General features: G+C 72.4%; 53 protein-coding genes (2 of these 53 only partly in view). 21 read left to right on the top strand and 32 right to left on the bottom strand.

Annotated elements, in window-relative coordinates:
• Positions 1–122, bottom strand: partial view of a hypothetical protein gene (locus D4B81_RS18385; RefSeq protein ID WP_122260642.1) — the 5' portion only. It extends 94 nt beyond the left edge of the window; only the first 122 of its 216 coding nucleotides appear in the window; it begins with the start codon at positions 120–122; the stop codon falls past the left edge of the window.
• 90 nt (positions 123–212) lie between these two features.
• Between D4B81_RS18385 and D4B81_RS00795 the strand changes: the two genes are divergently transcribed.
• A complete protein-coding gene (locus D4B81_RS00795; protein WP_237565727.1) occupies positions 213–866 on the top strand; it encodes a DUF937 domain-containing protein in 654 nt (217 codons plus the stop codon).
• A gap of 106 nt (positions 867–972) precedes the next feature.
• Positions 973–1,527 (top strand): bifunctional adenosylcobinamide kinase/adenosylcobinamide-phosphate guanylyltransferase, encoded by a 555-nt coding sequence (locus tag D4B81_RS00790; RefSeq protein ID WP_122260640.1) that lies wholly within the window; start codon positions 973–975, stop codon positions 1,525–1,527.
• A 51-nt stretch (positions 1,528–1,578) separates the two neighbouring features.
• Here D4B81_RS00790 and D4B81_RS17935 read toward each other — a convergent pair whose 3' ends face one another.
• Positions 1,579–1,719, bottom strand: a complete 141-nt coding sequence (locus tag D4B81_RS17935; protein WP_161964942.1) for a hypothetical protein — start codon at positions 1,717–1,719, stop codon at positions 1,579–1,581.
• Positions 1,720–1,976: 257 nt separating this feature from the next.
• Between D4B81_RS17935 and D4B81_RS00785 the strand changes: the two genes are divergently transcribed.
• Positions 1,977–2,843: a helix-turn-helix transcriptional regulator gene (locus tag D4B81_RS00785; protein WP_161964941.1), complete on the top strand. Its 867-nt coding sequence runs from the start codon at positions 1,977–1,979 to the stop codon at positions 2,841–2,843.
• 26 nt (positions 2,844–2,869) lie between these two features.
• A complete protein-coding gene (locus D4B81_RS00780) occupies positions 2,870–3,682 on the top strand; it encodes a helix-turn-helix transcriptional regulator (RefSeq protein ID WP_122260638.1) in 813 nt (270 codons plus the stop codon).
• A gap of 26 nt (positions 3,683–3,708) precedes the next feature.
• Here D4B81_RS00780 and gcvT read toward each other — a convergent pair whose 3' ends face one another.
• Positions 3,709–4,815 carry a glycine cleavage system aminomethyltransferase GcvT gene (gene gcvT / locus D4B81_RS00775; RefSeq protein ID WP_122260637.1) on the bottom strand — a complete coding sequence of 369 codons (1,107 nt, stop codon included), beginning with the start codon at positions 4,813–4,815 and terminating at the stop codon, positions 3,709–3,711.
• Positions 4,816–4,892: 77 nt separating this feature from the next.
• Between gcvT and D4B81_RS00770 the strand changes: the two genes are divergently transcribed.
• Positions 4,893–6,416, top strand: a complete 1,524-nt coding sequence (locus D4B81_RS00770) for a leucyl aminopeptidase (RefSeq protein WP_122260636.1) — start codon at positions 4,893–4,895, stop codon at positions 6,414–6,416.
• 87 nt (positions 6,417–6,503) lie between these two features.
• On the opposite strand, the gene D4B81_RS00765 is transcribed toward D4B81_RS00770, so the two are convergent.
• Positions 6,504–6,683 carry a DUF5302 domain-containing protein gene (locus tag D4B81_RS00765; RefSeq protein WP_122260635.1) on the bottom strand — a complete coding sequence of 60 codons (180 nt, stop codon included), beginning with the start codon at positions 6,681–6,683 and terminating at the stop codon, positions 6,504–6,506.
• 158 nt (positions 6,684–6,841) lie between these two features.
• Here D4B81_RS00765 and lpdA point away from each other — a divergent pair, with 158 nt between their 5' ends.
• Both lpdA and sucB read left to right on the top strand, forming a co-directional pair.
• Entirely contained in the window at positions 6,842–8,221 is a 1,380-nt protein-coding gene (lpdA, locus tag D4B81_RS00760; RefSeq protein ID WP_122260634.1) for a dihydrolipoyl dehydrogenase, read from the top strand.
• Positions 8,222–8,293: 72 nt separating this feature from the next.
• Complete coding sequence (gene sucB / locus D4B81_RS00755) at positions 8,294–10,372, top strand: 2-oxoglutarate dehydrogenase, E2 component, dihydrolipoamide succinyltransferase (protein WP_122260633.1); 2,079 nt, start codon at positions 8,294–8,296, stop codon at positions 10,370–10,372.
• A gap of 144 nt (positions 10,373–10,516) precedes the next feature.
• On the opposite strand, the gene D4B81_RS00750 is transcribed toward sucB, so the two are convergent.
• Positions 10,517–12,199 (bottom strand): serine/threonine-protein kinase, encoded by a 1,683-nt coding sequence (locus D4B81_RS00750; protein WP_161964940.1) that lies wholly within the window; start codon positions 12,197–12,199, stop codon positions 10,517–10,519.
• A gap of 88 nt (positions 12,200–12,287) precedes the next feature.
• Between D4B81_RS00750 and lipB the strand changes: the two genes are divergently transcribed.
• From lipB to D4B81_RS00725, 5 genes are all read left to right on the top strand, one after another.
• Positions 12,288–12,932 carry a lipoyl(octanoyl) transferase LipB gene (gene lipB, locus D4B81_RS00745; protein ID WP_122260631.1) on the top strand — a complete coding sequence of 215 codons (645 nt, stop codon included), beginning with the start codon at positions 12,288–12,290 and terminating at the stop codon, positions 12,930–12,932.
• A gap of 159 nt (positions 12,933–13,091) precedes the next feature.
• On the top strand, positions 13,092–14,183 hold the full coding sequence (locus D4B81_RS00740; RefSeq protein WP_122260630.1) for an ATP-binding cassette domain-containing protein: 1,092 nt from the start codon (positions 13,092–13,094) through the stop codon (positions 14,181–14,183).
• On the top strand, positions 14,180–15,160 hold the full coding sequence (locus tag D4B81_RS00735; RefSeq protein ID WP_122260629.1) for an ABC transporter permease subunit: 981 nt from the start codon (positions 14,180–14,182) through the stop codon (positions 15,158–15,160). Before D4B81_RS00740 ends, D4B81_RS00735 begins: the two co-directional genes overlap by 4 nt.
• Before the next feature lie 127 nt (positions 15,161–15,287).
• The gene (gene lipA / locus D4B81_RS00730; RefSeq protein WP_237565726.1) at positions 15,288–16,397 is read left to right on the top strand and encodes a lipoyl synthase; all 1,110 of its coding nucleotides are present in this window, start codon (positions 15,288–15,290) and stop codon (positions 16,395–16,397) included.
• A 5-nt stretch (positions 16,398–16,402) separates the two neighbouring features.
• Complete coding sequence (locus D4B81_RS00725) at positions 16,403–17,194, top strand: DUF4191 family protein (protein ID WP_122260628.1); 792 nt, start codon at positions 16,403–16,405, stop codon at positions 17,192–17,194.
• A 5-nt stretch (positions 17,195–17,199) separates the two neighbouring features.
• Here the strand turns inward: D4B81_RS00725 and D4B81_RS00720 are convergent, their stop codons facing one another.
• Together D4B81_RS00720 and D4B81_RS00715 are read right to left on the bottom strand one after the other, a co-directional pair.
• Positions 17,200–17,889 carry a response regulator gene (locus tag D4B81_RS00720; protein ID WP_122260627.1) on the bottom strand — a complete coding sequence of 230 codons (690 nt, stop codon included), beginning with the start codon at positions 17,887–17,889 and terminating at the stop codon, positions 17,200–17,202.
• Positions 17,886–19,031, bottom strand: a complete 1,146-nt coding sequence (locus tag D4B81_RS00715) for a sensor histidine kinase (RefSeq protein ID WP_237565747.1) — start codon at positions 19,029–19,031, stop codon at positions 17,886–17,888. Before D4B81_RS00715 ends, D4B81_RS00720 begins: the two co-directional genes overlap by 4 nt.
• Before the next feature lie 214 nt (positions 19,032–19,245).
• Between D4B81_RS00715 and D4B81_RS00710 the strand changes: the two genes are divergently transcribed.
• On the top strand, positions 19,246–19,950 hold the full coding sequence (locus tag D4B81_RS00710; RefSeq protein ID WP_122260625.1) for a hypothetical protein: 705 nt from the start codon (positions 19,246–19,248) through the stop codon (positions 19,948–19,950).
• A 255-nt stretch (positions 19,951–20,205) separates the two neighbouring features.
• Here D4B81_RS00710 and D4B81_RS00705 read toward each other — a convergent pair whose 3' ends face one another.
• Complete coding sequence (locus D4B81_RS00705; RefSeq protein WP_122260624.1) at positions 20,206–21,909, bottom strand: LTA synthase family protein; 1,704 nt, start codon at positions 21,907–21,909, stop codon at positions 20,206–20,208.
• 11 nt (positions 21,910–21,920) lie between these two features.
• Positions 21,921–22,346, bottom strand: a complete 426-nt coding sequence (locus D4B81_RS00700; protein ID WP_122260623.1) for an RDD family protein — start codon at positions 22,344–22,346, stop codon at positions 21,921–21,923.
• A 111-nt stretch (positions 22,347–22,457) separates the two neighbouring features.
• On the opposite strand from D4B81_RS00700, the gene glnA reads away from it, so the two are divergent.
• On the top strand, positions 22,458–23,882 hold the full coding sequence (glnA, locus tag D4B81_RS00695) for a type I glutamate--ammonia ligase (RefSeq protein ID WP_122260622.1): 1,425 nt from the start codon (positions 22,458–22,460) through the stop codon (positions 23,880–23,882).
• A gap of 276 nt (positions 23,883–24,158) precedes the next feature.
• Here glnA and D4B81_RS00690 read toward each other — a convergent pair whose 3' ends face one another.
• From D4B81_RS00690 to D4B81_RS00680, 3 genes are all read right to left on the bottom strand, one after another.
• On the bottom strand, positions 24,159–25,127 hold the full coding sequence (locus D4B81_RS00690; RefSeq protein ID WP_161964939.1) for a hypothetical protein: 969 nt from the start codon (positions 25,125–25,127) through the stop codon (positions 24,159–24,161).
• Between the two features lie 212 nt (positions 25,128–25,339).
• Positions 25,340–26,485, bottom strand: a complete 1,146-nt coding sequence (locus D4B81_RS00685; RefSeq protein ID WP_122260620.1) for a baeRF3 domain-containing protein — start codon at positions 26,483–26,485, stop codon at positions 25,340–25,342.
• A gap of 75 nt (positions 26,486–26,560) precedes the next feature.
• On the bottom strand, positions 26,561–26,974 hold the full coding sequence (locus tag D4B81_RS00680) for an HIT family protein (protein WP_122260619.1): 414 nt from the start codon (positions 26,972–26,974) through the stop codon (positions 26,561–26,563).
• A gap of 201 nt (positions 26,975–27,175) precedes the next feature.
• On the opposite strand from D4B81_RS00680, the gene D4B81_RS00675 reads away from it, so the two are divergent.
• The gene (locus tag D4B81_RS00675) at positions 27,176–28,222 is read left to right on the top strand and encodes a zinc-dependent alcohol dehydrogenase family protein (RefSeq protein WP_122260618.1); all 1,047 of its coding nucleotides are present in this window, start codon (positions 27,176–27,178) and stop codon (positions 28,220–28,222) included.
• A 148-nt stretch (positions 28,223–28,370) separates the two neighbouring features.
• Positions 28,371–29,069, top strand: coding sequence for a hemerythrin domain-containing protein (locus D4B81_RS00670; RefSeq protein ID WP_122260617.1), 699 nt, complete (start codon positions 28,371–28,373; stop codon positions 29,067–29,069).
• Between the two features lie 37 nt (positions 29,070–29,106).
• Here D4B81_RS00670 and D4B81_RS00665 read toward each other — a convergent pair whose 3' ends face one another.
• Positions 29,107–30,225 (bottom strand): helix-turn-helix transcriptional regulator, encoded by a 1,119-nt coding sequence (locus tag D4B81_RS00665; RefSeq protein WP_122260616.1) that lies wholly within the window; start codon positions 30,223–30,225, stop codon positions 29,107–29,109.
• A gap of 139 nt (positions 30,226–30,364) precedes the next feature.
• Here D4B81_RS00665 and D4B81_RS00660 point away from each other — a divergent pair, with 139 nt between their 5' ends.
• A complete protein-coding gene (locus D4B81_RS00660) occupies positions 30,365–30,925 on the top strand; it encodes a nuclear transport factor 2 family protein (RefSeq protein ID WP_161964938.1) in 561 nt (186 codons plus the stop codon).
• Positions 30,926–30,980: 55 nt separating this feature from the next.
• Here D4B81_RS00660 and D4B81_RS00655 read toward each other — a convergent pair whose 3' ends face one another.
• Both D4B81_RS00655 and D4B81_RS00650 read right to left on the bottom strand, forming a co-directional pair.
• Positions 30,981–33,113 carry a S9 family peptidase gene (locus D4B81_RS00655; RefSeq protein ID WP_122260614.1) on the bottom strand — a complete coding sequence of 711 codons (2,133 nt, stop codon included), beginning with the start codon at positions 33,111–33,113 and terminating at the stop codon, positions 30,981–30,983.
• Positions 33,114–33,243: 130 nt separating this feature from the next.
• Positions 33,244–33,864 (bottom strand): SRPBCC family protein, encoded by a 621-nt coding sequence (locus D4B81_RS00650; RefSeq protein WP_419866222.1) that lies wholly within the window; start codon positions 33,862–33,864, stop codon positions 33,244–33,246.
• Between the two features lie 190 nt (positions 33,865–34,054).
• On the opposite strand from D4B81_RS00650, the gene D4B81_RS00645 reads away from it, so the two are divergent.
• Positions 34,055–35,377, top strand: a complete 1,323-nt coding sequence (locus tag D4B81_RS00645) for an adenylate/guanylate cyclase domain-containing protein (protein ID WP_161964937.1) — start codon at positions 34,055–34,057, stop codon at positions 35,375–35,377.
• 3 nt (positions 35,378–35,380) lie between these two features.
• Here the strand turns inward: D4B81_RS00645 and dnaE are convergent, their stop codons facing one another.
• The 3 genes from dnaE to D4B81_RS00630 form a co-directional block, all read right to left on the bottom strand.
• Positions 35,381–39,439 (bottom strand): DNA polymerase III subunit alpha, encoded by a 4,059-nt coding sequence (dnaE, locus tag D4B81_RS00640; RefSeq protein WP_122260612.1) that lies wholly within the window; start codon positions 39,437–39,439, stop codon positions 35,381–35,383.
• Positions 39,440–39,519: 80 nt separating this feature from the next.
• The gene (locus D4B81_RS00635) at positions 39,520–40,179 is read right to left on the bottom strand and encodes a response regulator (protein ID WP_122260611.1); all 660 of its coding nucleotides are present in this window, start codon (positions 40,177–40,179) and stop codon (positions 39,520–39,522) included.
• The gene (locus D4B81_RS00630; RefSeq protein WP_161964936.1) at positions 40,176–41,318 is read right to left on the bottom strand and encodes a sensor histidine kinase; all 1,143 of its coding nucleotides are present in this window, start codon (positions 41,316–41,318) and stop codon (positions 40,176–40,178) included. The genes D4B81_RS00635 and D4B81_RS00630 overlap by 4 nt, the downstream gene beginning before the upstream one ends.
• Positions 41,319–41,492: 174 nt before the next feature.
• On the opposite strand from D4B81_RS00630, the gene D4B81_RS00625 reads away from it, so the two are divergent.
• From D4B81_RS00625 to D4B81_RS00615, 3 genes are all read left to right on the top strand, one after another.
• Positions 41,493–42,104 (top strand): hypothetical protein, encoded by a 612-nt coding sequence (locus D4B81_RS00625; RefSeq protein WP_122260609.1) that lies wholly within the window; start codon positions 41,493–41,495, stop codon positions 42,102–42,104.
• 61 nt (positions 42,105–42,165) lie between these two features.
• On the top strand, positions 42,166–43,197 hold the full coding sequence (locus D4B81_RS00620) for a substrate-binding domain-containing protein (RefSeq protein WP_161964935.1): 1,032 nt from the start codon (positions 42,166–42,168) through the stop codon (positions 43,195–43,197).
• Positions 43,198–43,286: 89 nt separating this feature from the next.
• The gene (locus D4B81_RS00615; protein WP_122260607.1) at positions 43,287–43,892 is read left to right on the top strand and encodes a VWA domain-containing protein; all 606 of its coding nucleotides are present in this window, start codon (positions 43,287–43,289) and stop codon (positions 43,890–43,892) included.
• 9 nt (positions 43,893–43,901) lie between these two features.
• On the opposite strand, the gene D4B81_RS00610 is transcribed toward D4B81_RS00615, so the two are convergent.
• The 14 genes from D4B81_RS00610 to ftsW all read right to left on the bottom strand — a co-directional run.
• Positions 43,902–44,576, bottom strand: a complete 675-nt coding sequence (locus tag D4B81_RS00610; protein ID WP_122260606.1) for a hypothetical protein — start codon at positions 44,574–44,576, stop codon at positions 43,902–43,904.
• 35 nt (positions 44,577–44,611) lie between these two features.
• Positions 44,612–45,541 carry an RluA family pseudouridine synthase gene (locus tag D4B81_RS00605; RefSeq protein WP_122260605.1) on the bottom strand — a complete coding sequence of 310 codons (930 nt, stop codon included), beginning with the start codon at positions 45,539–45,541 and terminating at the stop codon, positions 44,612–44,614.
• Positions 45,538–46,080: a signal peptidase II gene (lspA, locus tag D4B81_RS00600; RefSeq protein WP_122260604.1), complete on the bottom strand. Its 543-nt coding sequence runs from the start codon at positions 46,078–46,080 to the stop codon at positions 45,538–45,540. Before lspA ends, D4B81_RS00605 begins: the two co-directional genes overlap by 4 nt.
• Positions 46,053–46,484 carry a TraR/DksA family transcriptional regulator gene (locus D4B81_RS00595; protein WP_220388042.1) on the bottom strand — a complete coding sequence of 144 codons (432 nt, stop codon included), beginning with the start codon at positions 46,482–46,484 and terminating at the stop codon, positions 46,053–46,055. The genes lspA and D4B81_RS00595 overlap by 28 nt, the downstream gene beginning before the upstream one ends.
• Before the next feature lie 188 nt (positions 46,485–46,672).
• Positions 46,673–47,983: a DivIVA domain-containing protein gene (locus tag D4B81_RS00590; protein ID WP_122260602.1), complete on the bottom strand. Its 1,311-nt coding sequence runs from the start codon at positions 47,981–47,983 to the stop codon at positions 46,673–46,675.
• A gap of 147 nt (positions 47,984–48,130) precedes the next feature.
• Positions 48,131–48,415: a YggT family protein gene (locus tag D4B81_RS00585; RefSeq protein WP_122260601.1), complete on the bottom strand. Its 285-nt coding sequence runs from the start codon at positions 48,413–48,415 to the stop codon at positions 48,131–48,133.
• Positions 48,416–48,430: 15 nt separating this feature from the next.
• Entirely contained in the window at positions 48,431–48,937 is a 507-nt protein-coding gene (locus D4B81_RS00580) for a cell division protein SepF (protein WP_122260600.1), read from the bottom strand.
• Positions 48,938–49,003: 66 nt separating this feature from the next.
• Positions 49,004–49,729, bottom strand: a complete 726-nt coding sequence (locus tag D4B81_RS00575; RefSeq protein WP_237565725.1) for a YggS family pyridoxal phosphate-dependent enzyme — start codon at positions 49,727–49,729, stop codon at positions 49,004–49,006.
• Positions 49,730–49,740: 11 nt separating this feature from the next.
• Positions 49,741–50,493 (bottom strand): purine nucleoside phosphorylase YfiH/LACC1 family protein, encoded by a 753-nt coding sequence (locus D4B81_RS00570; RefSeq protein WP_122260598.1) that lies wholly within the window; start codon positions 50,491–50,493, stop codon positions 49,741–49,743.
• A gap of 126 nt (positions 50,494–50,619) precedes the next feature.
• Positions 50,620–51,894: a cell division protein FtsZ gene (ftsZ, locus tag D4B81_RS00565; protein ID WP_122260597.1), complete on the bottom strand. Its 1,275-nt coding sequence runs from the start codon at positions 51,892–51,894 to the stop codon at positions 50,620–50,622.
• A 110-nt stretch (positions 51,895–52,004) separates the two neighbouring features.
• Positions 52,005–52,823: a cell division protein FtsQ/DivIB gene (locus D4B81_RS00560; RefSeq protein ID WP_122260596.1), complete on the bottom strand. Its 819-nt coding sequence runs from the start codon at positions 52,821–52,823 to the stop codon at positions 52,005–52,007.
• Positions 52,820–54,301, bottom strand: a complete 1,482-nt coding sequence (gene murC, locus D4B81_RS00555) for a UDP-N-acetylmuramate--L-alanine ligase (RefSeq protein WP_122260595.1) — start codon at positions 54,299–54,301, stop codon at positions 52,820–52,822. Before murC ends, D4B81_RS00560 begins: the two co-directional genes overlap by 4 nt.
• Before the next feature lie 13 nt (positions 54,302–54,314).
• Positions 54,315–55,436 carry an undecaprenyldiphospho-muramoylpentapeptide beta-N-acetylglucosaminyltransferase gene (murG, locus tag D4B81_RS00550; RefSeq protein WP_122260594.1) on the bottom strand — a complete coding sequence of 374 codons (1,122 nt, stop codon included), beginning with the start codon at positions 55,434–55,436 and terminating at the stop codon, positions 54,315–54,317.
• Positions 55,433–56,374 carry the 3' portion of a putative lipid II flippase FtsW gene (ftsW, locus tag D4B81_RS00545; protein WP_122260593.1) on the bottom strand. The gene runs 414 nt beyond the window's last position, so the window shows 942 of its 1,356 coding nt (coding positions 415–1,356); the start codon falls outside the window, past its right edge; its stop codon occupies positions 55,433–55,435. Before ftsW ends, murG begins: the two co-directional genes overlap by 4 nt.

The raw sequence follows: 56,374 nt of genomic DNA, 5'->3' as shown, positions 1-56,374 counted from the left end.
CACTCCTGACCGAGCCACGCCTCGGCGTCCGCCTGCGTGGGGAACGCGGTCGAGGACAGGCCGAGATCCGGTAGGGACTCGCCGTCCGACGTCTGGAAGACCCAGGTGTAGGTGTCGCTCATCCGTCCAACGTAGGCCCTCGTCGCCCCTCTGTCCTAGGCTCGGCCTCAGGAGCGGTCCCAGACAGGGGCCGGGACGAAGGAGAGATCACCATGATCGACCAGCTGATGCGCGACATCCCCACCGGCCAGCTCGCCCAGGCCCTCGGCGCCGACGAGGCGACCACGACCCAGGCGGTCCGGGCCGCCCTGCCCGCGCTCCTCGGCGGCCTGGCCGCCAACACCCAGAGCCGGGACGGCGCGCAGTCGCTGCTCCAGGCCCTGGGCCAGCACCAGGACGGCCTGGCCGACGACGTCGCGATCGACCGGGTCGACGTCAACGACGGGGAGAAGATCCTGGGTCACGTGTTCGGCAACAACACCGACGGCGTCGTCAACCAGCTCGGCGGGCTCAGCGGGGCCCAGACGAGCTCCCTCGTGCGCAAGCTGCTGCCCATCCTGGCCCCGATCGTGCTGTCCTGGTTGGCCAAGCAGGTGACCGGCGCAGGCGCGCGGGGCGGCGCGGCCGCGACCCCGCCCTCGCGCGGCACCACCGGCGACACCCAGCCCGACGGCCCGCTGGGGCAGGGGCGGCCGCAGGCGGCACCCGCCGACCAGGGCGACCAGGGCGTCGACATGACCTCGGTCCTGCAGGACGTCCTCGGTTCCGCCCTGGGCGGTGCGACCGGCCAGGCCCCGCGCGGCGGGAGCGGCGGTGGCGGCATCCTCGGTGACGTGCTCGGCGGGATCCTCGGCGGGCGGCGCTGACGTCTGCGCCGCGGCCGGCCGCCTCTGCGGGGTCGCTATGCTGACGGCCTGACGCGCCGACCCCTGACCCGTGCGTCTGTCCCGCTGACGGAGGAGAGCCATCCCCATGACGACCACCCTCGTGCTTGGCGGTCCGCGGAGCGGGAAGTCGCGTCACGCCGAGGCGCTGTTCGCCGGTGTCGACGACGTCACCTTCGTGGCGACCCGGGTGCTGCCGGACGGCGCCGGGGATCCCGACCTGGTGGCGCGGATCGCCGCCCACCAGGAGCGCCGTCCGGCCGGTTGGCGCACGGTGGAGACCCTCGACCTGACCCGGGCTCTGCTGGCGTCCCGGCAGCCGGTGCTCATCGACAGCCTCGTCGACTGGCTCCAGGGCGTCCTGGACGAGCAGGAGCTGTGGTCGGACCCGCACCGGGCCCACCAGGTCGTGGACGAGCGGCTCGACGAGCTCGCCGTGGCGCTGCAGGCGATGCCCTTCGACATCGTCGTCATCACCTCGGACCCGTCCTGGGTCCGCATGTCGGACGACCCCGCCGAGCGCCTCTTCGTCGACCTGCTCTCCCACGTCAACCAGCGTGTGTCGGCGGGGTCCGCCCGCGTCCACGCCATCATCGCCGGGCGCGTGCTCGACCTCAGCTCGGCCCCCGTCCTCGGCAGCTGACCGGCGCACCCCGGGCGGACGTCCCGCCGGGGTGCGCCGAGCGCCGGTGGTTCACTCCGCCGCGTGAGCCGTCAGGCCGAAGCCCATGCCCCGAGCGGGCAGCTCCACCCCGCCGCTGCCCGACGTGCACGTCGAGGTGGTCGGGTCGCTCGCGGCCGTGTCCACGTCCCCGGCGAACGCCACCGCTCCCACGCCCCCGAGCGCCCGAGCAGGGTGCCGGCGGCGACCACGGTCAGGATCCTGGTTCGAAGCCCAGTGTCCATGTCTCCTCCTTGAGAACCGCCCCGGCCCGGCTCCCTGACGTCCGGTCGCTGCGGGGCTGTCTCCACTGTCGCGCCCCTCCCTCCGGGCACGGAATACGACCTTCGGCGCATTACGCCGTTCCGCGTATGGCGTGCCCGCGCCGGTCGGTCCTACGCTGGAGGACCAGGCCGCCGCAGGGAGTCGCGATGGACCAGACGGGTGTCACGAGCTCGCACCTCGCGCTGCTCCGCGACGTCGTCGCGATGACGCGACCGGAGCGCTGCGGGGCGTCGGCCACCGAGTCCACCTACCAGGTGCTGGGGGCCCTGGAGAGCCTCCTCGGGTGCGACTTCGCCCACTTCCAGGCCCAGCACCTCAGCACCAGGTCTGGGGGTCGGCCCGTCCTCCGGCATGCCCAGAGCGTCGAGCAGGGGGATCGGGGGCTGCTGGACGGGCGGACCCTGGGCACCCTGCAACCCCACCCGACCGCCGAGGTCATCGGGCGCTTCTGGTGGGAGCTGCCGTGCAGCCTGCCGGACCGCACCGGCCGCGACGGGGTGAGCTCACTCCGCACCCACTTCGGCGAGCGGGAGTGGGCCACCCACCCCGTCAACCTCGAGTGCCTGCACCTGGCGGACGAGATGCTCCTCGCGCACGTGTGCGGCGACGGTCGGTCGTTGCGCGTCCTTCTCGGCCGGGCGCACGGCCGGCCCTTCGGGCCTCGGGAGCTGACCCTGGCCGAGCTGCTCCTGCCGCACCTGCCCCCGCTGCTCGCCGCCGCCGTCGCCGAGCACGACGGGGCGACCGACCCGCCGCCGCACCCACCCGTGACGGAGCGGCAGCGCAGCATCCTCCGGCTGGTCGCCCTCGGCCTGCCCAACCGACGGATCGGCCAGTACCTCGGGATCTCGGAGGCGACGGTGCGCAAGCACCTGGAGAACGCCTACGCCCGCCTCGGTGTGCAGAGCCGGACCGAGGCGGTGCACCTCATCCACGAGGAGGAGTCCGGTGCGCAGCGTGCGGTGTCTGCCGAGCCGGGCAGGCCCGACCGCCAGGCACCGGACCTACCCTGAAGACAACCCACGCCACAGGAGGCGTCATGGCCGAGGTCGGCGTCACGGCAGCAGACCTGCGCACGCTGCGAGACATCCTCGCTCTGCTGCGGCCGGGCCACGGGGCCGGTGTCGGCCCGGTCGAGGTCGCCTACGAGGTCCTCGACCTGCTCGAGGTGCTCCTGCGCGTGGACGGGATCTCCTTCCAGGAGATGCACGTCGGGCGGCCCGAGAGCATGCACCGCTCCTACGTCCAGGCGAGCGTCGCCGGCGAGCACGTGGCGCTGGACGAGGAGCAGATCGCCGAGTACGACCGCCAGAACCCGCCGGACACGATCATGAAGTACTGGTGGCAGCTGCCCTGCAGCCTGGTGGACCGGACCGGCCGCGCGCAGCTCAGCACGACCCGGATGTTCTTCAGCGCGAGCGAGTGGGCCGCCCACCCGGTGCAGATCGACTACCTCAGGTGCGTCGACTCGCTCCTGCTGGCCTACCCGGCCGGCGGAGGCAGCAGCCTGCGGATCCTGACGGCGCGCGAGACCGCCCCCGCCTTCGGGCTGCGGGAGCTGACCCTGATGGAGCTGCTCCAGCCGCACCTGCTCCCCCTGCTCCAGGCCGTGCGGGCAGAGGTGGCAGGGGCCCCGGCCCGCGACGCCGCGGCGGTCCTCACCCAGCGGCAGACGGAGATCCTGCACCTCGTCGCGCTCGGCCTGCCCAACAAGCGCATCGGTCGCATGCTGGGCATCTCCGAGGGCACGGTGCGCAAGCACCTGGAGCACGGCTTCGAGCGAATCGGCGCGCAGAGCCGGACCGAGGCGGTCCACTGGCTCCACGCCCACGAGTCGTCCGCGGCGGGCTGACCGCGAGGGGTATGCCGCGGCGGGCCTCAGCTGCTGGCGCCGCCCTCGACGAACGGCGGCTTCTTCACCTGCGCCTCGACCTGGCGGCCGCGCACGTCGATGACCACCGAGGCGCCCTCCTCGATCCCGCGGTCGAGCAGGGCCAGCGCGATGCCCTGCCGGAGCGTGGGCGAGAAGGTGCCCGAGGTGATCTCCCCGACCTGGTTGCCCTCGGCGTCGAGCACGTTCTGGTGGGCGCGCGGGATGCCGCGACCGGTCACCAGCAACCCGCCGGCCAGGCGGCTCTCCTTGGCCTCGCGCTGCGCGAGGAGCGCCTCCTTGCCCCAGAAGCTCTCCTTCTTCCAGCCGACCGCCCAGCCCGTCCGGGCCATGACGGGGGTGATCTCCGTCGAGAGCTCGTTGCCGTGCAGGGCGTAGCCCATCTCGGTGCGCAGCGTGTCGCGCGCGCCGAGCCCGCACGGCATACCCGCGTGCGGTTCCATCGCCCCGATGATCGCGTCCCACAGGGCGGGGGCGTCGGCGACGTCGCTGACCAGCTCGTAGCCGCGCTCGCCCGTGTAGCCGGTGCGGCACACGGTGAGCGGGTGGCCCTCCCACTCGGCGTCGACGAAGCTCATGTAGTCGTGACCGTGGGGCAGGCCGAGCGTCTCGAGGACGTCGTCGGAGCGCGGGCCCTGCAGCGCGAGGATGGCGTGGTCCTCGTGCACGTTCTCGATCGTGATGCCCTCGGGGGCCGCCTCCCGGAGCCGGCGCACCACCTCGGCGGTGTTCGCGGCGTTCGGGATGAGTAGGACGTCGTCGTCGGCCCGCAGGTAGGCGATGAGGTCGTCCACCACCCCGCCGTCCTCGTCGCAGCACATCGTGTACTGCGCCTTGCCCGGCTCGATGCGGTCGAGGTCGTTGGTGAAGCAGGCGTTGAGGAAGTCCTTGGCGCCCGGGCCGGAGACCTGCGCGTTGCCCAGGTGCGAGACGTCGAAGAGCCCGACCCGCTCGCGCACCGCCGTGTGCTCGGCGACGACACCGCCGCTGGGATACTCGATCGGCATCGACCAGCCGCTGAAGTCGGCCATCTTCGCGCCCAGCGCCGTGTGCCTCTCGTGCAGCGGGGACGTCTTCGTCGTGTGCTCGCTCATGGGTGCGAGGGTAGTCCCACCGGGTTTGGCCTAGTCTCGGGGGCGAATCGACGACGACCTGACACCGAAGGACTTCCATGGCAGCGCCGCGCACCACCGTCCGCTTCACCGACGACTCCCCCGAGGAGCTGGCGGCCGACGTCCTCGTCCTCGCCGCCACCAAGGACGGCGACGCCGTCCGCCTCGTCGACGGCCACGGGCTGTCCGGGGACACCGCCGAGCACGTCGAGCAGGTCCTGGCGACGATGGGCGGCGAGGCGGGGGCCGAGGAGGTCGTGCGCCTCGCCGGGGTCCCCGGTGTCGCCGCCCCGCTCGTGGTGGTCGCGGGTATGCCGTCGGGCGGGCCCGCGCCGCGCCTGGAGCGGTTGCGCCGCGCCGCGGGGGTCGCCGCGCGAGCCCTCACCGGCCGGGGCAGCGCCGTGCTCGCTCTGGGCCAGGCCTCCCCCGAGGAGGCCGCGGCCGTGGCCGAGGGCGCCGCGCTGGGCGCCTACACCTTCACCGAGGACCACGGGGTCGGCAAGGCGACGTCGGCCAAGACGCCGCTGGGCGAGGCCGTGGTGACGGGTGTCGCCGCCGGGGAGGCGCAGGCGCTGGGCGCGGCCACCACCGCGGTCGTGGACGCGGTCCGCTACGCCCGCGACCTCGTCAACACCCCGCCGAACCGTCTCTACCCCGAGTCCCTGGCGACCTCTGTCACCGAGCGCGCCTCCGGCACCGCCGTCGAGGTCGAGGTGTGGGACCCGGAGCGCCTCGTGCAGGAGGGCTGCGGGGGCATCGTCGGCGTCGGGCAGGGTTCGGCGCGCGGACCTCGGCTCGTCACCCTGCGCTACGCGCCGGAGGGGGCCGGCGCGCACCTCGCGCTCGTGGGCAAGGGCATCACCTTCGACTCCGGCGGCCTGTGCATCAAGCCGGGCGCGTCGATGATCACCATGAAGATGGACATGGCCGGCGCGGCCGCCACGGCGGCCGCCGTGCTGGCGATCGCCGAGCTGGGGCTGCCGGTGCGGGTCACGGCCTACCTGTGCCTGGCGGAGAACATGACCGGCGACCTGGCCCAGCGCCCCGGTGACGTGGTCACCATGCGCGGCGGGCGCACCGTCGAGATCATCAACACCGACGCCGAGGGCCGCCTCATCATGGCCGACGGTCTGGCGCTGGCGAGCGAGCAGCAGCCGGACGCGATCGTCGACGTGGCGACCCTCACGGGGGCGTGCATCATCGCCCTCGGCGACCGCACCACCGGCGTGATGAGCAACGACGACGAGCTGCGCGAGACGGTCACCCGCCTCGGCAACGAGGTCGGCGACACCTCCTGGCCGCTGCCGCTGCCGGAGGAGATCCGCCCCAGCCTCGACACCCACGTCGCCGACCTCAAGCACACCGGCGAGCGCTCGGCGGGCGCCAGCGTGGCGGCGACCTTCCTGCGCGAGTTCGTCGGCCGGAAGGGCGAGGGCGACGACGCGCCGAGCATCCCCTGGGCGCACCTCGACATCGCCGGTCCGGCCTACAACGACAAGGCGGCCTGGGGCTACTCGCCCAAGGGCGGCACGGGGGCGGCGGTGCGCACCCTGGTGGCGCTGGCCCGCTCCTACGCCTCCTGACGCCGACGGCATACCCCCGGAGCACGGACGAGGGGCACCTTCCCGACCGGGAAGGTGCCCCTCGCCTCCGTCAGGAGTTCGTCGGGCTCAGCCGCCGCTCTTGCGCCTGAACATCTGCTGCGCCGCGGAGGTCTTGGCGCCGGACCTGCCGGCGACCTTGCCGTGCTCGGTGTTGTCCGAGACGTCGCTCCCTCCATGGGCGCGCTTCCTGGCCAGGGCCTCACGGAACTTCGCCTTGACGTCTTCCGTGGCCGGAGAATCACTCACGGGCGACCTCCTCTCTCTCGGGGACAACGACAGTTCTACTGTCGCACGTCACCCCGTGCTTGTCACCGCCTTATCCCCGGTATGCCGTGCCGGCGCCACCCGGGTGCCCGTCTGCCCCGACGTGTCCGCCCGGCCCCCGTGGTGGCAGGATTGCCGCCATGCCTGCGGAAGAGTTCGACATCGTCATCCTGGGTGCCGGCAGCGGCGGGTACGCCTGCGCGCTGCGCGCCGCGCAGCTCGGGCAGAGGGTCGCCCTCGTGGAGAAGGACAAGCTCGGCGGCACCTGCCTGCACCGGGGCTGCATCCCCACCAAGGCGCTGCTGCACTCGGCCGAGGTCGCCGACAGCGTGCGTGACGGGTCGAGGTATGGCGTGCTCGCCACCCTGGGCGGGATCGACATGCCGGCCGTCCACACCTACAAGGACGGCGTCGTCGGCCGGCTGTACAAGGGGCTGCAGGGTCTGGTGAAGGCGGCGGACGGGATCACCTACGTCGAGGGCGAGGGCCGGCTGGCGTCGGCGACGACGGTGAGCGTCGGTGACCGGGAGCTCGTCGGTCGCACGGTGGTCCTGGCCACCGGGTCCTACGCCCGCACCCTGCCCGGCGTCGAGATCGGCGGGCGGATCATGACCAGCGACGAGGCGCTGGAGCTGGACGAGGTCCCGGGGCGGATCATCGTCCTGGGCGGGGGTGTCATCGGGGTGGAGTTCGCCTCGGTCATGCGCAGCTTCGGCGCGGAGGTGACGGTCGTCGAGGCGCTCGACCGGCTCGTGGCGGTGGAGGACCCCGCCATCTCCAAGGCGCTGGAGCGAGGGTTCAAGAAGCGCAAGATCTCCGTCCGCACCGGGGTGAAGGTCGCCTCGGCGACGCAGTCGGACGACGGCGTCCGCGTCGAGCTCGAGGGCGGCGAGGTGCTGGAGGCGGACCTGCTGCTCGTGGCGGTCGGCCGGGGGCCCCGGACCGCCGACCTCGGCTACGAGGAGGCGGGCGTCGTGACGGAGCGTGGCTTCGTGACCACCGACGCGCGGCTGCGCACCTCCGTGGACGGCGTCCGCGCGGTCGGGGACATCGTGCCCGGCCCGCAGCTGGCCCACCGCGGTTTCGCGCACGGCATCTTCGTGGCCGAGGACCTGGCCGGGCTCGATCCCGTGCCGGTCGACGACGTCCTCATCCCCAAGGTCACCTACTCCGACCCCGAGATCGCGACCGTGGGTCTCACCGAGCAGGAGGCGCGGGACAAGTTCGGCGACGACGTCTCGGTCTACGAGTACAACCTGGGCGGCAACGGCAAGTCGCAGATCCTCGGCACGGCCGGGTTCGTCAAGCTGGTGCGCTCCGGTCCGCAGGGTCCGGTCGTCGGCGTCCACATGGTCGGCGCCCGGATGGGCGAGCAGATCGGCGAGGCTCAGCTCATCGTCGGGTGGGAGGCGCTGCCGGAGGACGTGGCGCAGTTCGTGCACGCCCACCCCACGCAGAACGAGGCCCTCGGCGAGGCGCACCTGGCCCTGGCGGGGAAGCCGCTGCACGCCCACGCCTGAGCCGCTGGCCCTGACCCGAGCGAAGATTCACGCATAGACTGCCAATCCCCGGACGAGGAGAGAGTTACAGACATGTCGGAACGCGTAACGATGCCGGCCCTCGGTGAGTCCGTCACCGAGGGGACCGTCACCCGCTGGCTCAAGAGCATCGGTGACACCGTCGAGGTCGACGAGCCGCTGGTGGAGGTCTCGACCGACAAGGTCGACACGGAGATCCCCTCGCCTGTCTCCGGTGTGCTGCAGGAGATCCTCGCCGAGGAGGACGACACCGTCGAGGTCGGCGGTGAGCTGTGCGTGATCGGGGACGGGTCCGAGGGGTCGTCGTCCGGCGGCTCCGACGAGGGTGCCGCGGCCGAGGAGCCGGAGGAGCCCGCCGAGGACACGTCGGCCCAGGACGCCGCCGAGGGTGACGGCGCCGACCAGCCGGAGCAGGCGGCCGACGAGGCGCCGGCCCAGCAGCGTGCCGAGGACGAGCCGCCGAGCCCGGAGTCCGGGGCCTCCGGCGAGTCCGCCGGTGGGTCGTCGGACGGCAGCGGTGGCGGTGGTGGTGGCGGGGAGACCGTCACGATGCCCGCGCTCGGCGAGTCCGTCACCGAGGGCACCATCACCCGCTGGCTCAAGGCCGAGGGCGACACCGTCGAGGTCGACGAGCCGCTCGTGGAGGTGTCCACCGACAAGGTCGACACCGAGGTCCCCTCCCCCGTCGCGGGCGTGCTGACGAAGATCATCGCCGGCGAGGACGAGACCGTCGAGGTCGGTGGCGAGCTCTGCGTCGTCGGCGGCGAGGCGGGCGGCTCCGGGTCCGACGGTTCGGACGAGGGCGCCGACGCGTCGTCGACCGACCAGGCCCCCGCGCAGGACTCGTCGGACGAGACAGGCTCGACCGGGGAGTCCCAGTCCCAGGCCCCGACCGCCGACGACGCCCCGGCCGACGCGTCCGAGGAGGACCTCGGGGGCGAGCAGGAGCTGCACGAGGCCGCCGCCCAGGAGTCGACGGCCAAGGAGGACGAGGCTCCGGACATGCAGGAGCCCGAGCCCGCCGTGGGCATCGGCACCGAGTCGGCCGACAACGGCAGCACCTCGCACAAGGACTCCAGCGAGGCACAGGCCCAGGGCACCGGCGAGGGCCAGGCGTCCGGCGACGCAGCCCCCCAGGGCGGTCAGGACGTCAGCGCCTACGTCACGCCGCTCGTCCGCAAGCTCGCGGCGCAGCACGGCGTCGACCTCAACGCCCTCGAGGGCACCGGGGTCGGTGGCCGCATCCGCAAGCAGGACGTGCTCGACGCGGCCAAGGCTGCCGAGGCGGCGAAGGCCGCCCCGGCACCGTCGGAGCAGGCCGCCTCCGGCCAGCCGGCGTCCGGCGGGGACCAGCAGGCTGCCGGCGGTGGGCCCGCCGCAGCCCCGGCTGCGTCCTCCGGGTCGGCCGCCGGCGGTGACGCCGCGGCCAAGCGCGGCACCACCGAGAAGATGTCGCGCCTGCGCAAGGTCATCGCGACGCGCATGGTCGAGTCGCTGCAGAGCTCGGCGCAGCTGACGACGGTCGTGGAGGTCGACGTCACCAAGGTGGCCCGGCTGCGGAACCGGACGAAGAACGACTTCGTCCAGCGCGAGGGCGTCAAGCTCTCGTTCATGCCGTTCTTCGCGATGGCCGTGATCGAGGCGCTCAAGGCGCACCCGATCGTCAACGCCAGCGTGGAGGACGACACGATCGTCTACCACGCCGCCGAGCACCTCGGTGTCGCGGTCGACACCCCGCGCGGCCTGCTCGTCCCGGTCATCAAGGACGCCGGCGACCTCAACATCGCCGGGCTGGCCCGCAAGATCGCCGACCTGGCGGAGCGGACGCGTGACAACAAGGTCACCCCGGACGAGCTGTCCGGTGGCACCTTCACGCTGACCAACACCGGCTCCCGCGGTGCGCTGTTCGACACGCCGATCATCAACATGCCGAACGTCGCCATCCTCGGCACCGGGGCCGTCGTCAAGCGGCCGGTCGTCGTGACGGACGAGGACGGCAGCTCGACCATCGCGATCCGGGACATGGTCTACCTGGCGATCAGCTACGACCACCGGGTCGTGGACGGTGCGGACGCCGCCCGCTTCCTGACGACGATGAAGGAGCGCCTCGAGGAGGGCAACTTCGAGGTCTGACCCTCCCGCTGAAGCAGAGAAACTGACGTCGTGCGCGGTCCCCACCGCCGCACGACGTCAGTTTTCTGCCGCTGCCTCTGCCTCTGCCTCTGGGGCCGAGGCCCGGCGCGGGCCGTGGCGACCCGTCCGCAGGCGCAGGCAAGCTCAGCGAGCGCCGGCGTCCCCCCACGACCACAGCAGCCACCTGCCGTCGACGCTGGTGAGCACCATCTCCACCGAGTCGGTCCGCGTGCGCGAGCTCACCAGCCGCTCCCCTGACGCATCCCGCCCGGTCAGGGGTGCGCGGCTGACCGTCGCGGCCACGACCATACGGTCGGGGGCGGCCTCGACCACCGTGGTGTCCTCGACCCGGAACGTCACGTCGGCGTAGGACAACCCCTGCGCGCGCACCCGCTCCAGCTGACGCGTCTCGCTCTCCAGGGCCGGTGAGCCCGGGGCCATGACCGAGACCAGGGCGGCCTCGTCCACGTCCTCCCACGCCACGCCACGCCCGTCCACCAGGTCCTGCACGGTCTGCCGGACCTCCTCCGCGTCCGGCGTCGCGGTGCCCGCGTCAGCGACCACCGCACCGCGCTCGGGTATGCCGTCCACCTCGCCCGTCCCCGCGGACGCCGCACCCGGCGCTGCCGGCGGCCCTGCCTCTGCGGGCTCCGGCTCCGGCGTCACCGGCCCGACCCCACCCGCTGCCGGCACCGTCGGCGCGACTGGCTCCCCCGACGACCGGCCGAGGGCGTCCACGGAGCTGCCTGGCCAGATGGCCAGCCCCGGGCTCAGCAGCGCGGCCACCACCGCGACGAGGGCCAGAGCGCTGAGCACGGCGGCACCCACGACCAGTGCCCTCCCGCCCCGGCCGGTGCCCCCGCCCGACCTCCCACGGGTCCCACCCGCGACCTGCTCCGGACGGTGCGAGCCTGACCGGGACGCCAGCCACCGACGTCGCGGCGGCGACGTCCCCTCCGCCACCGACACCTCCCTGGCCTGCTGCCGCAGCCGTTCGGTCAGACCCCGCCCCGGGTCGGCGTCCGGCGCCACCTCCACCGGCTCCGGCACCGCCGTCGCCAGCAGGGCCGCCGCCACCTCCTCGGCGTCCGGCCGGTCCTCCGGCTGCGGCGCCAGGCACCGCTCGACGAGGTCGGCGAGCCCGGCCGGCAGACCTGTCGCGACCTCGGTCAGCGACTCCCGTGCGTACCCCGGGCCGGGAGCGACGCCGGTGAGGCAGAGCCACCCCAGCGACCCCACCTGGTAGACGTCCGACTCGGGCGTCGGCGCGAACCCCTCCGTCACCTCCGGAGCGACCATCCCCTCGGCAGCACCGGTCCCCACGACGTCCGCGGCGGGTTGACCGGTGATCCGGCTGGCGCCCAGGTCCCCGATGACCGGCATGCCGTCGCGCAGGAACAGCACGTTGCCCGCCGACAGGTCACCGTGCACCACCCCGGCGCGGTGCAGGTCGGCCAGCGCCGAGGACACGGGTTGGAGCACCGTCACCAGCTCGCCCGGCGAGAGCATCCCCCGCCGCGCCAGGAGCTGCGCGAGCGACCCTCCCCCGGCCAGCTGGGTGGCGAGCGCGACGGCGGCGGGCATCCCCGTGGCCGGGTCCGGCAGCGGAAGCACGTCGTAGAGGTGCACCACGTGCGGGTGGCGCACCCGCGCCAGCAGCCCCGCCTCCCGCAGGCCGGCCCCCACGTCCCCGTCGGCAGGACGCAGCACCTTGAGCGCGACGACCAGCCCGTCGGCGTGCCGCCGGGCACGCCAGACGGTCGAGCTGGCTCCCCCTCCCAGACGGGCGAGCACGTCATACCCCGGAACTGCCGGCAGCTCCTCCACCCTGGACCTCCTCCGTCCCGCCCGACCCTGCCACCTCCCTCCACCTCGCCGCAGAAGTTGTCCACAGCCCCCGGCGTAGAGTGCTGCCATGCGTGTCGAGCACCTTGGTTTCGCCCCCGCCTACGTCGACTACCAGCAGGCCTGGGACCACCAGCGCGAGGTGCACGCGAAGGTCGTGGCCGGGGAGCTCCCCGACACCGTGCTGCTGCTCGAGCACGCGGCCGTCTACACCGCGGGCAGGCGCACCGAGGCGCATGAGCGCCCCCTCGACGGCACGCCGGTCATCGACGTGGACCGCGGCGGCAAGATCACCTGGCACGGCCCTGGCCAGCTCGTCGGCTACCCGATCGTGCGGCTGCCCGGCCCCGTCGACGTCGTCGCCCACGTGCGCCGCCTCGAGGACATGATGATCGGGGTATGCCGTGAGCTGGGGGTGGAGACCACGCGCGTCGAGGGCCGCTCCGGGGTCTGGCTGCCCGCCACCGCCACCCTCCCCGAGCGCAAGATCGGCGCGATCGGCATCCGGGTCAGCCGGGACGTGACCATGCACGGGTTCGCGCTGAACTGCGACAACGACCTCGGGTACGCCGACGTCGTCATCCCCTGCGGCATCACCGACGCGGGCGTCACCTCGCTCTCGCACGAGCTCGGGCGGGACGTCCCCGTGGCCGAGGTGCTCCCGCTGGCGACCGCGCACCTCGAGCGGGTGCTCGAGGGCGCCGGGGTCCGCTGACCCGGGTCGCCCGCAGGCTGGTGCGCGGAGCCACCCCGCCGCTGGACCTCCTCGTCCCCGACTGAGGACACGCTGCAACACCTGGGCCTCCCGCGACACTAAGGGGTGTTGACTGTCAGGCGCAGGGTCGGTCATGGGGACCGTCAGGACGGAGCACCGATGAGCGTCGCCGTGGCGGCTGACGAGGGGATGGCGGTCACCACCAGGGGACTGCGCAAGACGTTCCGCACGGTGCGGGGCACGAGGGTCGCGGTCCAGGGGCTCGACCTCGACGTCCCCTCGGGCGGGGTGCACGGCTTCCTCGGGCCGAACGGCTCGGGGAAGACGACCACCATCCGCATGCTCCTCGGGCTGTCCCCGGCGGACTCCGGGACCATGCACATCTTCGGGACCCCTGTGCCGCAACGGCTCCCGGAGGTCGTCAACCGGGTCGGCGCCATCGTGGAGTCCCCCAAGTTCTTCCCGACGTTCAGCGCCGAGCGCAACCTGGGCCTGCTCGCCGAGGCCATCGGCACGCCGAGGAGCCGCGTGGGCGAGGTCCTCGAGGAGGTGGGCCTGGGCGGCCGGGGCAAGGACACCTTCCGGGCCTTCAGCCTCGGGATGAAGCAGCGCCTCGCCATCGCGGCCACGCTGCTCAAGTCGCCGGACCTGCTGATCTTCGACGAGCCCACCAACGGCCTGGACCCGGCCGGCATCACCGAGATCCGCGGGACGATGCGCCGGCTCGCCGACGAGGGCCGCACCGTCCTGGTCAGCAGCCACATCCTGTCCGAGGTCGAGCAGATCGCCGACACGGTCTCCATCATCGGCCGGGGGCGCGTCCTGGCGCAGGGGTCGGTCGCCGGCCTGATCGGCGGTGGCGGTGGCACGGTCGAGGTCGGCGTGCGACACCCCGGCGCCGCCGTCCGCATCCTGCGCGAGGCCGGGTTCACCGCCGAGTGGCTCGCCCGTCCCCGCGGGGCCGACGCCGCCGACGCACTGCGCGGCCTGGACCCCGACGAGGAGAACGGCCTGCTCCAGGTCATCGGCGCGGAGCCCGTCGAGATCTCCAGGGTGCTCGGCCAGCAGGGGTTGTGGGTGGAACGGCTGGTGCCGAGCCGCCGCGGTCTGGAGCAGATCTTCCTCGAGCTCACCCAGGGCGAGGGGCTGCCGGCCCCGTCCGCCCACAGGCCGACGCACGACGCGTCCGGCGGCCAGGCGGGTCCACCCCCGCCCTCGGTCGCCCGTCCCGGCGGGGAGGGGGACCGATGACCCGCCTGCTGCGCGTCGAGCTGCACCGCCTCATCGCGCGCAAGGTCGTCTGGCTGACCGTCCTGGCGGCCCTCGCGATCGGGCTGCTCACCGTGAGCGGCGTCTTCCTGCAGGCCCGGTCGATCGACCAGGCGAGGGCCGGGCTCAACCAGGACTACGAGCAGATGGTGGAGCAGGTCGAGCGGGACCGGGAGTCGTGCCAGGTCGAGGAGGAGCGCGAGCGTCGCCGCACGGGCGACCCCTCCGTCGACTTCGGCTGCGAGGGGATCGTCGTCCCGACGCTGGAGGAGATGTACGGCCAGATGCCCTCCCTCAACGACCAGTACCGCACCCTCCTGTCCGGCTCGTCCTACGCGTTCATGTTCCTCGCCCTGGCGATGGGGTCCACGGCTGTCGCGGCGGAGTTCGCGCACCGGACGATGGGCTCGTTGCTCACCTTCGTGCCTCGGCGCACGCCCGTCTTCGCGGCCAAGGTGCTGGCCCCGGCGCTGGCCTCGATCCCCCACGTCCTCGTGGGGCTGACCACCCTGCTCCTCGGCATACCGGCCGTGTTCCGGTGGTTCCGGATCGACGACGCCGTGACCGGTGCCGAGTGGGTCTCGCTGGGGTGGATGGCCCTGCGCATCATCACCATCACCATGCTCGCCGCAGCCCTGGGGGCGGCCGCCGCCTTCCTGGTCCGGCACAGCGGGATGGTCATCGGGATCATGGTCGGCTACCTCGTCCTGGTCGAGACGTTCGTCGCCGGCGCCGGCGGAGGGCCGCTGGGCAAGCTGGCGCTCACCCGCAACATCGCCGCGTGGGTGCAGAACGGCACCGTCTGGGAGTCGTGGCCGATGAGCTGCGGCCCGTTCGAGGAGTGCCGGCCGATCCGGCACGAGCTGTCGTTCACGCACGGGGCGGTCGAGCTGGGCCTGCTGCTCGCGGTGATCATGCTGCTGGGCTGGCTCCGGTTCCGCCGCTCCGACCTCGACTGACCAGGGGTATGCCGCGCGTCGATGACGGGGTGCGTTTCGGGGCAGCAACCGGGCAGGCATAGTCTGGGAGGACTGCGCGTTGCGCCCTAGGACGCCTACGCCGCACATCTCGACCAAGGGAGCACCAGTGACCATCGCACCTGAGGGACGCCGTCTGCTGCGGGTCGAGGCCCGCAACGCGGAGACCCCGATCGAGCGCAAGCCGTCCTGGATCCGGACCACCGCCAAGATGGGCCCGGAGTACCAGGAGCTGCACTCGATGGTGAAGTCCGGGGGTCTGCACACCGTGTGCCAGGAGGCCGGCTGCCCCAACATCTTCGAGTGCTGGGAGGACCGCGAGGCAACCTTCCTCATCGGCGGCGACATCTGCACCCGCCGCTGCGACTTCTGCGACATCGCGACCGGCCGCCCCAACCCTCTCGACATGGAGGAGCCCCGCAAGGTCGCGGAGTCGATCCGCACCATGGACCTGCGCTACGCCACCATCACCGGCGTGGCCCGGGACGACCAGAAGGACGGCGCCGCCTGGCTCTACGCCGAGGTCATCCGCAAGGTCCACGAGCTCAACCCGAGCACCGGCGTGGAGATCCTGCCGCCCGACTTCGGCGCGGTGCCGGAGCTGGTGCAGCAGGTGTTCGACGCCCGGCCGGAGGTCTTCGCGCACAACCTGGAGACCGTGCCGCGCATCTTCAAGACGATCCGCCCGGCCTTCACCTACGACAAGTCGCTGCGGGTGCTGTCGATGGCGCGCGAGAACGAGCTGGTCACCAAGTCCAACCTCATCCTCGGCATGGGCGAGGAGGAGCAGGAGATCGAGCAGGCGATGCGCGACCTCCACGACGCGGGCTGCGACATCCTCACGATCACCCAGTACCTCCGCCCCTCCAAGCTCCACCACCCGATCGACCGCTGGGTCAAGCCCGAGGAGTTCGTCCACTGGTCGGAGCTGGCCGAGGAGATCGGCTTCAAGGGCGTGATGGCCGGGCCGCTGGTCCGCAGCTCCTACCGTGCGGGCAAGCTCTACGCCCAGGCGATGAAGCGCTGGGGGCGTCCGGTCCCCGAGCACCTGGCCCACCTCGCCGCGCAGGCCGAGGCGGGGGTGCCCGCACGCCAGGAGGCAGCCTCGCTGCTCGCCGCGGGCCGGACCGGCCAGGCGGAGGGTATGCCGCGCGCGCGGGCGGCAGGTTCCGCGGCGGGTCGGGCGGTCGGGGAGACCGCCGTCGCCCACGTATCCTGATCCCCATGTCCACGAGCACCACGCCCGCCGGCGACGCCCCGCAGAAGAAGGGCCTCTTCGGCCGTCGCAAGAAGGTGAAGGACCCGAAGAAGCCGGGTCAGATCGCCCAGATCCGCCAGGTCTTCGCGATGACCCGCAAGGCCGACCCGTCCGCGGTGTGGTGGATGCTGCTGGCGGCGCTCGCCGTCATGGTCGTCGCCGTGCTCATCGGACTGTGGCTCGACCAGCTCATCTACCTCATCATCCTCGGCCTGCCGCTGGCCCTGCTGGCCGCGGTCCTCATCCTCGGCCGCAAGGCCGAGCGCGCGGCCTTCGCCCAGATCGAGGGCCAGCCGGGCGCCACGTCCGCGGTGCTGGGCCAGCTGCGCCGCGGGTGGTACTACGACCAGGAGCCGGTCGCCGCCGAGGCCGGGGGCACGATGCGCGGCATGCGCGACCTGCACAACGCGGCGATGGTCTTCCGGGCCGTCGGCAAGCCGGGTGTCGTCCTGCTGGCCGAGGGCCCCAAGGGTGCGGCGCAGCGCCTCGTGACCGCCGAGCGCCGCAAGGTCGCCCGCGTCGTGGGCGACGAGGTCCCGGTCCACACCGTCATGGTCGGCACCGGTGAGGGACTGGTCCCGCTCCGTCAGGTGGTCAGGACGGTCAAGGGCTTCCCCAAGAAGCTGACCAACGACGAGGCCGCGGTGATCCAGCAGCGGATGAAAGCCCTCGGTGGCCGCAACCGCCCGCCGATCCCCGCGGGCATGGACCCCTCGCGCACGCCGCGGATGAGCCGCAAGGCCCTGCGCGGCCGCTGAGGGGTTCACTCGTCCTCGGCGCCCACCAGCCCGCTCCGGTAGGCCAGCGCCGCGATCTGCACCCGGTCCCGCAGCTGCAGCTTGGTGAGCAGCCTCGAGACGTAGGTCTTCACGGTCGCCTCGGACAGGTAGAGCCGCACGCTGATCTCGGCGTTGGACAACCCCCGCGCCACCAGCCGCGCCACCTCCACCTCCCGCTCGGTCAGCGCCGTCAGCTCCGGCGGCAGCGCCCCCGCCGGGGGCCGCGCCGTGAACCGCTCCAGCAGCCGCGAGATCAGCGCCGGCGCGAGCATCGTGTCCCCCCGCGCCACCACCCGCACGGCGTGCACGAGGTCGTCCGGGGCGACGTCCTTGAGCAGGAAGCCCGAGGCCCCGGCGCGCACCGCCTCGTAGACGTACTCGTCCAGGTCGAAGGTCGTCAGCACCAGCACCCGGGGCCGCTCACCGGCCAGCGCCATGATCCGGCGGGTCGCCTCGACCCCGTCCAGCCGCGGCATCCGGATGTCCATCAGCACCACGTCGGGGCGCTCCTGGCGCACCGCCTCGACGGCCTCCACCCCGTCCTCGGCCTCGGCCACCACCACCAGCCCGGCCCGTTCCAGGATCAGCCGGAAACCCACCCGGACCAGCTCCTGGTCGTCGACCAGGACCACCCGGAGCGGGGTGCCGGGACCGCCCGGCCCGCGCCACGTCATACCCGCTCCAGGGGCAGCTCGGCGCGGACCGCGAAGCCCGGGCCCTCGGGCGCCGCCCGGACCCGCCCGCCGTAGAGCGCGGCGCGCTCGCGCATCCCGAGCAGCCCGTGCCCCGGCGGGCCGGTGCGCTCGCGCGCCGGCCCGCCGTCGCTGACCTCGATGAGCAGCACCTCCGCGCCGAGGTCGAGGCTGACGTCCGCGCAGGTCGCCGCCGAGTGCCGGCGCACGTTGGTCAGGGCCTCCTGCACGATCCGGTATGCCGCGAGGTCGACCCCGGTGGGCAGCGCGCCGCGGTCCCCGCTCACCCTCAGACGCACCTCCAGCCCCGCCTCCCCGGCCCGCTCGACGAGGTCGGGCAGCGACGCCAGCCCCGGCTGGGGCGCGAAGTCCGCGCCGAGGTCGGGGTCGCGGAGCACGCTGACCAGCCGTCGCATCTCGGCCAGGGCGGAGGAGCCGGTGGTGCGGATCGTGCCGAGCGCCTGCCGGGCGAACGCCGGGTCCTCCTCCACGACCTGCTCCGCGGCACCGGCCTGCACGACGATCGTCCCGACCGAGTGGGCGACGATGTCGTGCAGCTCGCGGGCGATGCGGGCGCGCTCCTCCGACACCGCGGTCAGGGCCCGTTCGCGCGCCTCAGCCTCCGCCGCGTGCGCGCGCACCGCCTCCCGGCCGGCGCGGTCCTCCGACACGCGGAGGGCGTGCCCCACGAGGAAGCTCAGGGTGAGGACCCCCCAGTGGAAGATGAGCTCGTTGGGCGACTGCAGCAGCGGGATGAACAGGTCCGCGACCGTCACGAAGACCGCACCGCAGACCGGTCCCACCCAGCGTATGCGCCCCCGGCCGTGGCGGGCGAGGGAGTAGACGAGGACCATCACCGGCACGAGCTGGCCGAAGAAGAGGACCTGCATCGCACCGCCCTGCACGGTGCCGAGCACCGGCCACACGAGCAACCCGGCGAGCGCCACCCACGGCCGCGCGCGCCGCTGGCTCAGGTGCCCGGCGAACCAGAGGATCCCCAGCGTGCTCACCACCGGGGACCCGTCACCCATCACCGACTCCATCGGCAGCCACACCTCGACGAGCCCGAGGACGGCGACGAGCGCGGCCAGGCCGGCGTCGGCCAGCCACCTCCCGCGCGTCATCGTCGTCACAGTCGCCAATCTAGGGTCGCCCCGGGTCGCGTGTCGTCATCCTCGCGGTGACACCCGCGGCGTCATGAGAGGTATGCCGCGGGCCGCACCTCCTCCTCCGCGCCACCTGCCGCGCGCCCGGCGGGCGACGACGAGCGACCGCCCCCGCTCCTAGCGTCGTGGTGAGGCCACCCGCCGCGGGCGGCCCGGACCCCAAGGAGTGCTCATGGACACCGCCCACCTCACCCGGGCCGCCGTCGCCGGCTCGCTCGCCGTCGGTGCCGCCCTGACCGTCGTCAGCGTCGCCACGATGCCCGACTTCTCCGGCGACCAGGCCGCCAGGCTCGAGGCGGTCGCCGCCAGCCCCCGCGCCGCGCTGTCGGCCCTGACCTGGGTGCTGTCGCAGCCGCTCCTCGGCCTGGGTGTCGTCGGCGTCGCGCACCTCGCGCGGGGGCGGGCGCCCGTGCTCGCCACCCTGGCGGCCGTGCTGTTCGGTCTGGGCGCGCTGGGCCACGCCGTCTACGGCGGGGTCAACCTCGCGATGCTGGCGATGGCCGAGGACCTTGGCGCGGTCGAGGCCCACGTGGCCGTCCTGGACCGACTCGAGACCGGGACGATGCTGCCCTTCATGGCGGCTGGGCTGCTGGGCACCGTGCTCGGCCTGCTCCTCCTGGCCGCCGCGCTGTGGCGGGCGGACGTGGGACCGCGCTGGGTCGGGCCCGCGCTCGTCGCGTTCGTCCTCCTGGAGTTCGTCGGGTCGAACTTCTCCCGGTGGGCCGGCGTCGCCTCGGGTGCGCTGCTCCTGCTGGCCCTCGTCACCCTGGCGGTCGCGGTGCTTCGCTCGTCGCCGGCGCACTGGCGGACCGAGGCGGAGGCCGGGGCGGCAGCCGCTATCGGCGCTGCGACGCGCCGGAACGAGGTCACTGCGTGAACCAGTCCCCCGACACCGCGAGGTCGGCGATCTCGTAGGCCGTCGCCAGCGCGCGACCCCGCACGTGCACCGGTTGTGCACGCCGAACCGCAGGTATGCCGTGCACGACCCCCGCAGGTGCACGGGTTATGCACGCCCCACCGCGGGTATGCCGCACACGACCCCCGCACGTGCACCGGTTATGCACGCCCCACCGCAGGTATGCCGTGTACGACCCCCGCAGGTGCACCGGTTATGCACCCACGGCGCGCCGGGTCACTGCGTGAACCAGTCCCCCGACACCGCGAGGTCGGCGATCTCGTAGGCCTCGGCCAGTTGCCCGGCGCCGTCTGCGCCGGGCAGCACCGTGCCGTCGGGGGTCACGGCCGACCCCGAGTGCGTGCCGAGCAGGGTCCGGCCCATCACCGACCCCGCGTAGCGCTCGGCCGGGATCCCGAGCAGCTGCGCCAGGGTCGGCAGCACGTCGACCTGACCGCCGGGGGTGGAGATCCGGCGGCCGTCCATCCCCGGCACGTGCACGAGGAAGGGCACCCGGCCGTCGTCGCCGGTGAGCCAGCGCTCGTCCTCGCGGGCGTACTTGTGGGGGCCCCGGTGGTCGCCCACCACGACGATCGCCGCCGTGTCGAGGAGCCCCCGCTCGTCGAGCTGCCGGGCGAACTCGCCCAGCGCGGCGTCGGCGTAGTGCACCGACTGCAGATAGCGGCTGGTCGCGTCGTCGTCCGGCAGCTCCAGCCCCTGCAGGTCCTCCGGCAGGTGCCAGGGCGTGTGCGAGGTCAGCGTGACGAGGTGCAGGAACCGCGGCGAGGGCAGCCGGTCCACCTCGCGGAGCGCCTGGTCGAAGAGGTCCTCGTCGGCCAGCCCCATCCCCACCTCGCGCCCGCCCACCGCGAAGTCGTCCTCGGCCACGTAGCGCTCGAAGCCCAGGTGCGGGTAGACGACGTGCCGGTTCCAGAAGGTCGCAGCGTCGGCGTGCAGCGCCACGGGCCGGTAGCCCTCCTCGGCCAGCAGGCCGGGCAGTGTGGTGTAGCCCGCGTTGTCCGGGAACCTCAGGAAAGCCGCACCGGACCGCAGCGGGTAGACCCCGGCGAGCATGAGCAGCTCGGCGTCGGAGCTGTTGCCGTCGCGCACCTGCTCCTGCACGGCGTCGAAGACGAGGCTCTCCTCCACCCAGCTGTTGAGGGTCGGCGTCACCTCCTGCCCGTACGGTCGCGCCCCGAGCACCACCTGCTCCAGCGACTCGAGGACCACGAGGTAGACGTCCCGCCCCTCGAGCAGCCCGACGAGGTCCTCGTGCTCGGGAGCGGCCTGGTGGTAGGCGGCGTTGGCCGCGAACCAGTCGGAAACCCGCTCCCGCTCCTCCGGGGTCAGGGCCTCGTTGTCGTCGATGAGCTGGTCCCAGGCCTGGTGGGCGTGCGTCCCGAGCGGGGAGAGCACGGCGACGCGCAGCCCCGGGTCGGAGGTCTGGAGGAGCAGCTGGGCGACGAAGGCAAGCAGTGCCACGGGGGCCACGACGGCCACCGCCCGACCCCGTGCCCGGAGCCGGGGGACGGAGCCCGTCCGTGCCGCGCGCCGGTCCCGCCCGCGGGCGGCGAGCGCCAGCACCGCCACGGCGAGGAGGTCGGCGAAGAGCAGCAGGTCGGGCCAGTCGGCGGCGTCCAGCACCGAGGACCCGAGCCCCTCGAAGGTGCCGGCGGCGCTGAGCATGTGCACGCTGAGCAGGCGGCCGGAGACGCGTGCGTTGACGAGGTCTCCCACGAGCAGGAGGGTGACGAGGAGGTCGACGCCGACGAGGTATGCCGTGCGCGCCCGCCCGTGCAGGAGCAGGGCCGGGCTGAGCAGCAGGAGAAGGAGGGGGACGGCCGTGAGCACGACCAGCGCCGCCCAGCCGTCGGGCTCGAGCACGGCCGCCGCCACGATCACGGACTTCAGCACCAGGGCCAGGGGGACGAGCAGCAGCACCGGGGCGTCGCTCAGCGGGTGCGGACGACGACGGAGCGGGCGGCCTTGTCGTGCAGCCCGCGCGTGTCGGCGTCCATGATGAGGGCGGGCACGAACAGGCAGAGCAGCACCGCCCGGTAGGCGGCGTGGACCAGGCCGGGGGGCTGGGTCCCGTCACCGTCGACGGCGACCACGCGCAGCCCGAGCAGGCGGTGACCGACCGTCGTGCCGATCGTCGGCACGAGGAGCAGGTTCGCCAGCAGGAGCAGCCCGAGCGGCACGAAGGCGCCGGCACCGCTCACCTGGCCCCACTCCATACCGAAGAAGCTCATCGCGATCAGCTGGCACAGCACCCAGTCCACGAGGAGCGCCACGGCGCGGCGGCCGAGCGGTGCGACGGCGCCGGGGCCGTCCTCCGGGAGGCCGAGCGCGGCGCCCTGATGGCTGGGGGTGGTCACGGCGCCCAACTGTAGTCTGCGTAACACGTCGGAAACACCTGGGTGACGGAGCGTTAACCGCTGCGACGTAGGGTCGACGACGACCGAGTTCGGGTCCCACCAGGAGGCACAATGTTCAGCAACGCGCAGGAGGTCCTCGCCTTCATCAAGGACGAGGACGTCAAGTTCATCGACATCAGGTTCTGCGACCTGCCCGGAGTGATGCAGCACTTCAACGTGCCGGCAGCCTCGTTCGACGAGGACGCCTTCAACACCGGGCAGATGTTCGACGGGTCCTCGATCCGAGGGTTCAAGTCGATCCACGAGTCCGACATGAAGCTCATCCCGGACCCGCAGACCGCCTACCTCGATCCCTTCCGGGTCGAGAAGACGCTGATCATGAACTTCTCCATCGTGGACCCCTTCACCGACGAGCCCTACGAGCGCGACCCGCGGCAGATCGCCCGGAAGGCCGAGGAGTACCTGCGCACGACCGGCATCGCCGACACCGCCTACTTCGGCGCCGAGGCGGAGTTCTACGTCTTCGACGACGTCCGCTTCTCTACCGGCCCGAGCGGCGGTTACTACCACATCGACTCCATCGAGGCGGCGTGGAACACCGGGCGCGCGGAGGAGGGCGGCAACCGCGGCTACAAGACGCGCTACAAGGGCGGCTACTTCCCCGTGCCGCCGGTCGACCACTTCGCCGACATCCGCGACCGGATGTGCCTGGACCTGGCCAGCGTCGGCATCGACGTCGAGCGCTCGCACCACGAGGTGGGCACCGCCGGGCAGCAGGAGATCAACTACCGCTTCAACACGCTGCTGCACTCCGGCGACGACCTGATGAAGTTCAAGTACGTCATCAAGAACGCCGCCTGGGCCGCCGGCAAGACCGCGACCTTCATGCCCAAGCCGCTCTTCGGCGACAACGGCTCCGGGATGCACACGCACCAGAGCCTGTGGAAGGACGGCGAGCCGCTGTTCTACGACGAGAACGGCTACGGCGGGCTGTCCGACGTCGCTCGGTGGTACATCGGCGGGCTGCTCACGCACGGTCCCTCGCTGCTGGCGTTCACCAACCCCTCGATGAACTCCTACCACCGCCTGGTGCCGGGCTTCGAGGCGCCGATCAACCTCGTCTACTCGGCCCGCAACCGCTCCGCCTGCGTGCGAATCCCGATCACCGGGTCCTCGCCGAAGGCCAAGCGCATCGAGTACCGCGTGCCCGACCCCTCGGCCAACCCCTACCTGGCCTTCTCGGCCCAGCTGATGGCCGGGCTGGACGGGATCAAGAACCGCATCGAGCCGCCGGACCCGGTGGACAAGGACCTCTACGAGCTGCCCCCGGCCGAGCTCGAGGGCATCGCCCAGCTGCCGACGTCGCTGCCGGAGGTCCTGGACGCGCTCGAGGACGACCACTCCTACCTGACCGAGGGCGACGTCTTCTCCGAGGACCTGCTCGCCGCGTGGGTGGACTACAAGCGCGCCAACGAGGTGGACCCCATCCGTCTGCGCCCGCACCCGCACGAGTTCGAGATGTACTACGACCTCTGACCCGCGGGTGAGGGACGGGGAGGGCGTGGCTGCTCGACGCGCGCGCCACCCTACCCGGCGTAGTTTCGGAGGCGGCCCGGTTGCTGAGTTCAGCACCGGGCCGCCAACGTGTCCGGGGGGCTCGCGGTGCGCCACAGCAGCCTCACCAGCATCCTCAGGCACGCCGCGCGGGGCCCGCGGATCGATGTGCGCGGCTGTCGTGCCACGACGAACGCCAGGGCGTTGACCGTGGCACGACAGCCAGGCACAGGCATCAGGTATGCCGCTGTCCTCACCTCACGCGGCGTCGCGCCGGACGACCCGGACAGCGGGTCGCGGCGACTCCAACCCGAGCGCGACCACCTTGCGGAGCAGGTTGAGGAACCGCCGCGGCTTCGTGTACAGGGTCCACGGCGTCACCCCGACCACCCGCACCCCCGCCGCCACGAGGTCGCCGTCCTTCTCCACGGTGCGACCCCACAGGTCGCCGCCGGCGTCGTCGAACCCCTGGTGGTGCGCCCGGGAGTGCACCTGGATCGCGGTCCCCGCCTCCTCGAGGTAGCCGTCCGGCGTCCCGAGGAGCTGCCCGGCGAGGGTCTCGAGCCGGCAGTTCGTCAGCAGCGGCGGGAAGCCGCCGTCGCCGTCGACCTCCCTGCGCAGCGCCACCTCGGGGCGCGACCAGGCGCCGTCGACGAACCCGGCGAGCCCACGCCATACCGCCTCGACCTTGGCGCGGGGGCGCAGCCACAGCTCCTGCTCGAGCACCCCGGGCGCGGTGAGCCCCCGCTGGAGCACCGTGATCGACCAGTGCTCGAGATCCTCGGGGCGGTGCGACTCGTGGACGGCAGCATCCGCGATCGCCCGCGCGGCACCGGTGACCACCACCGGCCCGGAGCGGCGTACGACCTCCAGCTCACGCGTCGACCGGATCAGCCGGGCCCGGGCGCGCTCACGCGCGCGCCCGGTCTCGGGTATGACGAAGGTCGCCACGTGCTGCGGCGGCACCTCGATCCCCAGCCGGCCGAGAGCCACCCCGCCGGTGAGGACGGCGCGCGGACCCGCCCAGAGCGCGGCCGCGACGAGGGCGGTCGCGCCGTCCACGCGGCCCCGGTGCGGTGCCACGACGCGGGGCATCGGCTCCTGGAAGCGGGTGCGGCGCGCATGCCGCAGGGACGACGTCGTCCAGCCGGCCTCGAGCAGCTGCGCCACGGTGGCCAGGCCGCGCTGGCCCTCGATGTGGGGGAAGGTTCGCTCCTGGTGTGACATGGGGTGCAGCATGGCCGAGGGCGGGCTGCCGCCGCTGCGCGACGGCCGCGGACTGTGGACAACCGGCGCGCGCACCCATGCCTGTGCGCGGCTGTCGTGCCACGACGAACGCCAGGGCGACGCCTGCGACACGACAGCCCGGCACAGGCATCCGCAGACGCGCCCAAGACCTCAGCACCGCCGCCACGGACGCGTGTCCCGGCGCGGGGCGCTCAGTACCTCAGCACCGCCGCCACGGGCGCGTGTCCCGGGAGCTCGTGGAGCACCCGCACGGCACCACCGTTGCGCAGGGTCGCGCGGGCGGCGGCGTCCGCGAGACCGCACACGTCCTCGCGGTCCCGCAGGGGCAGCACGACCTCCGGGCCCCCGTTGCCACCCGTGTAACAGCCGTCGGCCGTCATCATCAGCGTGTCGACGCGCCCCTCGTTGGCCGCGGTGAGCACCTGGTCGGCACCGAGCGCTCCCGTCCCCCGAGCCCGCTGCTCGTGGAAGCGGTCCACCAGCTTGGCGCCCTCCTCCGCCAGCCGCTCCTCGACCAGCCGCCACGCCCCGGTCCGCAGGTCGTCGTCACTCATGCCGTCGGGGTTGTGCTCGATCGCCCCGTCCACCAGGTGCGGGTAGGAGCTGAGCTCACGGTAGACCGCGACCCACTCCGGCAGCCCGGCGAGGATCATCGGGATCGTGCGCCCGGCGAGGTGCTCCTCGACGCCGCGCGACACCTCGCGGAAGAACTCGACCACGTCCTCCTTGTGCGCGTTGTCCAGCGCGTCCGCGCCGTAGTACACCGCGGCGCCGGTGCGCCCCAGCCGCCCCGACGCATTGGGCCGTGGCACCGAGTCGCTCTGCGGACCGTCCGCCTCGAAGACGTCGTCGAAGGCCGTCGGCACCGACGGCAGGTCCAGCTCGCCGATGCGGTCACGGCTCCCCCGCAGCACCCGCACGTTCTTCTGGCTCAGGGTCAGGACGACGTAGTTCTGGTCGGTGAGCAGCGGCAGCAGCGGAGCCAGGACGAAACCCGGTCCGACCGCGCCGAGCTCGGGCAGGTCCAGCGGCACCCGGTATGACGCGCTCCACCCCTTGCGCAGGAACATCGCCAGCCCCTCGGCCATGTGGCTCCACGCCATCCCGTCACCGTGCAGCTCGCGCGCCGGCGCCAGCAGCTCCTCGACCTCCGGGCGCTCCAGCCCGTCCTTGGCGAGCGCGTGCTCCACAGCCGTCAGCAGGTTCTTCCACCGCAGCCGGTCCTGGTCACGTTCCTTGGTGCCGCTCACCCGGTGCGTGGGAGCGAACAAGGACACACGTGGCCCGTCCCCCTCCCCCACCAGCTCGTCGAACTCTGCACGGCTCATCAGATCCATCAGGTCCTCCTGTCGGTAGGCGTGCTCCGACAGTAGTGCCGACCGAGGCCCCCGCGCAGCCTCCGGGCGAGCCCTTCACGGGGTCGCCAACGCGGCCCGCAACCGCGCGGCATACTCCTGCGCCTCGCCCTCGGCGTACTTCGTCCGTGGCCAGAAGAAACCGCGCAGCCCGTCCCCCTTGGTGCGCGGGACCACGTGCACGTGCAGGTGCGCCACGGACTGGCTGACCGTGTTGTTCATCGCGACGAACGACCCCTGCGCGCCGAGCCCGTCCCGCACCGCCGCCGCCACCCCCCTCGCGGCGGAGAACAGGGGCGTCACCTGGTCGTCCGGCAGCTCGGTCAGGGTGAGTATGTGGTCACGCGGCACCACCAGGACGTGCCCCTTGAACACGGGTCGGGTGTCGAGGAAGCCGACCACGCCGTCCGTGTCGAGCACGATCTCGGCCGGCTCGTCTCCGCTCACGATCCGGCAGAACTCGCAGTCCACCGCCTGATGATGGCACGGAGCTCGCCCGGCGCCCTGCCCGACGAGTCCCACGCATGGGGGTACGGGCAGATATCGCGGATCGTCGATCGCGGCTGACTACCGCTCTACTACACACGGTAGGATAGGACCGCAGCCCGGACGCCGATGGTCGGCGGGGCTCCCGCCGACCGCCGCTGGGCCGCGACGTCGAAAGGAAGCGCGATGAAGGCGCTCGTCTACCACGGTCCCGGCACCAAGGCGTGGGAGGACGTCCCTGACCCTGTCCTGCAGGACCCCACGGACGCCATCGTCAAGGTCGAGACCACCACCATCTGCGGCACCGACCTGCACATCCTCAAGGGCGACGTGCCCGCGGTCACCGACGGGCGCATCCTCGGCCACGAGGGCGTCGGTGTCGTCACCGAGGTCGGCGAGGCCTGCACCAAGGTCAAGGTCGGCGACCGCGTGATCATCTCCTGCATCAGCAAGTGCATGGAGTGCGACTACTGCAAGGAGGGGCTGACCTCCCACTGCCAGACCCTCGGCGGCATCGGCTGGATCTTCGGTCACCTCATCGACGGCACCCAGGCGGAGTACGTCCGCGTCCCGTTCGCCGACAACGGCCTCATCCCGCTCCCCGACGGCGTCACCGCCGAGCAGGGCGCGATGCTCTCCGACATCCTCCCGACCGGGTTCGAGATCGGCGTGCAGTACGGCGCGGTCAAGGAGGGCGACGTGGTCGCCGTCATCGGCGCCGGACCGGTCGGCCTCGCCTCCGTCATGACGGCCGCCTCCGCGGGCGCCGCGAAGGTGATCGCGGTGGACGGCAACAAGTTCCGCCTCGAGGCGGCGCGCGACTTCGGCGCGACCGACACCCTCGAGGCCGGCCCCGAGGCGCTCGAGCAGCTGCGCGCGATGGGCCGCGGCGGAGCGGGCGTCGACGTCGCGATCGAGGCGGTCGGTATCCCCGAGACCTTCACCACCTGCCTGGACGCGATCCGCCCCGGCGGCCGCGTGGCCAACGTCGGCGTGCACGGCGCCCCGGTCAGCTTCCCGATCGAGCGCGACTGGATCAACAACATCACGATCACCACCGGCCTGGTCAACGCCACGACGACCGAGCAGCTGCTCGGCGACATCACCGCGGGCAAGATCGCACCGGAGAAGTTCGTCACCCACCGGTTCACCTTCGACCAGTGGGAGGAGGCCTACGACACCTTCTCGCGGGCCGCCGACGAGCACGCGCTCAAGGTGATCGTCACCGCCTGACGGTGACCACGCGGCATACCGTCGCGCATCGTCCACCCGGTCCGCGCGCGTCGTCAGTGGTCACCGATGACGCTGCGCGGCCGGGTCGGCATTCCCTATCGTGGAGCCTCATGGGTCCCAGCCAGCGAAGGGCGGCCGCACGATGCGCATGACCGACCACTCCCCGGGCGACGCACCCGGACCGCGCCGGGGGCCGTGCGACGCGAGCGGGATGATCGAGATCCACCGCATGTACCGCACCTCCTTCGGCGAGGCGCCCAGCCTCGTCCGCGGGGTCGCCGACGGTGACGCCACCCACGCCGACGTGGTGGGCGACCACCTGGGCATGCTCTCGGTCAGCCTCCACGCGCACCACGAGTTCGAGGACGACCGGCTCTGGGACACCCTCGACGAGCGGGCCCCCGCGTGCGCCCTGCACGTGGGGCGGATGAAGGAGCAGCACGCGGCGATGCTCGTCCACCTTCGCGCGCTGGACGCGGCACTCCCGGCCTGGCGGGCGAGCGGACGGGCGAGCGACGGGGCCGCGGTGCTGGAGGCGCTCGACGGCGTCAACGCCGGGCTGGCGGTCCACCTCCCCGACGAGGAGGAGCACATCGTCCCGGCGATGGAGCAGGTCCTCACCCAGCGCGAGATCGACGAGGCGGGCGAGCACGGGCGCCGCGCGACCCCGAGGGGCAAGACCTGGCAGCAGCTCGGCGAGATCCTCGCGGCCCAGCCGGACGGCGGGGACGAGTGGCTGCGCAAGCACCTGCCCGCGCCGGTGCGGCTGGTCTGGCGCTGGGTCGGGCGCCCGAGGTATGCCGCGGGCCGCGCCGCTCTGCGCGCGCCGGGCCCACCCGGGTCCTGACCGTCCGGCCCACCATGTCCCGCGCCGGTGCCGGCGGTCAGGTCGACTCGCCCGGCACCCCGACCGGGCGGGGGCCGCCCAGCCTGGCGATCACCCCGCCACGGCTGTGCACGCCCAGCTTGGCGAACACGGACTTGAGATGGTCCTGGACCGTCCACGGGGAGATGACGAGCGCACGGGCGATCTGCGAGGTGTCGTGACCGGCGACCAGGAGCGAGGCGACCTGGCGCTCGCGGGCGCTGAGGCCGTGAGCTCTGGCGGCGCGGGAGAAGATCTCCCGCTCCGTCCCAGCTCGCAGCGTCACCGCGACCTGGTCGCTCCCGGACACCCGTGCCGCCTCGACCTGGACCCACCCACCGTCGACGGACGGCCCCAGGTGGCGGGCGGTCCGGTCCGCGCCGGTCCGGGCCCGCGACGCCGCCGCGTAGACCGCGGGAGGCAGGATGCCCCACCCGGCGAACAACCGGGCGGCAGGCAGGGCGTCGACCCACCGGCTGGCCGTCGGGGTCGATCCCACGAGCCGCAGGGTGCTGTCGAGCAGCACGACCCCGGCGGGTGTGCCCATCTCGGCGTCGGTCTCGCCCTCGCGGCCACCGTCGGGGGAGGCCTTTTCCGAGCCCTGGTCCCAGGAGGCCGCGGCGCGCCGCCGCATCGCGGCCCCGAGCACCGGCGCCAGCTCGGCGAGCATCCCCAGGTCGGCCGTCGCGAACGGGCCGTCCGCCTGGTCCCGGTAGGCCTCCACCCACCCCCAGCAGCCGTGCCGGTCACGGCAGGCCAGCACCACCACGTCCCCGATGCCGACGGCCCGCAGCACGTCGTCCCACCGGCCCGACCGCGCCAGGTCGCGTCCCGTGAGCCTGCTCAGGCAGACGAGGGACGACCCGGCCCGCGCCGCCTGCTCCTTGGTCGCGACGTCCGACCCGGAGTACTCCCGGTCGAGCACCCGCGGAAGGTGGGGGCCGAAGTCGTGCTCGGCGAGGCCCTGCCCCGGCAAGAGGGTGAGCGGGTCAGCGCTCGGCCAGCACCACCGGTCGAACCCGACGACCCTCTGCAGCTCCGCGACGGTCTCGCGCTGGAGCTCCTCGCTGCTCACCCCGGAGGCGGCGAGGCGCTCGAGCCGCTCGCGGCTGCGCGTCCGTGCACCGACGGTCGCCACCCGTCCAGGGTAGGACAGATCCCAGAGTTCTGGGATGGCTCCGCCCCGCGTGAGCGATCACGCTGAGGAAGGGGCGGCCTGCCCGCCCGGCCGGCCGGGCCCGCCCGGCCGGCAGCCGACCAGGACCAGGGGAGGGCACATGCGAACCACCGTCAGCACACAGCGGCACATCCGGCGGACGGCGAGGAGGACGCACCCGGTCACGCCGGGGCTTCTGCTCCTCGCCTTCCTGGTGGCGGGGTGCCAGAGCGCAGGGTCGGCCGACGACGCCGAGCCGGGGGGCGGCGCCGCGACCACGACCGGGCCCTCCCCGGCCGAGGTCGCGCAGAGCCTCCGGGGCCTCGAGATGCGCCGTCTGCAGGCGCTGGTCGACGCGGACCTGGAGGTGCTGGAGGTCCTTCACGCCGAAGACTTCCGGCTGGTCCCGCCACCCGGGACCCAGCTGGACCGTGACGACTACCTCGGGGCCGTGGCGGCCGGTGACATCGACTACCTGCTCTTCGAGCCGGTGTCGGAGATCGAGGTCACGGTCGACGGTGCGACAGCCGTGCTCACCTACCGCTCGCAGATCCACCTGGACGCCGCGGGCCAGGGCGAGCTCGAGCACGACGCGTGGCACACCTACGTCTACGAGCGCGGGTCCGAGGACTGGCAGGTGGTGTGGGAGCAGGCGACCGCCGTGGGCGGCTTCCCGCCCTGACCAGGACCCCGGCCCGGCCGTGTCCTGGCCCTCGGCCGCGCCAGCCCCGGAAGCCTCAGCCGTGGAGCTCCGTCGCGCCCAGCTGGTCGACCATGAACGCCACCTCGAACGCGGTCTCCTTCCAGGCGTCGTAGCGCCCGGTCTTGCCGCCGTGCCCGGCCACCATCTCGGTCTTGAGCAGGATGGGGCGCTCGGCCGGGTCGTTCGTCACCGTCTCGCGCAGCCGGGCGACCCACTTGGCCGGCTCGACGAAGAACACCCGGGTGTCGTTGAGCCCGGTCGTCGCCAGGATCGCCGGGTATGCCGTCTCGCGGATGTTCTCGTAGGGCGTGTAGCCGCGCATGATCTCGTAGATCTCGGCCGACGCCACGGGGTTGCCCCACTCCTCCCACTCGCCGACCGTCAGCGGCAGCGAGGGGTCGAGGATCGTGGTCAGCGCGTCCACGAAGGGCACGCCGGCGTGCACGACCCGGAACTTCTCCGGCGCCAGGTTGACGACCGCGCCCATGAGCAGGCCGCCGGCCGAGCGACCCTCCGCGGCGAGCCGGTCGGGCGCGACCCAACCGCACGTCACCAGCTCGTCGGCGGCCGCCACGAAGTCGGTGAAGGTGTTGCGCTTGTGCTCCAGGCGACCCTGCTCGTACCAGCCACGCCCCATCTCGCCGCCGCCGCGGACGTGCGCGACGGCATACACGACACCGCGGTCGAGGTAGGAGAGCCGTGACACCGAGAAGTAGGGGTCGATGGAGATCTCGTAGGAGCCGTAGCCGTAGATCAGGCCGGGGTTGGTCCCGTCGGGCGACACCCCGCGGCGCGCCACGAGCGAGATCGGGATGCGCGTCCCGTCCTGCGCGGTCGCCCACAGCCGGTGCTGCTGGTAGTCGGCCGGGTCGTAGCCGCCGAGGACCGGCTGCCGCTTGAGCAGCTCCAGCTCCCCGGAGACGAGGTCCAGCTCGTAGATGCTGCTCGGCGTCACCAGCGACTCGATCACCACGAGCAGCGTGTCGGTGTCGTAGGTCGGGTTGGCGGCCGTCTCGATCGAGTAGACCTCCTCCTCGACCGGCACCTGGTAGCCCTGCCCGACCGGTCGCCCGTCGGCGGACAGCGGCAGGATCTGCAGCTGGGTCAGGCCCTCCCGGCGCAGCGAGAGGGCCAGGTGCCCGGAGAAGGCGTCGACGCCGCTGATGCGCACGCCCTCCTCCCCCGGCACCACGGTGCGCCAGTCGTCGGCCGACGTCGACCCGATCGGGGCGACCGCCAGCTCGAAGTCGCGGTGCCCCTTGTTGTGCACGACCCACAGGTGCTCGGCGGCGGGCTCCACGTCATACTCCACGCCCTCCTCGCGGGGGGCGACGACCCGGAACTCGCCGAGCGGGTCGTGCGCCGGGAGCAGCCGGACCTCGGAGGTGTTCTTGCTGCCGAGGCCGATCATGACCTGGCGGTCGTCGCGCGAGGTGCCGACCCCCATCCAGAAGCGCTCGTCGTCCTCCTGGTAGATGAGGACGTCGGCGTCGGCGGGCGTGCCGACCTCGTGCCGCCAGACCTGGAACGGGCGCCAGGCGTCATCGACGCGGGTGTAGAAGAGGTAGGTGCCGTCGGCGGACCAGGCGCTGCCGTAGCCGATCCCGGTCACCGCCTCGTCGACGACCTCGCCGGTGCCCAGGTCCTTGACCCGCAGGTCGAAGCGCTCGTCGCCGGAGGTGTCGACGGCGTAGGCGAGCAGGTCACCGGCGGGGCTGACGTCGTAGACCCCGAGGGAGAAAAACTCCAGGCCCTGCGCCTCCTTGTTGCCGTCGAGCAGGATCTCCTCCCCCTCGGGCACGCTGCCGGCGTCGAGCACCGGTCGCTCCGGGGAGTCGCCCACCGCGATCCGCGCGTGCACGGCATACTGCTCGCCCTCGATGGTCCGCGTGTAGTGCCACCAGTCGCGGTGCCGGACCGGGACCGAGAGGTCGGTCTCCCGCGTGCGCCCCTTGATCTCCTCGAAGATGCGCGTCCGCAGGCCCTCGAGGTGGCCGGTCATCGCCTCGGTGTAGGCGTTCTCCGCCTCGAGGTGCGCGACGACGTCGGCGTCGGTCTTGTCGCGCAGCCACTCGTAGGAGTCGGTGACCTCCTCGCCGTGGTGGGTGCGGACGATGTCACGCCGCGCGGCGGTGGGCGGGGTCGGTCGGGGGCTGTCGACAGTCACCGGACCAACGCTACCCGCTGGTATGCCGTGCGCGTCACCCGCGGGACCGACGTCGGAGCCGCGACCGCGAGCCGCGCCCGGCACGCCGACGCGGGGCGGTGCAGGCGCACCGCCCCGCGTCGTCCCGTCCTCAGATGCGAGGGGTCCCCAGGTCGTCGGGCTCGACGACGACCACGGTCTCCACCTCGGTCACGACCATGTCGACCTCGGCGTCGGCCTGGGTGTCGACCTCGTCGTGCGTGTCCTTCTTCTTCTTGTTCGCCATCGCGGCCGCGGCGACGGCGGCGACGCCCACACCTGCCGCGGCGGCCTTGCCGGAGATCCCGGCCTTGCCGCTGTCACCCTGCGAGGCGGCCGCGTCGAGGACGTCGGGCGTCCCGACCGGAGCACCCTCGTTGACCGACCCGCGCCAGGCGCCGGTGGCGTAACCCTCGTCCTCGATGAACTTCTTGAAGCGCTCGAGGTCGCCCTCGGCCTGCTTCTCCACGACGTTGAGCTTGTCGCCGATCTTCTCGACGACGCCCTCGGGCTCGTAGGACAGCGACAGGTGCACGGACGTCTGGCCGCCACCGACGTCCTGGAACGTCACGGCGCCGGCGTTGGTCGCACCCTCGGTCGCGGCCCAGGCCACCTTCTGGTCCGGCACCTGCTCGAGGATCCTCGCCTCCCAGCGGCGCTTGACCCCGGCGATCTCGGCCACCCACTCCAGGCGGTCGTCACCCAGCTGGGAGACGCTGGTGACCCCACCCATGAAGTGGGGGAACTCCTCGAACTGGGTCCACTGGTTCTAGACGGTGCTCACGGGCACGTTGACCATGATGGACTTCTCGACGTTCGTCGTCATGACTTCTCCTTCACACCGGCACCACCCCATGACGGGCGGCCGGCTGGTTGGGAACGGGTCCTTCCCACCATCTCCCCGACAGAGTTCAGCCTGCTCGGTGAACGGCGTCGTAGTGTGGACCGTGGCCTCCGGCAGGGCTCCCACCGCTCCCGCACCGCGGGGGCCCAGGGAACGCGTCGTCGAGCTGGTCTCCCGGCTCTCGGAGCTGGGCGCACGCCCGGAAGACACCCGCGACGAGCGCCTGCGGGCGGGCACCCTCATCCTCGCGTCGGTCCTCATCGCGGTGCTCTCGGTGGTCTGGGTGAGCACCTATCTCGTGTTCGGCTACCCCCGCTCCGCGGCCATCCCGGCGCTCTACCAGCTCGTCACCGTGGCGGGGCTCGTCGTCCTCACGCGGACGCGGCGCTTCGACATCTTCCGCCGCACCCAGCTGCTGACGATGCTGGTCCTGCCGGCGCTCCTCCAGGTCTCCCTCGGCGGTTTCGTCGCCTCGAGCGGCATGGTGCTGTGGGGGCTCTTCGTCCCGCTCGCCGCGCTGGCCCTGGTCGGCGTGCGGCACTCGCTGGTGTGGCTGGTCGCCTTCCTCGCCGAGCTCGCGCTCCTCGCGGCGCTGGACCCCTTCTTCCTCGGGTATGCCGCGCAGCTGCCCCGCAACCTCGTGGTCTGGTTCTTCGTCCTCAACGTCCTGGGCGTCACCCTGAGCGCCTACGTGATGCTCGCCTACTTCGTGGAGCAGCGTGCCCGGGCCCACCGCGCCCTCGAGGTCGAGCGGGAACGGTCGGAGCGGTTGCTGCTCAACGTGCTGCCGCAGCCGATCGCCGACCGGCTCAAGGGCGGCACCGGGGTGATCGCCGAACGGCACGGGAGCGCCACCGTGCTCTTCGCCGACCTGGTCGGCTTCACCGAGCACGCGCTGGTCATGGCGCCTGAGGCCCTGGTCGCTCTCCTCGACCGCATCTTCACCCAGTTCGACCGCCGCGCCGACGAGGAGGGCCTGGAGAAGATCAAGACCATCGGGGACGCCTACATGGTCGCGGGCGGGGTGCCGGAGCCCCGGTCCGGGCACGTCGCGGCGGTCGCCAGGATGGCGCTGGCCATGAGGGCGGACATCGCGACCCTCTGCGCCGAGACCGGGGAGACCTGGCTCCAGGTCCGGATCGGGATCGACACCGGTCCGGTGGTGGCCGGGGTGATCGGCCGCCGCAAGTTCGCCTACGACCTGTGGGGCGACACCGTCAACACCGCCAGCCGCATGCAGTCGTCCGCGCTGCCGGGAGACATCCAGGTCACCCCGCGGGTCGCGGCCGCCCTGGACGACAGCTTCGTCGTGCAGTCCAGGGGCACCTCGCAGGTGAGGGGGAAGGGTCTGATGAAGACCTTCGTGCTCGTCGCCGCCCGACCACACCCTTCCGAGACGTGAGCCTCAACCGGCGATGCAGGCCGGCCCGAGCAGCGCCTTCAGCTCGCTGAACAGCTCGGGCGACGCAGCCACCCGCAGCGTCTCGTCGAGCCGCAGCATCACGGTCCGGCCCGGCTGGGTGAGCTTGACGTGCACCTCGGTGCCGCCCGGGTGGTTGGCCAGCACGCCCTTGAGCTTGTGCGCGAGCCCGTCGGTCGCCCGGGTCAGCGGCATCGTCAGGACGACCGGCCCCCGCGGGCCCTGCCTGATGTCCGGCAGCATCAGCTCGTTGGCCAGGAGCTCGGCACCGTCGTCGCCCTTCTTCAGCCGCCCCTTGATGACGGCGACCGTGTCCTCGGCGAGCATCGTCGAGATCGTCATGTAGGTCTTCGGCCAGAACACGACGTCCACCGACCCGGCCATGTCCTGCACCGACAGCCGCGCGTAGGGGTCGCCGTTCTTGGTCCGCTTCAGCTGCAGGTTGGTCATCAGACCCGCCACGGTCACGAAGTCCCCGTCCTTCGCGCCGTCCTCGGCGACGAGCTCCAGGATCGAGGCGCTCGCGTGCTGGGACAGGATGTGCTCGATCCCGTTGAGCGGGTGGTCGGACACGTAGAGCCCGAGCATCTCGCGCTCGAACGCCAGCCGCGCGGTCTTCTCCCACTCGATGTCCGGCACCGGCGGCAGCGTGACGATCTGCATCGCCTCCCCCGGGCCGTCCTCGTCGCCGAAGCCGAACCCGGAGAAGAGACTGTCCTGACCGATGGCCTCCTGCTTCTTCTCGTCGACGAGAGCGTCGACATACCTCTCGTGGACGCTGACGAGCCCCTGGCGCGTGTGGCCCAGGCTGTCGAACGCGCCCGCCTTGACGAGCGACTCGATGGTGCGCTTGTTGCAGACGACCGCGGGGCACTTGCGCAGGAAGTCCTCGAACGAGGTGAACGCGCCCTTCTCCTCACGCGCGCCGGCGACCGCCGCGACCACGTTGTGCCCGACGTTGCGCACCGCCGACAGCCCGAAGCGGATGTCGTCACCGACCGCGGCGAAGTTGGCGATCGAGGCGTTGACGTCCGGCGGCAGCACCGCGATGCCCATCCGCCGGCACTCGGCGAGGTAGAGCGCGGTCTTGTCCTTGTCGTCGCCGACGCTCGTCAGGAGGGCAGCCATGTACTCCGCGGGGTAGTTGGCCTTGAGATATCCGGTCCAGTAGGAGATCAGCCCGTAGGCCGCGGTGTGCGCCTTGTTGAACGCGTAGTCCGAGAACGGCACGAGCACGCCCCACAGCGAGGCGATCGACTCCTCGTTGTAGCCCTTGGCCTTCATACCGTCGGAGAAGGGGATGTACTCGGCGTCGAGCACCTCCTTCTTCTTCTTGCCCATCGCGCGGCGGAGGAGGTCCGCGCTGCCCAGCGTGTAGCCCGCCAGCTTCTGCGCGATCTCCATGACCTGCTCCTGGTAGATGCAGTTCGAGAGCACCAGGCCGTCGGCGACGAAGTTGTGGACGTCGTCCACGGTGATGTCGTAGACCGGTTCGGCCTCGCCGACGCTGATCTCCTCAACCGTCTCCCAGTCGAGCGCCGCATAGGGACGATCCCCCTCCTCGGGGTATGCCGCGTGCGTCGCCTCCCCCTCACCCGGCACCTGGCCGATCGAGTCGTCCCCCTCGACCAGCTCGCCGGCGGGCACCCAGCCCCGCGGGGTCAGGACCTTGTGGTCAGCTGACAGCCGCAGCTCCTGGCCAGACGCGGTGCGCACGGTGAGCACCGGCTTGGGCGGCATCTGCCACCAGTGCGTCACCTGACGCCGCACGACCTTGCCGCGCTCGTCGACGCCGAACGTGAAGAACCCCTCGGTCACCCGCTTCTCGAGCTCGTCGATGCGCACCCGCTCGCCCGTGTCGGCGTCGGTGACCAAGGTGTCGCCGGCCACGCAGAGCCCGTATGTCGTGCCCAGGATCGGCTCGAGAGCCTCGATCATCTGCGGCTGCAGCTTGCCCTTGAGCTGGGGGTCGAGGGGGACGATCTCCTGTTGACCGTTCTTGCGCAGCGCGAAGTTGGTGTGCGCGTTGACGCCCATCGGGCCGGGGCGGTAGAGCGCGAGCGCCGCGGAGATGTCCTCGAAGTTGTCCGGCCGCATCAGCCGCAGGAGCTGGCGCATCCCGTTGCCGTCGAGCTGGAACACGCCGAGGGTGTCACCGCGCCCAAGCAGCTCGTAGGTCTTCGGGTCGCTCATGTCCTTCGACAGCGCGTCGAGGTCGATCTCCTCGCCCCGGTTGTCGCGGATGTTGTCGATCGCGTCGTCGAGGACGGTGAGGTTGCGCAACCCCAGGAAGTCCATCTTGACCAGCCCCAGCGTCTCGCACGAGGGGTAGTCGAACTGGGTGATGATCTGGCCGTCCTGCTCGCGGCGCATGATCGGGATGAGGTCGATCAGCGGCTCGCTGCTCATGATGACGCCGGCCGCGTGCACGCTCCACTGCCGCTTCAGCCCCTCCAGGCCGCGCGCAGTCTCGAACACCTCCATCGCGTGCGCGTCCTCAGCCAGCACGTCGCGGAACTCGCCGGCCTCGCCATACCTCTTGTGGTCGGGGTCAAAGACCCCGGACAGCGGCAGGCCCTTGCCCATGACGTCCGGCGGCATCGCCTTGGTGAGCTTCTCCCCCATCGCGAACGGGTAGCCCATCACCCGTGAGGCGTCCTTGAGCGCCTGCTTGGCCTTGATCGTGCCGTAGGTGACGATCATCGCGACCCGCTCGTCGCCGTACTTCTCGGTGACGTAGCGGATCACCTCGGCGCGGCGCCGGTCGTCGAAGTCGACGTCGAAGTCCGGCATCGACATGCGCTCAGGGTTGAGGAAACGCTCGAAGATCAGCCCGTGCGGGATCGGGTCGAGATCGGTGATCCCCATCGCGTAGGCGCACATCGAGCCGGCGCCCGACCCGCGCCCCGGCCCGACCCGGATCCCGTTCTTCTTCGCCCAATTGATGAAGTCGGCCACGACGAGAAAGTACGCACAGTAGCCCTTCTCGGAGATGACCTGCGTCTCATACGCCGCCTGCTTGCTCGCGTAGTCCGGCACCCCCTCAGGGAAGCGGCGGCGCAGGCCGCTCTCGACCTCCTTGACGAACCAGCTGACGTCGTCCTCGCCCTCCGGGACGGGGAACTTGGGCATGTAGCGCCCCTCCCCCTCCGTGAACGACACCTCGCACCGCTCGGCGACGAGCAGCGTGTTGTCGCACGCCTCGGGCAGCTCGCGCCAGATGTGGCGCATCTCCTCGGCGGTCTTGAGGTAGTAGCCGTCGCCGTCGAACCTGAACCGGTTGGGGTCCTGCAGGGTCGAGCCGGACTGCACGCACAGCAGCGCGGCGTGCGCGGTCGCGTCGGCCTGCCGGGTGTAGTGCAGGTCGTTGGTCGCCAGCAGCGGCAGGTCGAGCTCGCGCGCCAGCTTGAGGAGGTCGGTGCGGGTCCGGCGCTCGATGTCGATGCCGTGGTCCATGAGCTCGCAGTAGACGTTGCCCGCCCCGAAGATGTCCTTGAGGTCGGAGGCCCACTGCATCGCCGCGTCCCACTGCCCCAGCCGCAGCCGGGTCTGCACCTCGCTCGAGGGGCAGCCGGTGGTGACGATCATCCCCTCGCCGTACTGCTCGAGCAGCTCGCGGTCCATGCGCGGCTTGAAGTAGTAGCCCTCCATCGAGGCCAACGAGGACATCCGGAAGAGGTTGTGCATCCCGTTGTTGTTGCGGGCCAGCATCGTCATGTGGGTGTAGGCGCCACCTCCGGAGACGTCGTCCCGCCCCCCGTCGCCGTACTTCACCCGCGTCCGGTCGGTCCGGTGCGTGCCCGGGGTCAGGTAGGCCTCGAGCCCGATGATCGGCTTGACCCCGTGCTTGCGCCCGGCCTTCCAGAACTCGTAGGCGCCGAAGATGTAGCCGTGGTCGGTCGTCGCGATCGCCGGCATCCCCAGCTCGGCGGCGCTCGCCATCAGCTCGTCGATCCTCGCGGCCCCGTCGAGCATGGAGTACTCGGTGTGGTTGTGGAGGTGGACGAAGTTCTGCTCGGGACCGGGGCTGGGGGCGGTGGACATCGGGTCGATCCTAGATCGACCCACCGACAGGTATGCCGCGCCTCTCGCGTCCCCCCACGGTCGCCGCGCTGACCTGCAGCTCAGCCCTCGCGCTGCACCAGACCGTGCTCGTAGGCGAACACCACCGCCTGCACCCGGTCCCGCAGCCCGAGCTTGGCGAGCACCCTCCCGACGTGCGTCTTGACCGTCGCCTCGCCGAGCACGAGCGCCCCGGCGATCTCGGCGTTGGACAGGCCACGGCCCATCAGGCCGAGCACCTCGCGCTCGCGCGCGGTGAGCAGCGCCAGCGCGGCGGGCGGTTGTACCGGCGCCTCGGTCGCCGAGACGAGAGCCTCGATGACGCCACGGGTGACGAGCGGGTCGAGCAGCGCGTCACCGCTCGCCGCGACCCGCACCGCCTCGGCGAGCCGCTCGGGCGGCGCCACCTTGAGCACGAACCCGCTGGCCCCGATCCGCAGCGCCTCCCGCACCAGCGTGTCGTCGTTGAAGGTCGTCACGACGACGACCCGCGTCCCCGGGCACTCACGCAGCACGGCGCGCGTGGCTCCGAGACCGTCGAGCCGCGGCATCCGCAGGTCCATGAGGACGACGTCGGGACGCAGCCGCCGGGCCGCCTCCACCGCGACGAAACCGTCGTAGGCCTCGCCGACGACCTCGATGTCCGGCTCGGGCTCCAGGACCAGACGCAGCCCGGCGCGCACGAGGGCCTCGTCGTCGGCGAGGAGGACCCGGATGCTCACGCGTCCTCCTCGACCGGCAGCGTCGCCCGCACCCGGAACCCGGCGGGGGTCGGGCCTGCCTCGACCCGCCCGCCGTGCAGCGCCACCCGCTCCCTGATCCCCGCCAGACCCAGCCCCGTGCTCGCCCCGTCCCCCGGGCCGGCCGCCCTGCCGTCGTCCTGCACGAGGACCTCCACGTCCGCGGGCCGGTAGGTCACACTGACCCGGGTCCGCGCGCCTCCGCCGTGCTTGAGCACGTTGGTCAGCGCCTCCTGCACGACGCGGTAGGCAGCCAGCTCCGCCCCCGGCGAGAGCTGCGCCTCCTCCCCGTCGACAGCCAGGTCCACCGGGACGCCGGCGGCGGCCACCCTGGCGACGAGCTGCGGCAGGTCGGCCAGGCGCGGCTGCGGGCTGGTCACCCCGGACGTCGCCGGCTCGTCGTCGGTCCGGAGGACACCGAGTATGCGGTGCAGCTCACCCACCGCCTCCCTGCCCAGCCGTTCCACCTCCAGCAGCGCGTCCCGCTCCTCCTGACGCTCCGGGTCGTCGTCCAGGCGTCGCCGGACCCCGCCGGCGTGCAGCGTCATGACGCTGACCAGGTGAGCGACGCTGTCGTGCAGCTCGCGGGCGACCCTCATCCGCTCCCCCTGGACCGCCTCCCGGGTCCGCTGCTCCTGCTGCGTCGCCAGCTCGTCGGCCAGCGAGCTGAGCCGGGCGCTGCGCCGCGACTCACCCCGCAGCAGCCTCCCCGCCGTCCACGCGGCGGCGCAGGCCATGAGCGCGACGACGACGTCCCACGGCCGCCCGACGAAGGCGCTCCCGACGACGAAGAGCGTCGCCGACCCCAGCACCGCCGCCAGGCTCACCCGGTCGGGCACGTACCGCCCCACGCTCGCGAGGGCCAGGAGGAACGCGACGACCAGGGTGCCGGTGAGCGTCATACCGAGGGCGGCGACGTGCGCCAGGACGACGAGCACGACGGTGACGAGAAGGCACGCGAGCGGGCGGGTCGTCCTCAGCAGCATGGCTGCGGCACCGAAGAGGGACAGCCCGACCGCGGCTGCCGGACGGGCGGGGTCGAGGTCGGTCAGGGCGAGCTCGAGCAGGCCGCCCACCGCGAGCAGCAGGGCCAACGCCACATCGGGACGGACCGGACGCACGTCCCGACGCTAGCGGAGGCGGGACCCGGAGGGGTCCCCACCGAGGATGACCCTGCCGGGGGGAGGTCCGTCGCGCGGCGGACGGCCTACCCGGCAGGACCAGCACGGCGGTGGACGACGCGGACCCTGCGCCGTCCCGAGACTGGGGGGACCATCCACGACGAAGGAGCAGCCATGAGCAGCGCGACGATCCGCACCCTCGGAGCCCTGGTCGCGACCGGTGGCGTCCTGTGGGGGGTGAGCTGGATCCTCAGCCCGTCCCGGGAGGGCGCCAACAGCCAGGTGGAGATCTGGGCCAGCGCGGTGTTCCAGCTCGGGCTGCTCGCACTTCTGGCCGTCATGTGGGTCACGCGGGCCACCGGCACCGGGCGCGCGGCGCGGGGCCTCCTCGCCGCCGAGACCGTGGCCGTGGTCCTCGCGATCGCCTGGACGGTGCCCTACCTCGTCGACGCCAACCGGCCGACCACCGGCCTGCTCGTGGTGCTCGACGCGTTCTGGCCGCTGAGCATGGCCGGGCTGGTCGTCGTCGGGATCGTGGTCGTGGTGGCCCACCAGTGGCCCTCGCCGCTGCGCTGGCTCCCGCTCGCCGCCTCGCTGCTCATCCCCGTCGACATCGCGGTGGCGGCCTCCGGCGCGTCCGACCAGGTGCGCGACCTCGTGATGGGCCTCTACCTCGCCGTGGCCTACGGGACCCTCGGCCTGACCCTGGCGCGGACAGCGCCCCTCCTCGTGTCGCCCACGGGATTCCCCGCGGACCGGTCGACGCAGACCAGCACCGTCGCCTGAGCGCCGGCCGGCCGAGGAGCGCCGGTGCCCGCGGCAACCCTCCGTGCGTTACCTTGCGGAGGTGGCCAAGCACGACCGACCCAACCTTGACCGGCGACCACTGTCGCCCCTGCTCATCGTGGGTGCGTTGGTACTTCTGCTGGCGGTGGCCCTTGGCGTGTGGGCGCTGACGCGCGGGGGCGGGGAGGACGATCTGGCGGCCGATCCGACGGGCCCCTCCGACGGGGCTGCCGCGACCACGGACGGCGACGACACCGGGAGCACCGCGACGGCGTCCCCGGCCGACTGCTCGCCGGTGACGGTCTGGGCCGCCCCGGAGATCCTGCCGGTGGTGCAGGGTGCCGCGGACCGCGCGACCGACGACTGCTTCACGTTCACCGTCGAGGAGCGGGAGACGGCGACCGCGCTCAACACCCTGCGCGGCGGAGACGTGCCCGACGCCTGGGTCCCCGGATCCACCTCCTGGCCCCAGCTCGCCGCCCAGGAGGGCATCGACCTGGAGATCGGGCCGGTCATCGCCTCGTCGCCGGTCGTGCTGGCGACGGCACCGGGCACGGTTGACACCCTTGCCCAGCTCGGCATCGGCGCCGACGTCACCTTCGCCGACGTCACGAGCACCTACCGCGAGCTCGCCGCGGGTGGGGACGCTCCCGTCACCCTGCGGACGGGTGACCCCCGGGTCGACGCGGCCACGATGTCCCTGCTTGCCGGCACCAGCGAGGAGCCCGGCGGTTGGGCCGAGGACATCCCGGAGTCACGTGAGGTCCTCGTGCGGCTCGCGCAGACCGCGGTGCAGGGAGACCCCCTCTCAGCCGTCCAGTCCGAGCCCACCACGCTCGTCCCTGCCACCGAGCAGCAGCTGTCCCAGGCGGTGCAGGACGGTGCGGACCTGACGGCAGTCCCGCTCGCCGGTGACGCGAGCATCGTCCAGCTGCCGCTCGTGCGCCTGGCCGGCGGCGGCTCTGCCGACGCGGTCGACGCGCTCCAGGAGCAGCTCCTCTCGCCCGACGTCTCGGGCGAGCTCACTGCGCTCGGCCTCCGCGCCGGCGCCGACGGCGCGGCGCCCGACGTGCCCGCGCTCCCGACAATCTGACCGTCGCGGCCAGTGCTCCAGAGGCGGAGGCCGTCGCGACGACGGCCGAGACCTGGGCCGCCGTCGCGCCCCAGTCCCGGATCCTGACGGTGGTCGACATCTCCGGCTCGATGGAGGCGGAGATCGAGGGCACGACGCGCATCGACCTCGCCCGCAGCGCCGTGCAGGCGGCCCTGGCCGTGATCCCCGACCAGACAGCCATCGGCCTGTGGTACTTCTCGACGGCCCTGGAAGGCGCGGCGGACCACGCTGAGCAGGTGCCCCTGCGCGAGCTCGGTAAGGACGCGGGGGACGGTCGCTCTCAGCGGGAGGTTCTCCTCGAGGTGACCGACGAACTGGGCCTGCAGACGCTCACCGGCGACACCGGCCTGCACGACTCGCTCTGGACGGCGTACGAGTACATGAGCGACCAGCAGACCCCCGACACCATCAGCTCGGTGCTGCTGCTCACCGACGGCATCAACGACGACTCGACCGGCGGACTCACCGAGGACGAGGTCGCCTCGCTGCTCGAGCAGGGCCGTCAGTCCAGCGACTCCCCGGTCACCGTCGTGCTCATCGGCATGGGGCCCGACGTCGACGAGGCGGCGCTGGAGCGGCTGGCGGAGGCCGCGGGCGGCGAGTCGTTCGTCCTGCGGGACGCCCTGGAGCTGCCCCAGGTCTTCGTGGACATCGTGGCCCGCCGCGCGCCGTAGGCAGGGCGGTCAGAAGTCCCCGAAGCCCCCGAAGTCACCGCCGCCGAAGTCACCGCCACCCAGGTCTCCGCCGAAGTCCCCTCCGCCCTCGCCACCCATATCGCCACCGGGCTCTGCACCCGGGTCACCCTCACCACCGCCCGCGTCCTCGTACCCACCCCCGTCGGCGCTCGCCTCACCGACGCCCTCCGCCTCCGGCGACGCGTCGTAGCCGCCGAACAAGGACTGGGCGATGGCGCTGCCGACGACCACGCCGGCGATCGTGCCCATCATCGACCCGGCCATCATCGAACCCATGCCCGGGCCGGCGAAGGCCCCCTGCAGGTATCCGGGCTGACGCATCTCCGCACGGGTCGCGGCGCGGGCGAGGTCCTGCGGGTCCTCCGATCGAGGTGCCTCCCCCGCGGGCAGGTCCCGGCTCAGCTGCTCCAGGAGCTGCTGGCGCTGCTGGGGCGACAGCTGGGCGAACGCTTCCGCATGCACCTCCTCCAGCCGCTCAGGCGGGGCGGTGCGCAGCAGGTACTTGTACCGGGCAACGGCGCGCTCGTCCTCCGAGGCGACCGCGTCGCCCCCGGGGCGCATCCGGTGCTGCTGACCCGGCACGGTCGGTGGCTCCCAGCCACCGGTGGCACGGGGCGGTTGCTGCTGCGGCTGGCGTCCGAGAAGTCGGTCGAGGAATCCCATGGCACGAACCTACGCCGATTGAGGCCGGTTCTGCTCTAGCCGCGGACGCGCTCCAGCGCTAGCTCGAGGTCATCTGGATAGGGGGAGTCGAACTCGACGTGCTCACCGCTGCCCGGGTGATCGAAGCCGAGCTTCACGGCGTGCAGCCACTGTCGCTCGAGGCCAAGCCGCTTGGCCACCGTCGGATCAGCGCCGTAGGTGAGGTCCCCGACGCACGGGTGGTTCAGCGCGGCGAAGTGCACCCGGATCTGGTGGGTGCGGCCGGTCTCCAGATGGATCTCCAGCAGGCTCGCCGACCGGTGCGCCTCGATCAGCTCGTAGTGGGTGATGCTCGGCCGGCCGTCCTTGCGCACGGCGAAGCGGTAGTCGTGCCCCGTGTGCCGACCGATCGGCGCGTCGATGGTGCCCTCGTGCGGGTCCGGAAGACCCTGCACGAGCGCGTGGTAGGTCTTGTCGACCGACCGGTCCCGGAACGCCTGCTTGAGGACGGTGTATGCCCTCTCGGACTTCGCGATCACCATGAGCCCACTCGTTCCCACGTCGAGGCGCTGCACGATCCCCTGCCGCTCCGGCGCCCCCGACGTCGAGATCCGGTAGCCGGCCGCGGCCAGCCCGCCGACCACGGTCGGGCCCGACCACCCCACGCTCGGGTGCGCGGCCACGAACGCCGGCTTGTCCACCACGACCATCTCGCTGTCGTCGTGGACGATCCGCATCCCCTCGACCGGCTCGGCGACGACCTCCAGGCCCGGAGGTGGACCCACCGGCGGCAGGAGGACGTCGAGCCACGACCCGCCCAGCACCCGGTCAGACTTCCCGACCAACCGTCCGTCCACCTGGACGTGCCCCGCGGCCGCCAGGTCCGCAGCCTTTGACCGGGACAACCCCAGGAGCCGCGCGAGGGCCGCGTCGACGCGCTCCCCGTCCAGCCCCTCGGGGATCGTGAACGCCCGTGACTCGCTCACCGGTCCTGCTCCTCGCGGGTGCCGTCCAACCGGTAACCCCGCAGCGCGAGCAGGGCGATGAGCACGGCGGCGCTCGTCACGCCGATGTCGGCCACGTTGAAGATCGCGAAGTTCGGCAGCCTGATGAAGTCGACGACGTGACCGAAGGCCGGTCCCGGCTCCCGCAGGTAACGGTCCACCAGGTTGCCCACCGCTCCCCCGAGGAGCAGCCCGAGCGCGAGGGCCCACACGAGGCTGCGCACCCGGAACGCCTGCCAGAACACCACGACCGAGATGAGGGTGGCGACCACGGTCAGCACGGGGGTGATCGACGTCCCCAGCGAGAAGGCCGCACCCGAGTTGTAGATGAGGTGCCAGCGCAGCAGGTCACCGATCACCTGCACCGGCTCCCCCTGCACGAGGGTGCGCTCGGCCCACAGCTTGGTCACCTGGTCCAGCGCCACCCAGCCGGCGGCGAGGGCGAGGACCACGGCGGTCCGCCGGCGCGGTCGGGTCTCGGGTCGGGCGTCTGTCAGCGGCGTTCCTGCTTCTGCTTGCATGTCATGCATAGGGTCGCACGCGGGAACGCCTGCAGCCGCATCTTGCCGATGGCCGTGCCGCACGACTCGCAGTCGCCGTAGGTGCCCTGGTCGATCCGCTCGAGCGCGTGCCGCGTCTGGTCCAGCAGGGCCTTCGCGTTGTTGGTCAGCGACAGCTCGTGCTCCCGCTCCCAGGTCGCGGCCCCTGCGTCGGCCTGGTCGTCACCGGCCCCATCACCGAAGCTGCGCATCAGCTCCACGAGGTCGTGCTCGGCCTCGTCGACCTCGGCCGCGAGCCGCTGCTCCTCGACCTGCAGCCCGGCCCGCACCTCGGCGAGCTCCTCGGCCGTCCACCGCTCCTCCCCCTCGCGCACGCTGAGCTGCTCGTGCACGGTCGAGTCGGCGTCCTTCTTGGTCCTGGACACTCCACGCCCTTCGAAGTAAGGCGCCCGCCGGGTCAGCCGACCGTGGCGGGCATGGTGCGGGAAGAATAGAGCAGCGGGGGGTCCAAGACAACGCAGTTCGCCCGGTCAGGGTATGGCGTGTCGCGCCGCCCTCCCCCACGGACGGCAAGACGCCCCGGCCGTCGGGCCGGGGCGTCTCGGGTGGTGCCTCAGTTGCGCCCGTCGTCGAGCTTGGAGAGCTGGTCGGACAGGAACGCCTTGAGCTTGTCGCGCAGGTCCGTCTCCTGGGTGTGCAGCTCGGTGATGCGGCCGGTCAGCGACTCCTGCTGGGAGCCGAGGTCGGTGAGGATCGACTGCCGGCGCTGCTCGGCCTCGGCGATCATCTGGTCCCGGTTCTGCTGGGCCTCGCCGATCATCGAGTCGTGGGTCTGCTGACCCGTGGTGACCAGCTCGTCGTGCTTGGCCTGGCCCTCCTGCACGAGCCGCTGCTGGAGCTCGCGACCCTCGTGGACCATCGTGTCGTGGGCCTTCTGGCCGGTGCTGACGAGCTCGTCGTGCTTGGTCTGGCCCTCGTGGACGAGCCGGTCGTGCGTCTGCTGTCCGGTGGTCACCAGCTCGTCGTGCTTGGTCTGGCCCTCGTGGACGAGCCGGTCGTGCGTCTGCTGACCTGTGGTCACCAGCTCGTTCGCCTTCTCGTCGGCCTCGCTGACCACGCGGTTGCGGTAGTCGTCGGCCTCGGAGACGAGCTGGGCCTTCGTGCTCTCGCCCTCGGCGACGTGCTGGTCGTGCAGCCTCTGCGCCAGGGCGATGATCGCGCTGGACTCGCCCTGCGGGGTCGTGGACCCGACGGCGGCGACCGCGGCCGGTGCCTGGCCGCCGCGAGCCTCCGTCTCCTGGGCGCGGCGCTCGGCCTCCGCGACGGCGGCCTCGGCCTGCTCGGCGCGGGCCTCGGCCTCGGACAGACGGGTCTCGAGGGTGCGGACCTGCTCGTCGCAGGAGCTGAGCCGGGCGCGGAGGTCCGTCAGCTCGGCGTCGCCGTCCCGGGCCTGACCGGCGCTGGCCTCGGACAGCCGTCCCTGAGCGTCCTGTGCCTCCTGCTCGGCGCGGCTGCGGGCCTGCTCGGCGTCGGCCAGCTGGCGGCGCAGCGCCTCGACCTCGTCGCCGGAGCCGCCGTCGGCGGCGACGGGCGCGACTGCGGCGGTGCTCTTCCGCTCGGCGTCCTCAGAGCGCTGACGCTGCGCCTGGAGCTCGGCCTTGACCTGCTCCAGCTCGGCCTCGAGGTCACCACGGTCAGCCAGGTCGCCGGTGGGGCGGAAGTTCTGGGTGTCGTCCCCGGCATACCCCTTGCTGGCGCGGCAGTCCTCGAGGTCGGAGCGCAGGCCGTCGTTCTCGGCGATCAGCCGTCGGAGCTCCACCACGACCTCGTCCAGGAAGTCGTCCACCTGGGTCTCGTCGTAGCCGCGACGCAGGTGCGTCGCGCTGAAGCTCTTCTTGATGACGTCCTCGGGGGACAGCGCCATGTTTCACCTCGGGTTAGGAAGTCACTCGGCCTGCCGCCGGCACCCCGGCGGGCACGGCCGATGACGTGCGGTCATGCACGTGCAGGCGCAACTCTAACGCAGTCGAGGGGGAGGGTCACTCGCGTGCCCTGGCGGCTCCTACGGCACTCAGAACGGGAGCCGGAGGGCGAACGACCGGCCCAGCAGCACGAGGAGGAAGAGGACGAGAAACCCCAGGTCAAGCGCCACGCTGCCGATCCTCAGCGGGGGGATGACCCGGCGGAGCGCCTTCACCGGCGGGTCGGTCACCGTGTAGATCCCGTTGGCCAGCACGAGGATGGGGCCCTTGGGCTTCCAGTCCCGCGCGAAGAGCTGGACGTAGTCGAAGACCAGCCGCCCCAGCAGGATGAAGAAGAAGAGGCTGAGGATGATGTAGAGGAGCTGGCCGACCATGCGGGTAAGGCTACGTCAGCTCTGGTTGAACGGTGCCTGCACCTTCGCCGCGGTGTTCTCGGTGCCGTCGATCTCGACGTGCTCGGGGCTGAGCAGGAAGACCTTGCTGGTCACGCGCTCGATCGCGCCGCGCAGGCCGAAGGCCAGGCCGGCGGCGAAGTCAACGAGCCGCTTGGCGTCCGCGTCGTCCATGTCGGTGAGGTTCATGATGACCGGCACCCCGGCGCGGAAGGCCTCCCCGATGTTCTTGGCCTCGTTGTAGTTGCGCGGGTGGATCGTGGTGATGCGGTTGAGCTCGTTCATCTTCGGCTCCCTGACGACCTGGGACACGGGGACCGGGGCGCGGCGTGGCAGCGTCGCCACCTCCGCGTGCTGACGCGGCTCGTCGTCCTCGCGGGCGGCGCGCACCGACGCGTCGCGGCGGGCCGGCTCCTCGTCCTGGTAGGCGTCGTAGTCGTCGTACCGCTCGTCGGACTCGGCGAGGCCGAGGTACTCCATGGTCTTGCGCAGTGCCCCGGCCATAAGGTGCGAGCTCCTTGGTGCGTACGGGCGTCTACCTACCCGTGGGTGGATCGGTCGTGAACGACGCTACCGGTGTGACGCACGTGATCCCAGGATTGCGGTTCCGACACGCAGGTGTGTCGCCCCGGCGCGGATCGCCAGCTCCAGGTCGCCGCTCATGCCGGCGCTGACCCACATCGCGTCCGGGTGGTCGGACCGCATCGTCGCGGACAGCGCCATGAGGCGGTCGAACGCGGCTGCGGTCCCGGCCTCGTCCAGCCCGAGGGGGGCGACGGCCATCAGCCCTCGGAGGTCCAGGTGCTCGGCGTCCGCCACCACCTCCGCGAGGGCAGGGACCTCCTCCGGCAGCGCTCCCCCACGCCCGCGGTCGGCGCCCTCCCCCAGCTCGACCTGGATCGTCACCGCCAGGGGGGTATGACGCTCGCCCGCCTCCAGCGCCTGCGCCGCGCCGCGGTCGAGCGCACGGGCGAGCTTGGCCCGGTCCACCGACTGCACGACGTCGGCGTAGCGGGCGACGTGGTTGGCCTTGTTCGTCTGCACCTGCCCGACGAAGTGGACGGTCAGGGCGGAGCGCACCTCCGGCGCCAGCTCGGCCAGCTTCGCCCCCGCCTCCTGGTCCCGGCTCTCCCCCACGACCCGCACGCCGAGCCCGGCCAGGTGCTCCACGTCGGAGGCGGGGAAGAACTTGGTGACGGCGACGAGGGTGACGTCGTCGACGTCTCTCCCGGCACCCGAACACGCAGTGCGTATGCGGTCCCGCACCTGGCTCAGGTTTTGCTCCAGTCCGACCATGCGGTCCTCCATCAGGCAACCCACTCCGGTGCGATGAGACGCACGACGCCCGCGAAGCGCCCGGTCTGCCCGTCACGTCGGTACGAATAGAGGTTCGGGTCCTCTCGGGTGCATCCGGGCAGCCAGCGGACACTGACCCCGCCTCGGACCAGCTGGGCGACCACGCCGGCCGCCACGTCGATGGCCGGGGTGCCGGTCCAGCTCAACGCGGCGCTGACGGGCTCGACATCCGCGGCCGCGTCGCGCATCGAAGCCGGCACCTCGTAGCAGCGCGCGCACACAGACGGGCCTACGACCGCCTCGACGTCTCCGGCACCCAGCTCGCGCAGCTTGGCCAGGGTGGCCGGTACGACGCCCCCCACCATCCCGGGCCGTCCCGCGTGGACGGCGGCAACCAGCCCCTCGGTCCGGTCGACAAGCAGTACAGGAACGCAGTCAGCAACCATGACGACGAGCGCCTCATCGCTGTTGTCTGAGATCAACGCGTCCACGGTCGGCGCAGGGATGGGGTCGAGATCAGCGGTGAATGCCACGCCACATCCGTGCTGCTGATCCATGAACCGCAGGTCCTGCGTCGAGAGCCCCAACTCGCCGGCCAACCGGCGCCGGTTCGTCTCGACGTCGCCCTCACGGTCCCCGACGTGCCCACCGAGGTTCAGCGTTGCATACCTTCCCAGGCTCGAACCTCCAGACCTGTCGGTGACAGCCCACCCGACGCCGAAGGCGTCGCCGGAGGGCTGGATCTGCTCTCGCCAGAAGAACACTCACTGAGGCTAGTGCTCGGGCGATCCCTGAGGGCGACCGGGTCCGCGACCCTGACGATTCTACCGTCGCTTTACCTGGCTCTCGTCTCCTTGACACCAAGGACGTCGCACCCGTTCGGCGCCGGTCTACTTCAGGAAGTCAGGCACGTCCAGGTCGTCACCCTCGTCCTCGAAGGTGACCTGACGCGGAGGCTGCTGCACGGGGCGCTGCTGGGCGGGGTGGTCCTGCTGCGTGTGGTTCACCGGCTGAGGCTGCGCCTGCTGCGGGACGGGCTGGGCCTGGGGTGCCACGTGCGCCGGCGGCCCCTGATGGGTCGGCACGCCGTTCTGCGGGGCAACGCCGCCCTGCGACGGCTGGGCCGGGCGCTGCTGCTGGACGGGCTGACCCTGCGGGCGGTTGGAGCCGCCGGCCTGCACCTGGCCGAGGGCGCGCTCGTCGCTACGGATGGTGGGTGAGCCGCTGTCGAAGCCGGCCGCGATGACGGTGACGCGGACCTCGTCACCGAGCGAGTCGTCGATGACGGCTCCGAAGATGATGTTGGCCTCGGGGTGGGCGGCCTCCTGCACCAGGCGCGCCGCCTCATTGATCTCGAAGAGGCCGAGGTCGGAGCCACCCTGGACCGAGAGCAGCACGCCGTGGGCGCCCTCGATGCTGGCTTCCAGCAGCGGGCTCGAGATGGCGAGCTCGGCCGCCTGGACGGCGCGGTCCTCGCCGCGGGCCGAACCGATGCCCATGAGCGCTGAGCCGGCACCCTGCATGACCGACTTCACGTCGGCGAAGTCGAGGTTGATCAGGCCAGGAGTCGTGATCAGGTCGGTGATGCCCTGCACACCGGAGAGCAGCACCTGGTCCGCGGAGCGGAACGCGTCAAGCATCGAGACCGAGCGGTCGGAGATGGACAGCAGACGGTCGTTCGGAATGACGATCAGCGTGTCAACCTCCTCGCGGAGGCTGCCGATGCCCGACTCGGCCTGGTTGGCGCGGCGGCGTCCCTCGAAGGTGAAGGGCCGGGTGACGACGCCGATCGTCAGGGCACCAAGCTGCTTGGCGATCTTGGCGACCACCGGCGCACCACCGGTGCCCGTGCCTCCACCCTCACCCGCGGTGACGAACACCATGTCGGCGCCGCGCAGGGCCTCCTCGATCTCCTCCGAGTGGTCCTCCGCCGCACGACGACCGACCTCGGGGTCGGCGCCGGCACCCAGACCGCGGGTGAGCTCGCGGCCGACGTCGAGCTTGACGTCGGCGTCGCTCATCAGCAGCGCCTGCGCGTCGGTGTTGATGGCGATGAACTCGACACCCTTCAGGCCGACCTCGATCATCCGGTTGATGGCGTTGACGCCACCACCTCCGATGCCGACGACCTTGATGACGGCCAGGTAGTTCTGCGCAGCGGACACGGTTGGACCCTTCGATTCGAGATGAGACGTCTGGTGGTGCTGCACGCGAGCATAGGAGAACGTCCTCCGGATCCCGCCTGACGTGAACCTCGACCTCAGGTCTAGGTTGCTCAGCCCCGCGGCGCCTCCGGGATCCCCGTTACCACCGGCGTCCCGGGCAGGCTCACGTCGATCGTCTGCTCGATCCCGCCCTGCGGGTCGATGCTTTCCTGAGCCACCAGGGCTCGGATGATCTGCCACTTCTTCTCGGCCTCGACCGGCTCGCCCCAGAGGATCGTCAGGCCGTCCACCGTCATCGACACCATGCCGTTCTTGTCCAGCCTGGGGGTCGACAGCTCCCCCTCGAGCTCGGCGGGGTCGGGGCGGGTGCGCCACAGCTCCACCAGGCCCTGCACCGTGCCCTCCCCCAGCTCGGTCGGCCTGGTCGGCACGACCACCGACGGCAGCTTGTTGCTCGGCTTCTCCACCTCGTCGTAGACCACGCCGCCCACGTCCGACAGCCAGGTCGAGCCGCCCTGGCGCAGCACGAGCGCCGGCTCGCGGGGCGTCGCGCTCAGCGTCACCACGGAGTCGGTCCAGTCGCTGTCGACGGACACGCCGGCCACCCGCAGGTCCTGAAGCACCCGCTCGCTGACCCTGCCCTCCGAGACGCGGGCGAGCGGACGGCCGTTGGGGACCTGGGCCAGGCGCTCGACGGACTCCGCCAGCTCCCCCTCCACCCCGGTCACGCGCACGTCCTTGACGACGAACGCCGCGGAGAAGAAGAACAGGAACACCAGGCCGCCCACGAGCGCCAGGACCATCGCAGCCAGCGTGATCACCCGTCGCCGCACGGTCGGCTCCGCACCCTTGGGCCGCTTCGTCCTCGCCTTGGGGGACGCCTTGCGCGACGGCTTCCTCCGCACCTTCGCCTTGGTCATCGACCTCATCCCCGCTCCTCCCCCAGGAGCCGCAGCAGCTGCGGCCCCACCGTCGTCACGTCGCCCGCGCCCACCGTCAGCACGAGGTCGCCCGGCCGCACCAGGTCACGCAGCTGCTCCGGCGCCGACGCCAGGTCGTGCGCGAGGTGGACGTCCACGTCATACCCCGAGCCCCGGACGAGGTCGCCGAGCATCCCGGAGCTGACCTCGGGGAAGTCCTCCTGCGTCTCGCGCGCGCCGTAGACCGGCAGCAGCAGCAGCAGGTCGGCCCGCGCCAGCCCGGCGGCGAAACCCTCGGCGAAGTCGCGGGTGCGCGAGAAGAGGTGCGGCTGGAAGGCGACGACGACGCGCCGCCCGGCGGCGGCCGAGCGCGCGGCCTGCACCACCGCGGTCACCTTCGGCGCGTTGTGGGCGTAGTCGTCGACGACCTCCACGCCACCGACCTCCCCCACCCGCTCGAACCGGCGCCCCGCACCGGGGAACGCCGCGAGTCCCTCGAGCACCGGCGCCAGCGGCATCCCCAGCCCGGCGACGGCGGCGAGCAGCGCGGCGGTCCCGTTCTCGAGGTTGTGCAGCCCGGGCACCGGCAGCCGCAGCTCGGCGGTGGCGCCCTCGTCCACCTCGCCCAGGCGGCGGGTGAAGGTGAGCGTGGCCGTGGCGGTCATGCCCTCGGTCCGGGCGTCGGAGAGTATGACGTCGCTCGCCCCGGTCCCCCACGTCACCACCCGGGTGCCCAGGTCGCGCGCCCGCTCGGCGAGCCGGGCGGCGCCGGGATCGTCGGCGTTGGTGACGAGCAGCCCGCCGGGACGGATCGTCGCGGCGAAGGCGGCGTAGGCGCGCTCGACGGCGGCGTAGTCGCCCCAGAAGTCGAGGTGGTCCGGCTGGACGTTGGTGACGACGCCGACGAGCGGCCGGTAGACGAGGAAGGAGCCGTCGCTCTCGTCGGCCTCGACCACGACCGGGCTGCCGGGTCCGCCGGGGGCGGCGTTCGTGCCGGAGCCGGCGAGCGGCGCGCCGACGACGTAGCCGGGGTCGGCCCCCGCGGCCTGGAGCGCGACGGTCGTCATCGCGCTGGTCGTCGTCTTGCCGTTGGCGCCGGCGACCGCGACCGCGTCGCGACCGTGGAGCAGGGCGGCGATGCCCTGGGCCCGGTGGAGCACGCGCAGCCCGGCGGCGCGGGCGGCGGCGAGCTCGGGGTTGGTCTCCGGGACCGCGCTGGACACGACGACCGTGTCGGCGCCCTCGACGTGCGCCGCGTCGTGGCCGACGTAGACGCGCGCGCCCTCGGCCTCCAGCTCGCGCAGGGTGGCGCTGTCGGCGCGGTCGGAGCCGGTGACGATCACGCCGCGGTCGAGGTACATCCGCGCCACGCCGGACATCCCCGAGCCGCCGATGGCGACGAAGTGGACGGCGCCGAGCTCGTCCACGGGCGGGACGTCGGCGGAGAAGTCGAAGCGCGGGTTGGCGACGACCGGCAGGTCGCTCATCGCTCGCTCCCCCTCATGCCCGGCCGGTCGCGGCCAGGATCATGTCGACGAGCCGGTCGTCGGCGTGGCGCTCGCCGTGGGCGGCCGCGGAGGCCGCCATCGTCGCGAGGCGCTCGGGGTCGGTGAGCAGGGGCAGCACCTCGGCACGCACCCAGGCGCCGTCGACCTCGTCGTCGGGGAAGCACAGCCCGCCGCCCGCCTCGACCAGGCCGACGGCGTTGAGGTACTGCTCGCCGTTGCCGACCGGCAGCGGCACGTAGACCGCCGGCACGCCCACGGCGGCCAGCTCGCAGACCGTCCCCGCACCGGCGCGGCAGACGGCGAGGTCGGCGACGGCATACGCGAGCTCCATGCGGTCGGTGTATGCCGCGGTGACGTAGCGCGCGCCCGTCGCCGAGGTGGTCGGCACCTCGACGTCCTTGCCGGCGCCGGTGAGGTGCAGGACCTGCACCCCGGCGGCGAGGAGGTCGTGCGCGGCCTCGGAGAAGGCGCCGTTGAGCCGGGCCGCGCCGAGGGAGCCGCCGAAGACGAGCAGGGTGGGGCGACCCTCGTCGAGGCCGAAGTGGGCAAGCCCCTCCGGTCGCGCGGCGGCGACGTCGAGGTCGCGGATCTCGGCGCGCAGCGGCAGCCCGACGCGGGTGGCGTGGGAGAGCTTGGTGCTCTCGAACGTCGTCGCCACGCTCGTGGTGAAGCGGGCGCCGAGGCGGTTGGCCAGCCCGGGGCGGGCGTTCTGCTCGTGGATGACGATCGGCACGCCGGCGGTGCGCGCGGCGAGGTAGGCGGGCGAGGCGACGTAGCCGCCGAAGCCGACGACGACGTCGGCCTCCTGCTCGGTGATCGCCGCCCGCGCCGTCTCGATGGCCCGGCGCAGCGAGATCGGGAAGCGCAGGGCCCCGGTGTCGGGACGCCGCGGGAAGGGCACCTTGGGCACGACCGTGAGCGGGTAGCCGCGCTCGGGCACCAGCCGGGCCTCCAGCCCCTCGGCGGTGCCGAGCACGCCGATCCGCACGTCGGGGACGCGGCTGCGCAGGGCGTCGGCGGTGGCGAGGAGCGGGTTGACGTGACCGGCGGAGCCGCCGCCGGCGAGCACGACGGAGAGCGGGCGCAGTCCCTCCGCGCCGGCGTCGCCGGTCATCGGACGCGCTTGCGGGCGGCCGCGGGCGTGCGGGCGGTCGTGGCAGCCGGCTTGCGGCCGGTCCTTCCCGCGGGCGTGCGGGCCGGTGCCGGGGCGGGCACCGAGGCGAACGTCCTCCGGGCGGTCGACCCGCGTCCGCCGAGCGCCTCCCGGGCGCCGGGGAGCGAGCGGGCCAGGGCGAGCAGCAGGCCGACGCCGAGGAGGGCCGCGACCAGGGCCGAGCCGCCGCTGGAGACCAGCGGCAGCGGGACGCCGATGATCGGCAGCATCCCGATGACCGAGCCGATGTTGATCATCGCCTGGGCGAGGAACCACACCATGAGGCCGGAGGCGGCGAGCCGGGTGAACATGTCCTCGGCCTGGCTGACGATCCGGAAGCAGGCGTAGGCCAGCACCGCGAAGAGCAGCAGCACCGACAGCGACCCCGGCAGCCCGAGCTCCTCGCCGATGATCGCGAGGATGAAGTCGTTGTGCGGCTCGGGGAGGATCCCCCACTTCTCGCGCGACTCCCCCAGGCCCAGGCCCCACCAGCCGCCGTCGGCCAGGGCGTACTCCGCGTGCACCTTCTGGTAGCAGCCGTCGACCTGCGGGCTGTCGCAGATGTTGCCGAGCCAGACCTGGATGCGCTGCATCCGGTTGGCGCTGCCGGCGGCGAGGAAGGCGACCCCGAGCGCGGCCACCGCGCCGACCCCGACGAACCAGCGGGCCGGCAGGCCGGCCGCCCAGAGCAGGCCGCCGAGGATCGCGACGAGGATCATCCCGGTGCCCAGGTCGTTGCCCTGCAGCACCAGGCCGAGGAGGACGATCCCCACGGGGAAGATGAGCGGGATCGAGGCCTGCCAGACCTTGTGGATGACCCGTCGCTTGGTCGCGAGCACGGCCGCGCCGAAGACGACGAGCGCGATCTTGCCGAACTCGGAGGGCTGCAGGGTCCGCCC

Source organism: Ornithinimicrobium cerasi (genome assembly GCF_003702705.1).
Classification (GTDB): domain Bacteria; phylum Actinomycetota; class Actinomycetes; order Actinomycetales; family Dermatophilaceae; genus Ornithinicoccus; species Ornithinicoccus cerasi.
The sequence above is the reverse complement of the archived record's forward strand: the minus strand, read 5'-3'. Positions and strand labels throughout refer to the sequence as shown.

Coding starts and splice junctions, on each gene's coding strand:
- D4B81_RS00795 (WP_237565727.1), top strand. CDS start 213: ATGATCGACCAGCTGATGCGCGACATCCCCACCGGCCAGCTCGCCCAG.
- D4B81_RS00790 (WP_122260640.1), top strand. CDS start 973: ATGACGACCACCCTCGTGCTTGGCGGTCCGCGGAGCGGGAAGTCGCGT.
- D4B81_RS00785 (WP_161964941.1), top strand. CDS start 1,977: ATGGACCAGACGGGTGTCACGAGCTCGCACCTCGCGCTGCTCCGCGAC.
- D4B81_RS00780 (WP_122260638.1), top strand. CDS start 2,870: ATGGCCGAGGTCGGCGTCACGGCAGCAGACCTGCGCACGCTGCGAGAC.
- gcvT (WP_122260637.1), bottom strand. CDS start 4,815: ATGAGCGAGCACACGACGAAGACGTCCCCGCTGCACGAGAGGCACACG.
- D4B81_RS00770 (WP_122260636.1), top strand. CDS start 4,893: ATGGCAGCGCCGCGCACCACCGTCCGCTTCACCGACGACTCCCCCGAG.
- lpdA (WP_122260634.1), top strand. CDS start 6,842: ATGCCTGCGGAAGAGTTCGACATCGTCATCCTGGGTGCCGGCAGCGGC.
- sucB (WP_122260633.1), top strand. CDS start 8,294: ATGTCGGAACGCGTAACGATGCCGGCCCTCGGTGAGTCCGTCACCGAG.
- lipB (WP_122260631.1), top strand. CDS start 12,288: ATGCGTGTCGAGCACCTTGGTTTCGCCCCCGCCTACGTCGACTACCAG.
- D4B81_RS00740 (WP_122260630.1), top strand. CDS start 13,092: ATGAGCGTCGCCGTGGCGGCTGACGAGGGGATGGCGGTCACCACCAGG.
- D4B81_RS00735 (WP_122260629.1), top strand. CDS start 14,180: ATGACCCGCCTGCTGCGCGTCGAGCTGCACCGCCTCATCGCGCGCAAG.
- D4B81_RS00725 (WP_122260628.1), top strand. CDS start 16,403: ATGTCCACGAGCACCACGCCCGCCGGCGACGCCCCGCAGAAGAAGGGC.
- D4B81_RS00720 (WP_122260627.1), bottom strand. CDS start 17,889: ATGACGTGGCGCGGGCCGGGCGGTCCCGGCACCCCGCTCCGGGTGGTC.
- D4B81_RS00715 (WP_237565747.1), bottom strand. CDS start 19,031: ATGACGCGCGGGAGGTGGCTGGCCGACGCCGGCCTGGCCGCGCTCGTC.
- D4B81_RS00710 (WP_122260625.1), top strand. CDS start 19,246: ATGGACACCGCCCACCTCACCCGGGCCGCCGTCGCCGGCTCGCTCGCC.
- glnA (WP_122260622.1), top strand. CDS start 22,458: ATGTTCAGCAACGCGCAGGAGGTCCTCGCCTTCATCAAGGACGAGGAC.
- D4B81_RS00690 (WP_161964939.1), bottom strand. CDS start 25,127: ATGTCACACCAGGAGCGAACCTTCCCCCACATCGAGGGCCAGCGCGGC.
- D4B81_RS00685 (WP_122260620.1), bottom strand. CDS start 26,485: ATGGATCTGATGAGCCGTGCAGAGTTCGACGAGCTGGTGGGGGAGGGG.
- D4B81_RS00675 (WP_122260618.1), top strand. CDS start 27,176: ATGAAGGCGCTCGTCTACCACGGTCCCGGCACCAAGGCGTGGGAGGAC.
- D4B81_RS00670 (WP_122260617.1), top strand. CDS start 28,371: ATGACCGACCACTCCCCGGGCGACGCACCCGGACCGCGCCGGGGGCCG.
- D4B81_RS00660 (WP_161964938.1), top strand. CDS start 30,365: ATGCGAACCACCGTCAGCACACAGCGGCACATCCGGCGGACGGCGAGG.
- D4B81_RS00650 (WP_419866222.1), bottom strand. CDS start 33,864: ATGGGTGGGGTCACCAGCGTCTCCCAGCTGGGTGACGACCGCCTGGAG.
- dnaE (WP_122260612.1), bottom strand. CDS start 39,439: ATGTCCACCGCCCCCAGCCCCGGTCCCGAGCAGAACTTCGTCCACCTC.
- D4B81_RS00625 (WP_122260609.1), top strand. CDS start 41,493: ATGAGCAGCGCGACGATCCGCACCCTCGGAGCCCTGGTCGCGACCGGT.
- D4B81_RS00610 (WP_122260606.1), bottom strand. CDS start 44,576: ATGGGATTCCTCGACCGACTTCTCGGACGCCAGCCGCAGCAGCAACCG.
- lspA (WP_122260604.1), bottom strand. CDS start 46,080: ATGCAAGCAGAAGCAGGAACGCCGCTGACAGACGCCCGACCCGAGACC.
- D4B81_RS00590 (WP_122260602.1), bottom strand. CDS start 47,983: ATGGCGCTGTCCCCCGAGGACGTCATCAAGAAGAGCTTCAGCGCGACG.
- D4B81_RS00585 (WP_122260601.1), bottom strand. CDS start 48,415: ATGGTCGGCCAGCTCCTCTACATCATCCTCAGCCTCTTCTTCTTCATC.
- D4B81_RS00580 (WP_122260600.1), bottom strand. CDS start 48,937: ATGGCCGGGGCACTGCGCAAGACCATGGAGTACCTCGGCCTCGCCGAG.
- D4B81_RS00575 (WP_237565725.1), bottom strand. CDS start 49,729: ATGGTCGGACTGGAGCAAAACCTGAGCCAGGTGCGGGACCGCATACGC.
- D4B81_RS00560 (WP_122260596.1), bottom strand. CDS start 52,823: ATGAGGTCGATGACCAAGGCGAAGGTGCGGAGGAAGCCGTCGCGCAAG.
- murC (WP_122260595.1), bottom strand. CDS start 54,301: ATGAGCGACCTGCCGGTCGTCGCCAACCCGCGCTTCGACTTCTCCGCC.
- murG (WP_122260594.1), bottom strand. CDS start 55,436: ATGACCGGCGACGCCGGCGCGGAGGGACTGCGCCCGCTCTCCGTCGTG.